Source organism: Sphingomonas sp. PAMC 26621, from assembly GCF_000251145.1.
In the GTDB taxonomy this organism is placed as follows: Bacteria; Pseudomonadota; Alphaproteobacteria; order Sphingomonadales; family Sphingomonadaceae; genus Sphingomonas.
In genome coordinates this window covers 1-47,139 of sequence record NZ_AIDW01000010.1, presented here as the reverse complement: position 1 = coordinate 47,139, position 47,139 = coordinate 1, and the positions used below count along the sequence as shown (strand labels likewise).

Below are 47,139 nucleotides of genomic sequence, written 5' to 3'. Positions count from 1 at the left end.
CGGCCGCACCGTCGGCCTGAGCGCGGTTCCTCCCGCCATTGAAGATCGGCGCCAGGATGCTGCCGCCAAGCGAAAAGACCGAAAGTGGATCACCCGGGAGCAGTGAGGACGCGACGAGGCCGCCGGATACCGACAGCTTGACGTCGGGCATGAAGGCGGCCCGTGCCGCGTCCAGCGAGCGGTCGGCCGCGACGATCTGCTGCTCGGCCGAGGCAATATCGGGGCGATACCGAAGCACGCTCGCCGGCAGCTGTGGCGGAACCACGGGGATTGTCAGCGCGGTGATCGCCGATCCCCGCGCGATGGGACCGGGCGTGCGACCGAGCAGGATGCTAAGGCCATCTTCGAGTTTGGTGATCGCGAGATCGACGGTCGGAATGGCTTGGGCGGCCGCGTCATACTCGGCTTCTGCCTGCGCCAGGTCGAGTTGCGAGCCATACCCCGCTTCGGCGCGGCGCCGGATGAGGGTCAGGGTTCCCGCGCGTGCATCGAGGGTGCGGCGCAGGATCGCACGGCGTTCGTCGAACGTCGCAAGCTGGACATAGCCGCTGACCACGGCCGCGCAGACGGCAAGCCGGACGGTTCCCCGGCTATCCTCGCTGGCGAGAAGCTGCGCCTTCGCGGCTGCGGCGCTGTTGCGCAGTCGACCGAACAGGTCGATGTCGAACGACGCCTGTACTTCCCCCTGCGATGCCCATTGCTCGACATCGATCCCGAACGCGTTGACGCTTCGGGTGCGTCCGCCCGTGCCGACTCCCTGAACCTGCGGCAGCGTGGCACCGCGCGCCGCGGCAAACTGCGCACGCGCCTCCTCCACGCGTGCGGCGGCGATCTCGATATCCTCATTGTGCGCAAGCGCTTCCTCGACGAGGCCGGTCAGCGTGGCATCCCCAAAACGCCGCCACCATTGCGTGTCGACGGCGACGTCCGACCCGGGTCGACCGTCGCGCCACTGAGCCGGCGGGGCGATCCCGGCGGCTAGCGGCACCGCCGGGCGGGGGCCGGCGCAGGCCGCCAGGAGGAAGGCAAGGCTGCCCGCTGCCAGAAGCGGCCTCATGGCCGGACGCTCGTGTCGACCCCGACCTCGACCGACATGCCCGGACGCAGGGTCTCAGCGTGTGCCGCGCCGGCATCGACCGCGATCCGCACGCCGATCCGTTGCGGGATCTTCACGAAATTGCCCGTCGCATTGTCCGGCTTGAGGACCGCGAACTCCGATCCGGCGGCGGGCGACACCCGTTCGACACGCCCCGTCAGCCGCGCGCCATTCAAGGCGTCGACGGTCAGGCTGGCGGGCTGACCCGGGCGTATCCGTCCCGTCTGGGCTTCCTTGAAATTGGCGATGATCCAGCGATCGGGGGGCACGATCGCGAGCAGTTGCGATCCGTTGGTGACATAGGCACCCACCCGGATGCCGACCTCGCCGAGGACTCCGCCCTCGGGCGCGCGGATCACGGTGTGCTCGAGATCGATCTCGGCGGCATGCAGTTGCGCACGCGCCGCCGCGACCTGCGCCTCGAGCGCGCCGCGGCCGACCTCGACGGTTCGGATATCCTGGCGGCCGATCTCGCTTCCGGCGACGGCCTGGCGCAGTTGCGCCTGTGCCGTGGCGAGCGCGGCCAGCGTCTGGTCGCGCTCCCGCAGCGAGATGGAGCCGTCTCGCGCAAGATCCCCGGCGCGCGCCATGTCAGCCCGCGCCCTGGCGAGCTGCGCCCGTGCGCCTTCGACGCCCGCGACCTGGCCCTCGAGACCCGCCGACCGGGAAGCGCGGGCCTGGGCGGAATTGACAAGCGCGGCTTCGGCCGCCGCGAGATTGGCGCGGGCCTGCTCGACGCGGGTGCGGTAGACGCGGTCATCGATCCGCACCAGGAGTTGGCCCTGCCGTACGACGTCATAATCGTGAACCGGCACTTGCAGGACATAGCCGCTCACCTGCGGGGCGATGATCGTAACCCGGCCGCGCACATAGGCATTGTCGGTCCGTTGATATCCACCCGCAACCGGCGGCAGACCCCAGGCTGCGAGAACGAGAAAAACTCCGGCAAGCGACAGCGCAACCGTGGCGACGATCCGTAACGGATGCCTGTGGGCGGGGTGCCACTGCCCCGCTTCGTTCGCCGGCGGCGGAACGGTGTCAGCTGCGGTCATTGCTCTTCTCTCGGTAGCGCGCGACGACAATGTTCGCGAAGATGAAGGCTGCCGTGGTCAGCGCGAGCATGGCCACGAACCTGAAGGTATCGTTGAAGGCGATCACCGCGGCTTCACGCGCCATTGCCTGCGCAAGCAGGCCCGAGCCCTGCGCGGCGCGCTGAACGGGATCCGCGACCACCGAGGCCAACGCCGCGCCGCCGCCGCTGATCCGGGCAGCGACCTGCGGATCGCTCGCCAGCATGTCGGCGGCAAGCGCGTTGCTGGCGTTGCGGGCCCAGACCGTCTGCAGCGAGCCAAGCAGCGCGGATCCCATCAGCCCGCCGACATTCTGCGTGATGCTGAAGGTGACGACAAAGCTGACGAGATGGTCGCCGCCCCGCTGGATCATGCGGAGAAAGCCGTAAAGCAGCGCCGGCCCCACGAACAATGTTGTGCCGAAGCCGATCAGCGCCTGGCTCAGGATCAATTGCGCAGGGCGGGTCAGCGTCGTCGCGCTGCTGTCCCACCACGCGCCGGCGGCGATGATCAGCGCAGCCGCGAGAATCTGCCACGGCAGACGGCGCTCGGACAGCGTCAGCGCGGCGGCGACGATGCCGAGCAGCATCGCGATCACGACCACGACGAACAGCGTCCTGAGCTGGTCGTTGTTGAGTCCGCCGAGCGTCAGGAGGCCGACCGCGCCGTAGCTTTGCTCGGCCAGCGCCAGGCGCATCACCAGCGCCACGGCGGCGAACCGCAGGATGCCCCAGGTGCCGATCCATTCGAAATGCACCAGCGGATCGCGCCGGCCCGTCTCATTCAGAAAGGCGGCCGCGAGCAACGCGATGGCGGTTGCCAGCGCACCGCCGAGCCAGGGCGTGTCGGACCACCAGAGCGTACGGCCCTGTCCGATGACCTGACAGAACAGCAACAGCCCCGTGGTCGCCAGAACGATCGTGACGTAATCGCGCGGCGCGAACGCGGGGCTCTTCTCGCTGGGTGGCAGCGGCAGGGCGAGGATCAGCGCAAGCGCGAACAGCGCCAGCGCGACCTCGAGCGCGTGCAGACCCCAGAGTCCGTTGTCCACCAGCACGTCGACGGGGACGAGCCGCGCCAGCGGAGTACCAAGCTGGGAAAGTCCCATGCCGATCACCGCGCCGAGCGGCTTTGCCTTGGGCGGCAGCGCCTGCATCAGATAATAGATGCCGAGGGTGATCAGCGCGGCGGCGGCCAACCCGCTGGCCGCGCGGACGAGCACGGCCGCCCAGACGCTGGCGAAGCCGAAAGGAATCAGCCCCGTAAGCGCATAGAGCCCGAGGAGAAAACCGGTCACCTCGGGAATGCCGAATTGGGCGCGCGCCTTTACGAGCGACAAATTGGCCGACGCGTTGATCGCGACATAGATCGCCGGCAGCGCGGTCGCCTCGGCAGCGTAAAGGCCGAGCGGGCCTGCCACGCTCCCGCTATTGACCGTCGTCAGGGCGTTGCCGAAGGTCGAGGTCACGGCGAGGACCATGCCGACGGCCAAATAGGCGAGGCGACGGCCAACCGGATGCGCGGGCGAGAACGGCGAGCCGGCGAACAGCGGTCGCTCCTCAGGCCTGAAGGCATAGTCCTCGCTCATGACGACGCCCTCGAAGCCGGGTCTCCGGCTACACCTTGGAATTCCGCCGGTGCGCGGGTCACGCGTACGTGCCGGCCGGTCGTGGGGAGGGATCGCTTCACGTATCGAACCTTCGCGGTGCGCGGCGCCTTTCGCCGCGCTGCACGCTGGTAGTTCTTTCCGCCGCAGTCCGGACGCGAGTGGCTGTTAGCGCGGCCGATCCGAGCGGAACGCGCCCGCGCCCTCGCAGACCGCCGACGCTGGGGGCTCAGGCGACTTTCGGGATGGCCGGTTCGCGCAACGCGTCACGCGGAAGCCGTTCGAGGATCGCCCCGGCCATGCGTTCCTGAACGTCGAGTTCGCCCTCGCCGACGATGTCGATTCGATCCGACCACAGAATCTGCCCCCAGCGACTGGAGAGTTCCACGCACGCGCGGTGCACCTCCTGCACGCGCCGGATCGTACCATGCAGCACCAGATCCGACCCGGCATGCGCGGCAACTTCGTCGAGCGAATAGCGGCTCTCGCGAAACTGGAACATGATCGCGCGCGGCGCGACACGCAGGTGCGTGTCCCGCTCCGCCGCGTAGATGATCTCGTCCGTCACCCCCGCCGCGAAGGCCCGCTCGTGGACGCAGAGGGCGGTAAACGGCAACACCGCCAGCATCGGCCGCCCCGGCTCCCGGCCTGCCGCGATGCGCGACGCATCCTGTCGCAAATGAAAGCGCGGCGCGTAACCTCCCGTCGGAATCGACACGATCACCACGTCTTCCCGACCCGGCCCGGCATAATGCGCGGCAAGCTTGCGGCGCAATCGGCGCGCCTCCACGCGCACTGCGGAATCGATGCGCGGATCATAATCGACGACGCCGCCGTAGAGTTCGACGCCGATCACCAGTTCCTTCAGCGTCGCTGCACGGCCGGCCAGCGCTTCCTCGACGACGAAATGCAGGAAGGCGTACAGCTTTTCCGAGCCAACGAGCGCATGGATGCGTAGCCGTTCCAGTTGCACGCGCACGTCCTCTGGCGTCGGCTGATGGATAGTCTTCCCGGTGCCGGAGTCGACCGGCACGGCAATCTCTGCGAGGCGCATCTTCAATCTCCCGGAACGGAACGATACCGGACGTCGAGCAAACCTCGGTCCCCCGTCCCTGCCTGACCCGCATAGCGGGGCCACCTCGAACCCCCGACTAAACAGGTGCCAAACGCCGCTAATATGCGCATACGGTTAGCGCTAACGTGTCTGCGGGGGGACGTAGGTGGGTCGGCTGCACGGCGGACGGTCATGAGCGACCGGCGTATCCGGTTCGGATCGTTCGAACTTCGACCGGAACGAGAGCAATTGCTGAATGGCGGCGTCCGAGTCGGCCTGGGGTCGCGCGCGCTCGCGATCCTCGCGCTGCTCGCCGAACGGACCGGCGAGGTCGTCTCGACGCAGGACATCGTCGATCGGGTCTGGCCGAATATCTTCGTTCAGGACAACAATCTCCGCGTGCACGTCACTGCCATCCGCCGCGCGCTGCGCGCAGGCGCGGACGACACTGTCGCGATCGTCAACGTGCCGGGCCGCGGCTATCGACTGAACGCCGACGTGACGATCGAGGCGGCAGACGAGCAGGCGGCGAACGTGCCCGTCGCCGCGGACATCCGCCCGCTCCCGCTTCCGTTGCAGGTCAACCGCCTGATCGGTCGCGAGGCTCTCGTGACGGAGGTGGTGGAAAGCGTCACGCGGCATCGGCTCGTCACGATCGTCGGCTCGGGCGGCATCGGCAAGACGAGCGTCGCGCTGGCGGCGCTGGCGCAACTTCGGGCCCGTACCACCGTCTGCTGTGTCGATCTGACGAACTGCACGTCCCTTGCGCACGTCGCCACCGCCACGGCCGCGGCGCTGCAAAGCCCGATGGGCCGGGATCCGATTCCGTCGATGCTGGTGGAACGCCTGCGTACCGCCGAACTCGTCCTGCTGATCGACAATTGCGAGCATCTGATCGACACCGCGGCAAGAGCCGCAGAAGCGCTGCTGCAATCCTGCCCGCGCGTGCGGCTGCTGGCGACCAGCCGCGAACCCTTGCGGGTGCCAGGGGAAGTGCAGGTGCATCTCCACCCCCTGCCCGTGCCCGGCGTGGCGGATTCGGTGGAGACGATCACGGCCAACCCGTCGGTCGCGCTGTTCGCCGAACGTGCGGCGGCGGCTGGCGGATTCGCCCTCGCCAGGGACAATGCCCGGGAGGTCGCGGCGGTGTGCCGCTCGCTCGACGGACTGCCGCTCGCGCTCGAACTGGCGGCGGCGGCCACGCCGATGGTGGGGCTGGAGGGGCTGTCCAGCGGACTGGCCGGGCGCCTGTCGCCCTTCACCTTTGGCCGCCGTACCCTCGCGCGCCACGAAACGCTCGAGGCGATGCTGGACTGGAGCTTCGAACTGCTCTCACCCGACGAACGCCGGGTATTCAGCTGCCTCAGCCTCTTCCGCGCAACGTTCGATTTCGCCGCCGCCGTGCAGGTCGCCGCAAACCGCGCGCCGGAGGAGGCGGGGACCGCGCAGTCCGTTCTCCAACTGGCGACGAAATCGTTGCTGGCCGTCGAGCCTTCGCCCCACGGCGTCGTCTATCGGCTGCTGGAGACGACCAAGGCCTATGCCCGCCGCAAGCTGGAGAGCTCCGGTCAGGCGAATGTCGCGGCGCGTCGGCATGCCGAATGGGTCGGGATGCTGCTGGACCGCGCCCGGGTCGATTGGCAGCAGATGGATCGCGCCATCTGGTGGGAGCGATACGGCACCGCAATGGACGACGTGCGCGCAGCGCTGGTGTGGTCGTTGGGCGAGGCCGGCGACAAGAAATTGGGCATCTCCCTCACCCTCGCCTCGGCACCGCTGTGGCTCGGCATGTCGCAGTTTGCCGAATATCATCGCTGGCTGGAACAGGCGTTCGCGACGCTCGACGCCTGGGCCAACGGGGCGGTGCCGAGGAGATCAGGCTGCAGATTGGCCTGTGCGTGCTGTTGTTCAACATCGACCGGCCCGGCGAACGGTTCGTGCGCGCGGCGACTCAGGTGCTGCGCATCGCCAAGAAGCTCGACGATCCGGTGGCCAGGGCGACGGCGCTGTGGATGCTTTCCGGGCAACGAGGGATCATGGGCGATCATCCCGGGTCGCTAGCCCTGGCGCAGCAGATGCTGGTGCCTGGAAGCATCGACGTCGATCGCGACCTGCAGAATTTCGTACGCCGGGTAAACGCGTTGATGACCTTCCGCGTGGGCAGGCTGGAAGAGTCCGCCGCGATCGCCGCCGACCTGATCGCCAGCAACAGCGACCGAACAACCTATGGCGCGGTGCTTCGGTATGATCATTGGACGATCGTGCGGGGCAACCACAGCGTCACGCTGGCGGTGCAGGGTCGGCTCGCGAGCGCCCGGGCCATGCTGATGGAAACGGTGATCGATGCACGGCGGCTGCGCAATCCGAGTTCGTTCTGCTATCTGTTGAGCAGCGCGGCGTGTCCGGTCGCTTTGTGGCTGGGCGACGACGAACTGGCTCGGCACTATGCCGAACTGCTTGGCCGCACGGCGGAAGACAATTGCTTCACCTACATGGCCGAACTCGCCACCTGGTTTTTGGGGATCGCCGACCTGCGCATGGGGAAGCCGCCACAGCCGCCTGGGCTGGATCGGCTGCGCCCGCCCCTGCCGCATGACAAGGATGTCTTCATCACCGTCTACGCGGCGCTGTGCGATGCGGAAGCAACCGCACGGGCCGAAGCCGGCGCCCCGCACTGGGCAACCGCGGAGATCCTGCGCGCGGACGGCGAAAACCGGTTGAGCGCCGACGATATCGTGGCCGCACGAGCGCAGTTCGAGCGAGCGCTTGCGCTCGCGACGGCGCAAGGCGCGGGTCTCTGGGCGCTGCGGGCAGCGACATCGCTGGCCCGCCTGACGACACCCGACGAGGCTGCGCGCATCCTGATGCCCGCCCTCGCGATCATCGAAGGCGACGAACACTATCCTGACGTGCGCGCAGCACGCGCCTTGCTGGCCGGGTTGTCCCGCTAACGCCCGGTCACGCCCCTTCGGGACAGGCGGCGGCTATGCCGTCTCGCACGCCTAACGGCAAGAGGCCCGCCCAGTTGCCCCCCCACACCGAAGCAATCGTAGAAATCATCTTTCGGTTCATGGGCACCAGCGGCGTGTTGGCCTGCGTGATCGCCGTTTATTCGGCGCAGCGCAACAATACACGCCAACTGGATGCGCAGATCTTCCTCGCCTATTCCGACCGCCTGCAAACCGTGCGGCACATGCTGCTTGCGGAATTGAAGCCGATCTGGACCGCTGAGCTGGCGGATGAAGAACGGTCGCGCCTTCTTCCCTGCCTGTTGCGGTTGATGCACCTCATCCACGAACTCTACGAGCTGCGCGCCCAAGGCTATGTGAAAGCGCGGATGTGGGCGATCTGGTCGCGCGACATCGATCGGTTCCTGACCACGCCGATCGTGCGGCGCCTGCATCCTGAAATTCGCCTCGATTTCCACGGGCACGACACGTTTCTCGACTGGATCGAACGGCGGCAAGCAGCGCTTACCTGACCACACGCCGCCGGTGGTTCACAGGCGAAGCGACAACGTCCCGCCACTCAACGCAAAAGAAGCGCCGCTTGCCGAAACGGCCGCGCCGTCCAACAGTGCGCGGGTCGAGCCGCGGCCAGGTCGGCGCATCGCGCGGGCGATGCCGCCGATGGCCTGGCGCATCACCCTGGCGGTGCGACGAGTCTTGCGGTCGTACGTACGTCATCAGTCGACGCGGCGGCGGTCACGCGCCGTCCGAGCCAGCGGGACAGCACCAGATGCGGCACCGCGACCGAGGCCAACAACTGAAACGCCTGCGCAACGGCGGTCGGGTCGAAGCGAGACGGTGCTACCGCGCGCACGCCCAACCAGCCGAGGATGGCGAGGCATGACAGCGAAGCCCCGGTCCCGAGCCACCGCGCAATCGTCATGTCGCGCAACACGCCGCGTGTCTGCGCCAGATGTCGCGGCGAATGCAGGAAGACGAAAAACAGCGCGAAGCCGGCAACCGGCGGCAGGACGACCAGCAGAAGGAAGCACACCGCCATGGCGGCTGCCCATGACCTGCTGCCGTCGCGCCACGCCGTGGCGATGCCGACCGCGGTGACCAACAAGGCGACGGGCGCAGCCGCGGTGATGATCTGCGCGATCACCATGGCGCGCGGATCGCTCATCGTGACGAACAGCGCCGACACCGCTGCGGGATGGCCGATCGTCGCGGCCCCGATCACCGCCGCCCCCGCCGCGAACCGCAGCAACGGCTCCTCGAGCATCTGCCAGTCCTCGCCGAAATGCACCGAGGCGACCGCGAGGAAAAGGACCAGCGCCACCAACGGCAGCGTCATCCACAGCACCACCATCAGCACGGCGATCGTGACATAACCGGCGACCGCAAGTCCGACGCCGGACGGGCCGAGCGCGCCCGAGCGGCGCAGCAGCGCGATGTCATAGGCCCCGTGCGGCAGCCCCCCGCCGAGGAAGACGATCGCCGCCACGGCCACCGCCGCCGGCCCACCCAGCGGCACATGAAGGAGAGTCGCCAGTGTAAGCGCGCTCGCCGCGACCCAATAGGCCGGAGAGACGATATCGCCGCGCCCTTTGGGGGCACGGCGACTCGATCGATCCATGGCGGACGGGAGCGTTTGCACGATGTCAGTGCGCGTGGGCCGTGTGTCCTTCGGCTTCGGCCTCCGACTTGCGGACCGCGATCAGGAAGATCAGGATTCCGAGGCCGGCCTTCGCGACGATATCCGCAATCGTATAGCCGATCTGGATCGTCGTGGTCGCGGTGCCGCCCGTCAGCCCGGCATATGGCGCCATGTAGACGATCGGGTAGAAGCCCCACGATGCGAAGGTCAGCAGGCGCGCCTTGCGCACCAGGTTCTGCGCACTGGCCGGCTGCTGCTTGATCGAAGCGCCGAGACCGCTGAACAATTCCCACACGATGTAGACGAACGGGATCGACGACAGCGTGCCCCAGATTGCGCGGGTCGCAATGTCACTGGCGATTTCACCGGGATAGCCGAGGATGATCATCAGGGCGGCAGCCGACCCGAGGCGGATCGCCTTGGACGATGTTTCCTCGCGCGACAGCCGCATCACGAGCACCAGTTCAATCAGCAGCAACGGCACTGTCAGCAACCAGTCGACGTAGCGGTACGCATCGTTGAACGCGAAACCCGTCGCCGAGACGACCCCGCTTTTGAAGACATAGGCCGCGTTCCAGCTCTCGAAGATCCGGAAGTAATGATAGGCGGCAATACCGGTGACGAGCCCGGAAATAGTCAGCGCGGTCCGATAGGCTGGCGCGACCTGGCTGCGGCTGAGCCACAGGAAAGCGGTCGCCGCCGCCATCGCCGCAAAGGTGAAGGAGAACGCGTTGTAGACGAGCGAAAACTGGAAGGGCGTGACGATATCCATATAGGCCTCCGACGCATGATCCGCGGCACGAATGCACCGGGCAGATACTGCGGGATGTCGCTCCGACCGTGACGAAACGACCTTATTCCCTGATATGTCGTCACAGCGGCACCAGATGGGCGAGGGTTAGCCTGACCGCACACCGAATGGCTGGAAGGCGTACGGCAACGCCGCTGTGGCGACCCCACTCTGGTAGAGGGAACCAGGTGTTCCACCGATACGGGATTTGTGCCGTATCCCAGGCATGCAGCTTTAAAGGCCCGCCTCCACGGCGAGCCGGATCAGATCAGCGGTGGTATGCACGTCCAGGCGGCTCATCAGGATGGCGCGGTGCATCTTCACGGTCTTTTCGGCGATATCGAGCTCAGCCGCGATCTGTTTGTTGAGCCGGCCGTTTGCGACAAGTTTGAGTACCTGGGCCTGCCGGGGGGACAATGCCTTGACCATCACCGCCGCGCGAATGCGGCGCATGCTCGTCGGCGTCGCCGACGCGGGATCTATCTCCAGTTGCGATCCCAGAAAATACAATAATTCGTCTTTTTCGTCGTAGATCGGCGCGACAAGAACGGCGTTGCGAAACGGCTCGCCGCTGCGCTTGTAGTTCAGGATCTCGACGAGCACCGGACGATGTTCGCGCACGCCGCGACGAATTTCCTCGGTCAGCCACGGTTCGGTCGCCGGACCGGACAGGAAGCGGCAGTTGCGCCCGACGACATCCTCGGCCGGATAGCCGGTCAGATCGCAAAATGCCGCATTACAGGCGACGATCGGATTGTCCGGCAACCGTGGATCGCTGATGACGGAGGGAATGGGACTTTCGGCGACGAGGCGCAAATGGCGATCCGGCGGGGGAAAGAAATCGACCTGATGTGGCATGTCAGCTGCTATTCCAGTCCATGGCGACCTGCATACCTGCGGTGGGACGGTGTGGCACTCGAATTGTTGAGGAATGTCGGGAGATCCCCTGAAACCGAAGCAACGCAGGCCCCGTTTCCGCTCTCCCGCGACGCGCTGATGGCCATCGACACCGGTGCTGCGGTCTTTGTGGCGCGAGGACACGCGAAGGCGGGGCTCCGTATCAGCCCAAACCGACCCGACTCCCGCCAGCACGGGCCAGCCGGCGGCAACGTCGCAATGGACTGTGCGACACGTTCGAACGCCGGTCGGGGTTACAAAACCACCCAACGGCACGCCGCTTCGCTACCGCGATCACCGTCCGGCGCGCGCACAGCGGCTACATCGCAAGCGGACGATCGTAGCCGGTCAGTTCCAGATAGCCACGACCACCGGGCGTCCGCACGGCGCCCTCCCAATAGACGGGAAGCCCGCTTCGGCGCGCATCGAGTTCCTGCGCCGCGAACATCGGCGTCAGTCGGCGCGTCGTGACCTTGCCGTCCACGCGAATGCTAAGCTCCTGCGAGACGGGATATGCGGCACCCGTAGCCCGGCTCCGCCACACGGCGATCGGCCGGAAGGCCACGTCCGAACGCCCGAGCGCCACCGTCCTGCCGTCGGGCCGACGCAGCGCGCCCCCCGCCCACACCGTGCCGCCGCCCTTGCGCCGGATCCTGAACGCCATCAGCGCCGATCCGTCGTCGAAGTTGAGCCCGGTCCAGTCCCAGCCCTGCGCGGCGGGCGCCAGGTAATTCGACGACCATTCGCGATCAAGCCACGCTTCCCCGGTGACCACCGCGCTCCGCCCGCCGCGATCGACCCGCCCGGAGACCTGCAGATGCGGAATCGAATAATAATAGCTCGCTTCCTCCGCCTGAGGACCCTTGCGGCTGTACCCGCCCTGCCCCTGCGGCAGCGGCGACTGCGTGGGCTTGAACGTCAGCGCAAGCTTGAACCCCTCGGCAACCACCGCGGTCTGCCAGCGCCCGTCCGCGACGCGCCGGAGCCGCCAGTCGCGGATGGCAACGTCCGCATCGCCCGTCCGGGCCGAGGCAAGACCAAAGCCCTGCCGTGCGGCGCGCTCGCCGTGCAACAACCGCCCGGTCGCCGGATCGGATAGCGCGGCGTGGGCGAAGAGCACCTGGCTCGCCGCGAACCGGCTCGGGTTGCCCGCAGCCACCGGCGGCCGCGTCCGGAAGAAGGTCACCTGAAACCCGAGATCCTTGCCATCGTCGGTCCTGAGCCAGCCGGTGACGTACCACCATTCGGTCCGGAACGCCGGGTGCGCGCCATGATCCAGGGGAAAGCGCAGGACGATCCCGGGGCGGACTTGCGGATACGGCGTGGCCGCCGGCGCGGCGACGGCGATGGCGGCGAGCCACCCGGTCAACAGTGTGGGTCGCCGCATCACCAATCCTCCCGAACCGACTGGATCGCACTTCGGGCGGTCGCGCGCCGCCCCGCCAGAACCGCGGTCACCGCCGCCGCGCCGGTCAGTGCCGCCGCAACGCTGACCAGCGTGCCGATCGGCACGCGCGTCGTCATCGTCCAGTTGAACGACTGGGGATTGATGACGTGGATCAACACCTGCGCCAGCACCAGTCCGAGCCAGATCCCGGCTAGCGCGCCCGTAAGACCGACGATCGCCCCCTCGGTCGCCAGCATCGATGTCAGCTGGCGGCGCGTCAGGCCGAGGTGGCGGAGCATCCCGAACTCGCGTTCGCGCGCGATCGTCTGCGCGGACATCGTCGCCGCCACGCCCGCGAGCCCGACCAGGATCGCCACCGCCTCCAGCAGATAGGTCACCGCAAAGCTGCGGTCGAACAGCTTGAGCGCAAACCGGCGGAGCGTCGCTGGCCGGGTGATCTCGACCTGGTCGCGCAGCGCGACGGGAAGCCGCGCGGTCAGGCCTGCGGCGATCCGGTCGACGTCCTGACCCGGTTTGGCGATCACCGAAATCTCGTCGCGACGATCGTCCCCGGTCAGACGCTGGTAGTCGGCTTCGTCGACCAGCACGGCACCCGCCTGCCGCCCGTAATCGCGCCAGACCCCGGCAACGAAGAAGCGCGTGCGACCCGCGATCGGCAAGGTGATCGTCGCCCCCGGCTCCCAGCCGTAGAGACGCTCAGCGGGTTCCGACACCCAGACCGGCAAGGCACCGGCGGGCACGGATGCGGCATGCTTGATCAGCACCAGCAGCGGATCGCGGCCGTCGCGTTCGGGCCGCGCGATCAGGCTGACCGGCGGTCGGTCGGCAGCGATGGTCAGCGGCAACTGGCGGCTGAACGCGACCGTCGCGATGCCGGGCGTCGCGGACAGGCGGGCCCGCGTGGCGGGGTCGAACGAGGCGCCCCCCGTGGTCCGGGCGTACAAGTCCGCCCCGAGGACGTCGCCGAGCCAGTCGTCGACTGCTCCCCGGAAGCTCGTCACCATCGTCGCCATGGCGATCATCAGCGCGGTCGAGGCGACGATCCCGCACAAGGCGGTCGCCGCCTCCCCGGGCGCGCCGTGCAGGTGGCGCACCGCGAGCAGGCGCGGAACACTGCCCCTGCCCCGTCGCGCCAAGGGGGTGAGCAATGTCCGCGCAAACCACGGCACGCCCGCCACGCCGCCCGTCAGCATCAGCGCCATGCCGACGAAGCCGAACAGCGGAAGCCCCGCGATCGCCGGCAACAGCGATACGCCAGCACCCGCCGCCAGCAGGACCGCGGCAGGCCACCACGCGACCGGACGCCGCGGATCGAGCACGTCGCCCGCGTTCTTCAGCGCTGCCGCCGGGGCAGCGCGCGCGGCAACGCGGGCGGGCAAAGCGCTTCCGAGGAGCGCCGCCAGCAGGCCGAGGAGAAAGAAGCCGGAGGCTGCCCATGGCTGGAACACGACGCGCGTGCTGCTCCCGCCGAAATACCCTGCACCAAGATCGCCACCGAACCAGTGCAACGCCGCCCATGCCAGGCCATAACCCGCCAGCAGTCCGACGGCCGCCCCGACGAGACCGATCACCAGGCCTTCGACGACCACCGCCGCGATGACGCCTCCGCGCGGCATCCCCAGCGTGCGGAGCAGCGCGAACGCGCGTTGCCGGCGGACCACCGACAGCGACTGCGCCGAATAGACGAGGAACCCGCCGGTCAGCAGCGCGACGAGCGCGAGCATGTCGAGGTTCACGCGATACGCCCGCGACAGCGCATCGCCTTGCGCGTTCTGCGCCGCCGCGGTGGACAGGACGGCATCCGCGAGCAGCAGCGTGCGCAACGCCGCCTCCGCCGCGGCACGATCGGACAGCGCGAGATCCAGTCGGTCGATCCGCCCGAGCCTGCCGAACCGCCACTGCGCGCCCGCGATGTCGATCACGCCGACCGCCGCGTCCTCGGTGGCTGGCAGCGTGCCCGCAATCCGCAGCGGCACCGTCCTGCCGTTCGCCACGACCTGCACCATCGCGCCGACGCGCGCGCCGGTCCGGGCCAGCGCCTGTCGCGAGAGGAAGAGCGCGGATTCGTCGAGCGCGGTGTCGTTGCCCGTGTCGGGACCAGCCGGACGCAGGCCGATCAGGGACGGCGTCACGCCCGCGGCGCGGATCACGTCCACGCCCAGCAAGGTCAGACGGACGCGACCGATCCGCGCATCGAGACTGACGACCGGGCTGGCATCGGCAACCCCTTGCGCCAGCGCGACCCGCGGATACACGCGCTCGTCGAAGCCGAGCGGACTGGTCGCGCGGATCGACAGCTCCGCCGCCCCGCTGACGCCGCGCATTGCCCCGTCGAACGACGCCAGCGCGGAGCCGTTGACGAGATGGACGGCGAACCCCAGCGCGACGCCGACCGCGATCGCGATCGCGGTCGTCAGGAAACGCGCCGGATGGAACCGCCACTCCCCGCCGATCAACCAGGCGAGCGCGCGCCTGCCCGAGAGAAGACCGGCGGTCTCAGCCACGCCGGTCGACCAGACCCTCGGCACCGAGCGTCAGCACCCGATCGGCGATCGCGGCGCTTGCCTCGGAATGCGTGACCATGATCCCGGCTGCGCCATTGCCGCGCACCGCGTCGGCGAACAGCGCCAGCACGCGCGCCGCCGTCTCGGGGTCGAGATTTCCGGTCGGCTCGTCCGCGAGGATCAGCGCAGGGCGGTGGACCAGCGCCCGCGCGATGGCGACGCGTTGCAGTTCGCCGCCCGACAGGTCGCGCGCATACCCTTCGCCCCGTCCTGCGAGACCGACCGCGTCGAGCATCGCCTCCGCTCGCACGTCCGCCGCCGCCGCATCGGGCGATACGAGCGCCAGCGGCAAGGCGATGTTCTGGCGCAGGGTCAGATAGGGCAGGATATGGAAGGCCTGGAACACGAAGCCGATCCGCTCCCGGCGCAGCCGCGTGCGCGCGGCTTCGTCGAGCGTACCGAGGTCCTTTCCGTCGATCGTCACGCTGCCCTCGTCCGCGTCATCGAGCCCGGCGAGGATGTTGAGCAGCGTGGACTTGCCCACGCCGGACTCCCCGATGATCGCGACGAGTTCGCCCGCCGAAACCGCGAGGTCGAGATGGCGGAACAGCCGCCGTGGGCCAGGCACCGATTTCCCCAGCGCGCGAACGTCGAGGAGCGGATGCGTCGCGGCGGCAGACGGCTGCCCCCGTTCCGGCTGGGGCGGATTTCCGCGGGATGACGTCACGCCCATACGAATCGGTCCATTCAAGAAGCTCGGAGCAGGATCGCCTGGGCATTATGGCCGTACATTTCGGTACGGCTATCGGTTCCCGCAAAGCGGCCTGACAAACGCGACGTCGGCCGCGGGACTCATGGGTGGATGCCTCTTCGTTGGCAAGTCCGTCAGGAGCTTCGCGTTGGGCGGATCATCGCGGCACCATCTGGATCCGGACGAAGCCGCGACGGGATAGCTGCCAGCGTCGCATCCCCCGACGGGCGACGACCGGCCCCGGCGAAGGACATCAGAACAGCCCGTCATCGTCCTCGTCGTCGCTTGCCGCGAGACCGATCGTAGGCTGAATCATGGCCTCGGCCGGGATCATCGCGAAGCGCTGATGGACATCGCGCTCTCGCGCCATCGAGTATGTCGCGGCAATCTGCGCGAGCACGACCGAAAGCTCGGGAGGCGCCTCGTCGAGTGCCGCAATCGACGACCCGGCGTCCGCAAGCGCCGCGCTCGTCGATTCCAGCACGCTGCCGAAAGCGGTATCGCACGCGATGTTCCGGGCGGTCTGATCTACGAAGTCGTTGAGCTCGGACGCTTCCACCTCGAGCCCGAAGAGCCCTTCGCGAACGACGCGACCGCCGTCGCGCACGCACTGGAGCGAGACGTCGAGCGCGTGGCTCACGTCCACGCGCGACGTTCCGGTCTGGACGGCGTGCATCGCTTGCGCCGCGCCGGTAATCTGTCCGCACATCGCGGCGATGTCTGCCGAGAAGCGCTCGAGCTCGAGCGAGAAGTTGCGGATTTCCAGGGCCACGGCTCCAAGCCCGCGGCCGGCATCCCCCATCGGGCGGCTGCGCAAATCGGTGTTCCACGCCATTTGCTGGACGTCGAGGGTGACGCGCTGAATGACCAGCAGCCGCTGCGCGAGCGCCTCTGCGGTCACCAGTGTCGCACTGCCGATCCGGTCCGAGATCGCATCCGCTTCCTGCAACCGGCCCGCCAGTGCGCGAACCTCGTCGATGCTCTGCTCGAGCAGCTCCAGCGGCGCATCGCCCGGGGCGGAACCCCCCGCCGACGGGGGGCGATCCCCGGTCAGCGCGATCAGCGCGGTCGCGTGCGGCCCAACGTCTCGCAGCGTCTGCGTCAGAAGCGCGGCCTGGCGTGTGAAATCCGCGGTCGTGTCGGTTGCCTGCGCGGCCAGCAACGCCAGCACATGGGCCTGCACCGTCTCGTCGGGCGCGGGCGCTGCCAGCGCCTGCAGGGCGACGAGCCCCGCGACGACATGCTCGAGCCGCTGCCGGGTGATATCGCCGATCTGCAACGCACCGATCGCGGTTGCGATCTTGCCGCGGACCTCCCGCGCCGCATCGACGATTCGGTTCGCGAGGATGCCCGCGCTGGCCTGCTCCTCCTGTAGCGCAAGCGCGTCGCGCGACAGCCTGCGCGGAACCTCCGGAATGACCCGGGCGCTTTCGCGCGCAAGGCTCTGCTCGGCTGCCTGCGCGGCGGCGACGCCGCGCGTGACGGTTTCGAGCTGCATGGCGAAGCTGCGCATTTCCGTTTCGGCGACATCGAGCCGATCGATCATCATGTCGGCAAAACCGCCGAAACCGTCCGCACCGGCCGCCGCGACCTTGATGTTCAGTCCGCAAATCCTGAGAAACCGGAGCGTCCGGTCAAACCGGGCGAGCGGATTGCGCAGCGCCGTCCCCGAGCCCCCGATCGTGACGAGCGCCGCCTGGCGCGTCACCTGCGTGGACGGCAACTGCGTCAGGCGGTCGGCTATGGCATGCATGTCCGCCACGGCCCGAGTCACGGCCTCGCCTTCGAGCGCTTGGGAAACCGCTTCCAGCGACGCGACGATCCGCTCGACGATGCCATACGCTCCGGCCAGCGCCTCGCCCGCCACGACGAAACGCGAATCGATGTCGCGCGCGACCGTGGCGAGTGCCTCCGCCCAGCGCGCCATGTCGCCATGCTTCCCGCCGATCGGGCTCGCACCGGCGCATTCTATCGTCGCGTGTATCATTCCGTGCCCACCCTTTTGTTCACCGCGCCGCTGCCGCGAGCATTTCGCGCGCGATTGCGCCGAGCGGAACCACGCGGTCCGCGCCGCCGCGCGCGATCGCCTCCTTGGGCATGCCGAACACGATCGAACTCGCCTCGTCCTGCGCGAACGTGGTTGCGCCCGCCTGCTTCATCTCGAGCAGGCCGCGCGCGCCGTCGTCCCCCATGCCGGTCATGATCACGCCGACCGCGTTCGAGCCCGCCGCCCGCGCCGCCGAGCGGAACAGCACGTCGACCGAGGGCCGGTGGCGCGAGACCAAAGGCCCGTCGCGCACCGACACGTAATAGCGCGCACCCTGGCGCTCGAGCATCATGTGGCGGCCGCCGGGCGCGATCAGGACATGCCCGCGCAGCACCGGGTCGCCGTCGACCGCTTCCTTCACGTCGACCTCGCACAACGTGTTCAGCCGCGCCGCGAACGCGCGGGTGAAATGCTCCGGCATGTGCTGGACGATCACGATGCCGGGCGAATCCGCCGGCAGCACTTCGAGCACCGCGCGCAGTGCCTCGGTGCCGCCGGTCGATGCGCCGAGGCACACCACCATCTCGGTCGTGCGGCTCATCGGGCGGCCCGACGGCGGCGGCAACACCGCGTCGGCGGTGAGCTTCTGTTCGGGGACGAGCGGCCGCGCCGCGCGCATCACGCCGCCACGGACGCGCGCGCGCGCCGCAGCCTTCACGACGTCGCGAATCTGGAGGTTATGCTCGGTAAGGTGATCGGCGACGCCCACGCGCGGCTTGAGGATCACGTCGACCGCACCCGCCTCCATCGCCTGGAGCAGCGTCTCCGATCCCTCCTCGGTCAGTGACGAGCACATCACCACCGGCACCGGGTGCTGCGCCATCAGCTTGCGCAGGAAGGTGATGCCATCCATCCGCGGCATCTCGACGTCGAGCGTGATGACATCGGGAATTTCCTTTTCCATCCGGCGCGCCGCGGTGAACGGATCGGCCGCGGTCGCCATGACTTCGATGTCGGGATCCTCTTCGAGGATCGCGGTCATCGTCTGGCGGACGATCGCCGAATCATCGACGATGAGGACGCGGATCTTTTTCCTGGGCGTCATCGGTCGTCTCGCTGGAACACGGTGTTGGCGACCTGCACCAGGGGCAAGTCGAGCCCGGAAATCGATTCGGAATGGCCCAGGAACAGATAGCCGCCCGGTGCGAGCCGGTCGGCGAGTTGCGACACCACCCGCCGCTGCGTGGGCTTGTCGAAATAGATCAGCACGTTGCGGCAGAAGATCACGTCCATCGGCGCGCCCACCGGATAGCGCTCGTCCATCAGGTTGAGGCGCGCGAAGCCGATCGCGCTGCGCAGCGCCGGGACGATCCGGACATCGCTGCGCGCCGGGTCGCGCGATGCCCGCACATATTTGTGCAGCATCGCCACCGGCACGGGCTCCATCAGCTCCGACGGGTAGATCCCCGCGCGGGCCGTCTCGAGCACGTCGGTGTCGAGATCGGTGGCGAGGATGCCATAGGACGGGCCGCCGTGCCTGCCGGCGAAATCGTCAAGCTCCATCGCCAGCGTGTAGGGCTCCGGCCCGGTCGAACAGGCGACGCTCCAGACGCGGATCGCCGCCACGCCGCGCGCCACGAAGTCTGGCAGCACCACGCTGCGGAGATAGTGGAAGTGAACCGGCTCGCGAAAGAAATCGGTCTTGTTCGTCGTGATCGAGTTGATCAGGTACAGACCCTCGTCCGCCAGATTGTCGCCGGCAAAGACATAGTCGCAATAGGCGTCGAGCGTCTCGGCGCCGACCATCCGCTGCCGCCGGCGAAGCCTGCCCTCGAGCATCGTCTGCTTGGCCGCCGGCATCTTGATGCCCGAATAGTCGAAGATGTACGCCGCCAGCCGATCGAAATGGCGTTGGCTCATCCGGTCGGGGCCGGGGGACGATAGCGGGGCGGAAAGGGCCAAGAGCGGGATCCGATATCGGGGCAGTACTGCCGACGGTGAAATTCTGGCGAAGCGCGCAGGCGCGGGGCGGTGCGCCCCAACGCCCGCGATCAGGCGGCGAGCGCGTGCGGGGCGATGCGGTCGACCTCCGCGTTCGAGAAGATCCGCGTCACATCGACCAGCACGACGAACCCGTCCGCGCGCTTGACCACGCCCGCGATATACTCGGACGGCCAGCGCACGCCGATGTCCGGCGCTGCGCCGATCCGGTCGACGTCGAAGGTGCTGACCTCGATCACGCGATCGACGACCAGGCCAAGCACCAGCACGCGATCGCCGACAGGGACGTCGACCACCAGAATCCGCGTATTCGGCGTCGCCGCCGCCGGCGGCAGGCCGAGCCGCAGGCGGAAATCGATCGTCGTCACGCCCTCACCGCGCATGTCGATGAGGCCGAGCAGATAGTCCGGGCCATTGGGGATGTGGAACGGCGTCCGATAGTCGAGGATCTCGCGGACCAGCGCGACCGGTACCGCAAAGGTCTCCGCCCCCAGCCCGAAGGTGACGGCCTGGATCTCGCGGGCGGCGGTCATGCCGCCTGGGCGTCGAATGCGGCGTCCTCTTCGTCCGGGCCGCCGATCGCGAGGTCGAGCGCGAAGCCGTTTACGCGGGCCTTCTGATGCGCGATCGAATTGACCTTGGGCCGCAGCGTCGGCTTTTTCGCCGCGACCTTGCGCACCGGGACACGCCGCGCCGCCGCTGCGGCGGGCGCGGCAGCGGTGGGGCGCTGCGCGGCCGTTTCGCTTACCCGGAAGAAGGCGATGCTCGCCTGGAGCTCGACCGCCTGCTCCGCCAGCTGCTCCGACGTATCCGATATCTGTTCGGAAGCGCCGGCATTCTGCTGGGTGACCTGATCGAGCTGCTGGATCGCCTCGTTGATCTGCGATGCGCCGATATCCTGTTCGCGGCAAGCCGAACTGATTTCCGCGACGAGCTCGGCGGTGCGGCGGATGTTGGGGACCAGTCGGGTCAGCATCTCGCCCGCCTCGGTCGCCGCCTTGACCGTGTCGCAGGAGACTTCACTGATCTCGGCAGCGGCGGCCTGGCTGCGCTCCGCGAGCTTGCGCACTTCCGACGCGACCACCGCAAAGCCGCGGCCATGTTCGCCGGCGCGCGCCGCCTCGACCGCGGCGTTGAGCGCGAGCAGATCGGTCTGGCGCGCGATTTCCTGGACGATCCCGATCTTCGCGGCGATCGTACGCATCGCGTCGACCGCCCTGTCGACCGCGACGCCACTGGCTTCGGCGTCCTTGGCGGACTGCCGCGCCATCTTCTCGGTCTGCGCGGCGTTGTCGGCGTTCTGCTTGATGTTGGAGGCCATCTCTTCCATCGACGCGGACGCTTCCTCGGCAGCGGCGGCCTGTTCGGTGGCGCCCTGCGACACCTGCTCCGAACTCGCCGACAATTCCTGGCTGCCCGCCGAGACGTTGTCGGCCGCAGCGTTGGCATTGCCGACGACACCGCGCAGCCGCTCGATCATCCGCACCAGCGCCTGGCCCAGCATGTCCTTCTCGGACAGCGGCTGATGCGTGACGGTGAGGTCGCCATTGGCGATCTTGTCGGCGAGATTGGCGCTCAGCCGGAGGTTGTCGACCAGCAGGTTGATCGCGTCCTTCATGCGTCGGTGGTCGCCGTCGCAGGCGATGTCGACGCGTTCCACCAGGTCCCCCGTGCTGACCAGGTCGAGCACGCGATTGCCTTCGGCGATCGGCAGCAGGATCGCGTCGAGCATCCCGTTGATGCCGGCGATCAGCGCGGCGAAATCCCCCACGAAGCGCTTGTCGTCACCGCGCTCGCTGAGATGGCCGGCGGTGGAGGCGACGATCAGGCGCTGGATTTCCTGCGTGATTTCGCGAAGGTTGCGGCGCAGCGTCTCGATCGTGTCGTTGATGAACGCCTTCTTGCCGGGAAATTGCTCGAGCGGCGCTGCGAAATTGCCCTCGCCGAATTCCTTGATGCACGCCATCGCCTTCTTCTTCACCGCGATGTGGCTCGCGACCATCGCGTTCACGCCCTGCGCCATGACGGCGAAGTCGCCGCGGAACTTGTCGACGGGGACGAAGACGTCGATGTCGCCCTTGTCATGCTCGCTCGACATGTGCTGCATCTCGAAGATCAGCCCCTGAAGATTGCCGCGGAGCGTCTCGATCGTGGCGTTGATGAATGCCTTCTTGCCGGGAAGCTGCGCGAGCGGTGCCTCGAAATTGCCCTCGCCGAATTCCTTGATGCACGCCATCGCCAGCCTCTTCACCGCGATGTGGCTGCCGACGAGGTCGTTCACGCGCTTCGCCATGATCGCGAGCTCGCCCTGGAAATGCCCCTCCGGCAGGACGACGTCGATGTCGCCCTGGTCGTGCTGCGCGCACATGACGCCGATGTTTCCAGCCAGCGCGGTGACCGGATGGAGCGCCTTGTCGAGCAACTGGTTGACCGCGCTCAGCACGCCCTGGGTTTGCCCCCGCGCGATGGACAGATCGGCGCGCTCGGCGATGTTGCCGCTCGCCATCGCGCCCTCGAGCCGGGCGAGTTCGGCCATGACGACACTGGAGGATACGCGATCGAAGAGAGTGAGGGCCATTGCAAAGCTTCCTTGTGCGTATCGCGAAATTTGAAGGGACGGCGGCGATCGATCGGAGACGAGTTAAGCGGCGGAATATGCAGAGACGTCCGTGCCGAGGATGTCGGCGAAAATCGCGGAGAGCCGCGGGATGACGATGACGCCGCTGGGCGTCCGCACGAGATCCCGCACGAATTCCCGGCGCCAGCGCATGCCGACCACCGGGGGCTGCTCGCTCGCGTCCTGCCGCAGCGTCGCGACCTCGTGGACCTTGTCGGTGCGGATGCCGAGCTGGATGCAACCGCTGCCGGCGTCGATCTCGATCACGACGATCCGGCTATCCACCGTCGCCTCCGCCGCGGGCATGCCGAATGCGAGCCGCAGGTCGGTGATCGGGATGATCCGCCCCCGGAAGTTGACGACGCTGCCGACGAGCGGGTCGGCGCCCGGAACGCGCGTCTCGGGCAGCAGGTCGAGGATCTCGCGCACGAGCATCGCCTCGAGCGCGAACGTCTCTTCCTGCAGGTTGAAGGTCAGCACTTCGAGCGTGCCGTCGGCGTCCCACTGGGTCTGGTTTCCGTCCATGGCTTATGCAGCGGCGCGAAGCCGCTCCTCCTGCTGCTGGCCGAGCGCGACGAGCTGCGCGACGTCGAGGATCAGCGCGACCCCGCCGTCGCCGAGGATGGTCGCGCCGGCGAAGGTCGTGACGTCGCGGTGGAGCTGCGACATCGGCTTGATCACGGTCTGGTGGCTGCCGATGATCTGGTCGACGACCAGCCCGACGCGCTCCGTGCCGGTGGCGATGACCACGATCTTCTGGTGCGGATCGGGCCGCGTGCCGGTGTCGAACATCTCGCGCAGGCGCAGGAACGGCACCAGCCGGTCGCGTAACGTCACGAAGCTGCGGCTGCGCGAGCGCAGATCCTCCTCGAGGCTCAGCTCGATACATTCCTCGACCGCGGCGAGCGGGATCACGTAGCGGCCGGTGCCGACGCGGATCAGCAACCCGTCGATGATCGCGAGCGTTAACGGGATGCGCAGCACCACGGTCGACCCCTGCCCCACCACGCTGGTCACATCGATGCCGCCGCGCAGGCTCTCGATCGTGCGCTTGACGACGTCCATCCCGACGCCGCGTCCCGACAGGTTGGTGATCTGCGCCGCGGTGGAGAAGCCGGGATGGAAGATGAGCTGGAGCGTCTCCTGCTCGGTCATCGCCTGGCCGGGCTGGACCAGCCCCTGCGCTTCGGCCTTGGCGCGAACGCGGTCGCAATCGATCCCGCGGCCGTCGTCGCGGATGGTGATGACGACCTCGCCGCCGGCCTGATAGGCCGAGAGCCGGACCTGCCCCGTTGCGGGCTTGCCCGCGGCGGTGCGCTGCGCGGGCGTTTCCAGGCCGTGATCGCAGGCATTGCGGATCAGATGGATCATCGGATCGGCAAGCCGCTCGATCACGGTCTTGTCGATCTCGGTTGCCTCGCCCTCGGTCGCGAGCTCGATCGTCTTGCCCGTTTCGCGCGCGAGATCGTGGACGAGCCGACGGAAGCGGCCGAACAGCGTGGCGACCGGCACCATCCGCAGCACCATCATCGTCTCGCGCAATTCGCTGGCCAGCCGCTCGATCTCTTCCGAAATCGACCGCAGGACCAGATCGTCGGCGCTGCCGCCACTCTTGGCGACTTGCGAAAGGCGGCTCTGGACGATGACGAGTTCCCCGACCCGGTCCATCAGCTCGTCGAGCCGCTCGGCGGGAACGCGGACGCTCTCGCCCGGTGCGACGGCGACCCGCGCCACCGTAGCCGGCGCGGGTTCGGACAGGGGCGCGGGGGCGCTGGTGACCGGTCCGGCGGGCGGCGTGGCATCGGCGACCGCGACCACGACCGACGCCAGCGGTTCGATCTTCAGCGCCATGTCGTCCATCACGAAGATGAACACGTCGTCGATATCGCCGCGCGACACGTCGCCACGCAGCTCGACGTCCCACCCGATATGGCATTCGGTGGGGATGAGATCGGCAAGCGGCGGAATCGCGTCGGTCCGCGCGACGATGCGGCAGGCCCCCAGCGCGCGCAGTTCGTCGAGCAGCATCAGCGGGTTGGTGCCGTTCGCCATCGCATCCGCAGGAAGCCGGAACGACAGGGACCATCCGGCATCGACGGGGGCCGGCGCGGCGATCGGACCGTCCGCGCCTTCGTCGATCGCCGCCTGGAGCTGCGCGAGGATCGCGGCACCTTCGGCTTCCAGCCCCGCGCCGTCGCCGTCGATCAGCGCGCGCATATGGTCCTTGGCCGACAGGATCGCCGCGACCAGTGCGTGCGTCGCGGGCGCCAGTCCCTTGCGGACGCGGTCGAACGCGGTCTCGCAATGATGCGTGAACCCGGCGAGCGCATCGAACCCGAACATCGCGCCCGAGCCCTTGAGCGTGTGGAGGCCGCGGAAAACTTCGTCGACCAGATCGCGATCGTCGAGCCGGTGGCCGAGATCGAGCAGCCCCTGCTCGATCTGTTCGAGCAGTTCGCCCGCCTCGACCCGGAACGCCGCGATCGGGTCCGCCTCGCACGGTTGTCCCCCGGGCATGCTGCCTGGGGTTCATGCTTATTATAGCGGGGGTTGGCCTTCGAAGCGGGAACGCGCGGATTTAGCGCGGGGCCGGCCTCGGCACGCCGCCCAAACCGAGGCGACGGTTACTCCGTCAGGCCGTCAGCGCGAGCAGGGCGAAGGTCGCGAGCCAATGCTCGCCCATGTAGTCGTCGGCGAGATGCGGGAGCGCAGCGTCCAGATGCGCCCGCGCGACGGCCTTGGTTGCCGCGGGATCGGGCAAGGCGTCGGCGAGGCTGTACCAGCACCACGCCCGCGCCAGATTGAGTCCGTCGATATGCGCCAGACGGCCATCGCGGCGATCGGTGACGAGGGCAGGCACGCGCAGGCAGGCGACTGCCGCCCCCGCCGGATCCGGCAGGAATGCGGCCAGCCACGCCCCCGCGTCGTTGCCGAGCACGTCGCGCATCAGGACAGCTTCGCACAGCGTGGCGGACAAAAAGTCCTCGCCGCTCGGCTCCCACGGCCGCGCGTCCCGGTCCGCGCCGAACCAGGATCGCGCCCGCGCCTCGATCACGCTGGCAAGTTCCCAGTCGTGCGTCCGCGCCCAGCGCAGCGCGTGGATCAGCGCGAACGCGGTGCTGTCATGCTTGCCGCTGCGCACGGCATAAGTGAGCTTGGGGAGATACGCCTTGAACCGCGCCGCAAACGCCCGCGCGAGCGGTTCCAGCGCATTGGCCCAGGGACGGTCGGGACGAAGCGCGAGTTCGGCGTGGAGTGCGAGCAGCCAGCCCCAGCCGTACGGCCGCTCGAACCCGTCCGTCATCGGCCGGCCGAGATAGGCGACTTCCCCCGCCACGCGATCCGGCACCAGCATCCGGTCGGCAAGCGCCTCTACTGTGGCGGTGGCGGCCATATCGGGGAACAGCCGCGCGAGCCGCATCACCTGCCACCAGCCGTGAACGCAACTGTGCCAGTCGAAGCTGCCGTGGAAGATCGGATGCAGGATCTTCGGCAGGGCAAGATCGTCCGGCCCGGTCAGGATCTGGTCGAGCTTGTACGGCCATTCGCGCGTCAGATGCCCGAGCGTGAGCGTGGCGAAGCGCTCGGCGGACACGGAATCGAACATCGTCATCGGAACCCCAGCCAATACAAGAGAGCGATGTTCACGCCGAGCAGCGGCAACGCGGTCGGCACCTGCGCGCGGATCACCGCGCCCTTGTCCTTCAGGTCGAGCAAGGCGGCGGGGACGAGATTGAAGTTCGCCGCCATCGGCGTCATCAGCGTGCCGCAGAAGCCCGCGAGCATCCCGATCGCCGCGATCACCGCGGGATCGCCGTGGAACCGCCCGATCAGCAGCGGCATTCCGACCGCGGCGAACATCACCGGGAAGGCCGCAAACGCATTCCCCATCACCATCGTGAACGCGGTCATCCCGAGCGCATAGACCAGCACCGCGCCGATCAGGCTGCCGTCCGGAATCGCCGCCCCCGCCAGCCCGCCGACCACCTGCCCGACCCCAGCGAGCGCGAACACCGCGCCGAGACTCGCGAGCATCTGCGGCAGCACCGCCGCCCAGCCGACGCTGTCCATCAGGCGCAGCCCTTCGACGAACGGCGTCGCGGGCCGCGCGCGGAACCACGCATAGCCCGCCGCGAGCGCGAGGATCACGCCGCAGGCGAGCGCCACCAGCGTGATCTGTTTCGGATCGACCAGCGCGGGCATTGCCTTGAAGGCAAGCGTACCCAGCAGCGCCGTCGCCGGAATCACGAGGGCGGGGAGGAACAACCGGTTGCCACGCCTTTCCGATTCCGCCTGGCGTTCGACCGGGCCGGTGGTGGCGCGTGCGCCCCGACCCATTGCGCCCGTCCCCGCAATCGCGACGAGGCCGAGGACCAGCACGCCATTGCCAATATCGCCGATCCGGTCGCCAAGGAGGAAACTCACCGCGAGCAAACCGTAAAAGCCGGCATTGCCGAAACGCTTGCGGTTTCCCCGGTCGGTCGCCGCCAGCACGGCGAACACCGCGAACACCAGTCCGGCCAGGCCATAAATGAAATTCGTGCCGATCATCCGCGCCGCGCCAGACGGCGATCGAGCCACAGCAGCCGCGCACCGTGGATCACCAGCGCGGCGACCGCAGTCGGAAGCGCCCAGAGCGACAGATGCAGCGGCTGGATGACGATGCCATAGCCTTCGAGGATCCCCTTCATCAGCAGGATCGACCCGATCGCGATGAAGATGTCCTCGCCGAAGAACAGCCCGATATTGTCGGTCGCCGCCGCCATCGCCGGAATCGCATCGCCACCGGGCGCAAGCCCCTGCCGCTCCGCCGCGGCTTCCGCCATCGGCGCGACCAGCGGGCGGACGCTTTGTGCGGGACCCGCAATCGAAATCAGGCCTAGCGCCGAGGTCAGTTGGCGGAACAGCAGATAGCCGATCAACAACCGCCCGACCGTCGCGCCTTTAAGCGCGGCGATCGCCCCGCGCGCGCGCTCCTGCAAGCCGTGCCGTTCGAGCAGGCCGATCACCGGCAGCACGATGTAGACCGCGCTGACGAAGCGATTGGCGTTGAACGCCTTGCCGAACGCCGCGAGGATCGCGAGCGGATCGAGCCCCGCCGCCAGCCCCGTCACCAGCGCCGAGACCGCGACGACCAGCAACGGATTGAAGCGCAGCAGGAAGCCCGCGACGATTACCCCGATTCCTGCGAGCACGAGCATTCAACCGCCTCCGAATCCGCCCCCGCCGGGGGTTTCGATGACGAACACGTCGCCATTGCGCATAGCGACCTTGGCGGTCGATCCGAGTGGCTCGATCGAGCCATCGGCACGCTCGACGCTGGCGGACCCCACTTCGCCCTCGGCCCCGCCTTCCAGTCCGAACGGCGGCACGCGGCGACGATTGGCGAGGATGCAGGCGGTCATGTCCGCGAGGAACCGGATGCGGCGCGTTCCGCCATCCCCGCCGCGGTGCGCGCCCGCCCCGCCCGACCCTGCCCGGATCGAGAACTCCTCGAGCAGGACCGGAAAGCGCGTCTCGAAGATCTCCGGGTCGGTCAGCCGACTGTTGGTCATGTGCGACTGGACCACGGGCGTGCCGTCATACGTGGCACCCGCGCCCGAACCACCTGCGATCGTCTCGTAATATTGGTAGGTTTCGTCGCCGAAGGTGAAATTGTTCATCGTCCCCTGGCTCGCCGCCATCGCGCCGAGCGCGCCGAACAGCGCATCGGTGACGACCTGGCTCGTCTCGACATTCCCCGCCACCACCGCGGCGGGGAACCACGGGTTGAGCATCGAGCCTTCGGGCACCAGGATCGTCACGCCGCGCAGGCAGCCGTCGTTAAGCGGGACGCTCTCGTCCATCAGCACGCGCAGCACATACAGCACCGCCGCGCGGACGATCGACACCGGCGCGTTGAAGTTGTTCGGCCGCTGCGCGCTCGTTCCCGCGAAATCGACCGTCATGGTTTGCGCCGCACGATCGACCCCGATCGCGACGCGGACCACCGCGCCATCGTCCATCTCATAGGCGAAGCTACCGTCTTGCAGCCCGGCGATCAGGCGGCGTGCGGCGGCGTCGGCATTGACCTGGACATGCTCCATATAGGCGCTGACGACATCCGCCCCATATTCGCCCGCGATCCGCGCCAGACCGGCAGCCCCGCGCGCGCAGGCCGCGAGTTGCGCCGCGAGATCGGCGATGTTCTGGTCGACATTGCGCGCGGGAAACGGACCGCTGGCGAAGAGGGTACGCAACTCGGCCTCGCGAAAGTGCCCCTCGTCGACCACCAGCACGTCGTCGAGCAGAACGCCTTCCTGCTCGACCGAGACGCTGTCGGGCGGCATCGATCCCGGCGTGATCCCGCCGACATCGGCATGATGCCCGCGCGCGGCGACGAACCCGTCGGGCGCGTCGCTCCCTTCCGCAAAGACCGGCAGGATCACCGTGATGTCGGGAAGATGCGTACCCCCGCGATACGGTGCGTTGAGCGCATAGGCATCGCCGCGCCGGATCCCCCGCCCGTCCGCATGCGAACCGCGCGCCGCGATGATCGTGCGGATGCTTTCGCCCATCGAGCCGAGATGCACCGGGATATGCGGCGCGTTGGCGACGAGATTGCCGCGCGCGTCGAACAGCGCGCAGGAGAAATCGAGCCGCTCGCGAATGTTGACCGAGGCGGCGGAGCGCTGCAGCGCCGCGCCCATTTCCTCGGCGATGCTCATGAACAGGCCCGCGAAGATCGCGAGCCGCGCGGGATCGCTTTCGGTCCCGATCCGTACCGTTTGCCGCGCCACCGCGCGGTCGAGGATCAGGTTGCCGATCGCGTCGACACGGACCCGCCAGCCAGGCTCTACGACCGTGGTCGAGACCGGATCGATGATCAGAGCCGGCCCTTCGAACGCGTAGCCCGCAGGCAAACCCGCGCGCGCCAGCACCGGCACCTGCTGGAGCACGCCTGCCATATAGACCGGCACGATTGCCATCGGCGCGGCGGCGTCGCGCGGGAGATCGATCAGCGTCGTCTCGACCGGCAGGCTCTTGGCAACGGCCTCGGCGACGAGGCGATCGACGACCAGGCCCTGCGCTGTCGTGAAACCGAACTGCGCGCGATAGGCGGTGTCGAAGTCCGCCACCATCGTCGCGGTATCCGCGAAATCGAGCTCGATCGTATGCTCGGTCTGCCCGCGCCGCAGGTGGACGCGGCGTTCCACGGTAATATCCCCTGCGGCGACGCCCTGATCCGCAAGCGCGCGGTGCGCCTCCTCCGCCAGCACTGCGAATGCCGCATCGATCGCGGCACGGTCGTCGACCGCGACGCCCAGCGTTCGTTCGCGCAGCTCGCGGCGGTCGGCCAGCCCCATGCCGTAAGCCGAGAGAACCCCCGCGAGCGGATGGATCATCACGCGGTCCATCCCGAGCGCATCGGCGACCAGGCACGCGTGTTGCCCGCCAGCGCCACCGAAACACGCGAGCGTATAACGCGTCACGTCATGCCCGCGTGCGACCGAGATCGTGCGGATCGCATTCGCCATGTTGGCCACCGCGACCGCGACGAAGCCTTCGGCCGCGGCCTGCGGATCGAGCGGCAGGTCCGCGAACCGCGCGGTCACCGCCGCGCGGTCGAGCGGCTGATCGCCCTGCGTGCCGAATAATGCGGGGAAGAAGTCGGGTTGCAACTTGCCGAGCAGGACGTTGCAATCGGTCACCGTCAGCGGGCCACCGCGCCGATAACACGCCGGCCCCGGCACCGCGCCCGCGCTCTCCGGCCCGACCAGCAACCGCTGCCCGTCGAACCGACAGATCGACCCGCCCCCCGCCGCCACCGTATGGATCCGCAGCATCGGCGCACGGATCCGCGTGCCCGCGATCAGCGTCTCGGTCTCGCGTTCGTAGGTGCCCGCATAATGCGACACGTCGGTCGATGTCCCGCCCATGTCGAAGCCGATGATCCGGTCGAACCCCGCCGCGCTTGCGGTCGCGGCCATGCCGACGATTCCCCCCGCCGGCCCCGACAGGATCGCATCCTTGCCGCGGAAATGCGCGCCGTCGACCAGCCCGCCCGAGGATTGCATGAACAAGGCACCCTGGCCGAGCGCCGCGCTCAGCCCCGCGACATAGCGGTCGAGCACGGGGGACAGATACGCATCGACCAGCGTCGTATCGCCACGCCCGATCAGCTTGATCACGGGGGCTACCCGATGGCTGGCCGAAATCTGGGTAAAGCCGATGTCTTGCGCGACGTCGACCAGCGTCGCCTCGTGCGCCGTGAACCGATAGCCGTGCATCAGGACGATCGCGACCGAGCGCAACCCCGCATCGTACGCGGCCTGCAGGCCGACGCGCGCCGCCTCCCGATCGAGCGGCCGGTCCACCCCGCCATCCGCCATCACCCGCTCGTCGATCTCGACGACGCGAGCGAACAGCGGCGCGGGCCGCGCGAGGTCGCGCGCGAAGATGTCGGCGCGTTCCTGATGCCCGATCACCAGCGCATCCCCGAACCCGCGCGTGATCGCCAGGACGGTCGGCTCGCCCTTCCCCTCGAGCAGCGCATTGGTCGCGACGGTCGTGCCGATTCGCAGCGCGAGCGGAACGTCCCCGCCCCCGGTCAGCCGCCGGATCGCCTCGACCGCGGCGTCGGCATAGCGCTCGGGATCCTCCGACAATAATTTTGCCGATACCAGCTGGCCGTCCGGCTTGCGCGCCACGACGTCGGTGAAGGTGCCGCCGCGATCGATCCAGAAGTGCCAGGGAGCCGTCATCGCGCTCTACGTTCCCGTTGTATCCTTTAGCGTCAATGCTTTGTTGCACCGCCACGGCAGAGCGAGAGCGCAGCGCCATCGATCGCGTCCGTGCCGCGACCACGCAGCGCGGACAACAAGGCGGCGCGAACCGCCGAGATCGGGGGATTCCGGCGAACACACCCGCTCTTGCTCCCACGGCCGCGACTTGTCAGTCTCCCGAAAACACCGCCGGGGGGTAATCATCATGCTTCGACTGGGTCTCGCCGTCTTGCTCGCCACCGTGTCCTCGGCCGCCGTCGCCGGTCCCGCGACCAAGGAGCAACTCATGGCCCCGCCCGCCGGGGCGCGCCACTACACGATCAGTTCGGTCGCGGGAAAACATGGCGATATCTGGTCGTGGCGAACCGCCGACGCGCGCGTCGCCTATCGCATGTCGATGACGCTGCGCGGCTGGGTCACCGAGACCGACGAGCTGATGACGACCGGCCCCGACAAGCGGCCAACCGCGATCGAGATCCGCGGCTTCACCGATTCGGGCGATGCGACCGAAAGCTTCAGCGTCGATTCGGGCGGCGTCGCGCACTGGAAGACCGCAGTGGACGGCGGTGCCGCGCCGTTCGCGGCCAAGCGCTACAACACCTATGGCGGCCCCTGGCTGGCGGGGGAAAGCGACATCGAGGCACTCGTCGCGGCGGGCGACAAGGGAATCGATCTGCTTCCGACAGGCCACGCCTCGATCGTCGTCGGCAAGCCGGTAGAGATCACGGGGCCGCAGGGACCGAAGACGGTGAAGCTCGCCTTCATCACGGGCTACAGTTTTTCGCCGATTCCGATGTGGCTCGACGCCGACAACCATTTCTTCGGCAATGCGGGCATCATCTCGCTGCTGCCCGAAGGCTATGAGGCGGCCGGCCCCCGGCTCAAGCAGATTCAGGACGATGCCACAGCCGACATGGTGCGCGACGTTGCGCATCGCTTCCTGCGCCCGGCCAATGCGACGCCGACGCTGGTCGACCACATCCTCCTGTTCGACTCCGTTGCCGGAAAGTATCTTCCCGATCGCGCGGTCCTGATCGCCAACGGCAAGATCGCGACCGTCGCGGCGGGCGGAACGATCACGGCACCGGCCGGGGCGACGGTGCTCGACGGACGCGGCAAGACGATCCTCCCGGGATTATGGGATGCGCACCGCCACGTCGGTGGCGACGACTGGAACCTGTTGCAGAACGTCGCGACGGGGATGACCAACTACCGCAGCCCGGGCTCGATGATCGATGAGACGCTCAGCATCTACAAGCGCCGCGCGGCGGGGGATCTGCTCGCGCCCGACGGCAAGGTCTCGGTGATCATCGATCGCAAGGACCCGCTCGCAGCACAAGGCGCGCTGACCGTCACGTCCGCCGCCGAGGCGATCGCGGCCGTCGACAAGATCAAGGCGGCCGGGCTTTGGGGTGTCAAATTCTACACGTCGATGAATCCGGCGTGGATCGCCCCGGCGGCGGCTGAGGCGCACAAGCTCGGCCTGCACGTCCACGGCCACGTCCCCGCGGGCATGCGCCCGCTCGATGCGGTACGCGCTGGCTATGACGAGGTCACGCACATCAACTTCATCATGATGCAGGCGATGCCGCAGGACGTGGTCGACAAGGCGAACACCGCCGCCAGGCTGGAAGGCCCGGCGAAATACGGGAAGGACGTCGACCTCGATTCCCCGGCGATGACGGCCTTCTACGCCGAACTCGGCAAGCGCGGCACGGTGATCGATCCGACCCTGACCGTCTGGGAGCAGTTGATGACGTCGGACGGCACCGCGATGTCCCCCGAATATGCGGCCTTCGCCGATGTTTCGCCGCCATCGGTGGTACGCGGCTGGAAAATCGCGGGCTATCCGTTGTTCGGCGACCTGACTCGGGACGATTTCCGCAAGAGCTTCACGAAGATGGTCGGGCTGGTCGGTCGCCTGCACCGCGCCGGCGTGCCGATCGTCGCGGGGACCGACGGCTATGGCCTCGAACTCGTGCGGGAGATCGAACTGTACCAGCAGTCCGGCCTCAGCAACGCCGAGGCCTTGCAGACCGCGACGATCGTTCCGGCGAAGCTGACGGGCATGGCGGACCGGACCGGCTCGATCGCGACTGGAAAGACGGCGGACGTGATCCTGGTCAACGGCGATGTCTCACAGGACCTGGGAAACCTGCGCCATGTCGACACGGTCTTTCTCGACGGCTACCGGCTCGACGCGGCAGCGCTGCGGCGCGCAAGCGGGATGAGCGGCATGCCGCAATGAGTGCGACGGGCCACGTCAGCCAACCGCTGCGAGACGCTCCCTGATCTCGTCCTCGGATACGATCTCGATCCGGTGACCCTCCCGCCGCAGCGCGTCCGCGCGGCGGTGATCGGCATGCGCGGTCACATAGTGCCCGAAGGGTTGATCGTTGCTGATGACGAGCTTCGTCGTGGTCAGGCCGACCGACGCGACGACCCTGCCCCCCGCCGCAGCGAGGCGCCGCGCCAGCGCACCGTCGCGCGGTGCCCCCAGGATCGCGACCCGTTCGCCCTTCAACGGACCCACCGCCGCCGCCTTCGGCGCGGGGCCACCGCGCCCCCGGGGCGGGGCCAGCCAGCCGGCGAGGTCGATTCCGGTGTGATCGATCGCGCGGACGATCACCATGCCGGCCGCCCGCGCGTCGCTCAGCGCATCGTGGTGCTTGTGGCGCACCCCCAGGAACTTGCTCAACACGTTGAGCCGGTGGCTCGGCAGTTCGGGCCACGCCCGCTTCGCGACGCGCACGCTGTCCAGCCACGTGGTCCTGATCTCCGCCCGGTCATGGACCCGACACGCCGCGCCGAGCGCCCCCTTGTCGAAGAAGGAGTGCGCGACGGTGATCCGTCCGGATAGATGCGAGTCGATCGCGGCGTGGACGTCGGCGAAGGTCGGCGCGCCGAAGACATGGTCGCAGGTGAGACCGTGGATTCGCGTGTTGAACGACGAGAACCGGTCGAGCGGATCGACCAGCGTTTCATAGTCGAACACCTCGACCCCGTTCCTGAAGCCGACGATCCCGACCTGGCAAATGCTGCTGACGCTCGAACACGCCGTCTCGACGTCGATGACGACGAAATCGACTATGGTGCGGGCGGCGACAGGCAAAGGGGCAACGGAGTCCATGCCACGGAACATACCGGGTCCTTCGGCAAAACGCACCCGTCATGACGACCCGCCCGCCACCGCGACGCCGCCGCCTTGGCAGCGCCGCGCGCGACCCCATATTGGTCCCAAGCAACGAATATCAGGTGACACTATGGCAAGCGGATGGGCGCCCGAGGGCGCGGTTCAGGATCAGATCGACGACACCATCAACGACGCGGTCCTGTTCGCCCGGTCGCGCATGCCGACGGGCGACGGCGCAGCGGAATGCAACGAATGCGGCGAACCCATTCCCCAGCGCCGCCGAGACGCGCTGCCCGGCGTCCGCACATGCGTCGCCTGCCAGAGCCAGCGTGATCAGAGTCCTGCCTTCTCCGCGATCAACCGCCGGGGCAGCAAGGACAGTCAGTTGCGGTAGCGCGCGACTGCAAACCGTACGATTCAAGCGTGCCCAATGGAGCGGCGGCCCCGGGCCGCCCTTCGCTCAATTGTCGAAATAGCGCCGTGACTGCGGCATGCGGCGGCGTTTGCGCGTGGCGAAGGCCCAGCAGGCAATCCCCACGCCCAATTGCAGAAGCACGGTCAGCGCGATCAACAGGGTGGGTTCGGTCGATCCGCCGCGCGTGAAGAGCAACGCGACTGCGACGGCGACGAGATACGCCACGCCCGCCACCAGGACCCGCAAGCGCCGCGCCGAATCCCACGCGTCGAACGGGGCGACGATCGCCAGACATGCCGCCGCGACGAGCAGCGCGATCGCCACGCCGATCGGCGCAGCGACGAGGATCGCGAGCAGCATCGTGGCGAGCGACAGGATCGACACGACCGAGGCGAAGATGCGAAGGCGTAGCATTAGGGCGTTCCCAAACCAGTCGGCACAATGAAGAATCCTAGCATGACGTTTCCGCCGACCGCGTCCGCGCCTGCAGGAACACGATCGTTTCCCCCTCGAGGCGAACCGCGGTGAGGACACCGGTCGAATAGGCGCCCGTATCGATACCGATTCGGTTCGCCGTCATCTCGGGTTCGTCCGCGCTCCAGCTATGTCCATGGACGACGATCTTGTCGAAACGGTAATCCGCCGACAGGAACTCTTCCCCGATCCACAGGCAATCCTCCTCGCTTTGCCGCGCGATGGACACGCGGGGTTTTAGCCCCGCGTGGACGAACAGGTAATCGCCACACATCGTCCGGATCGGCAAGCCCCGCAGGAATGCGAGATGCGACGCGGGCATCTTGTCCAGCAACCGGTCGCGCAGCGCCCGGCAGGCCGTTTCGAGCGACGCCAGATCGTCCCCCGGCACATCGACGCCATAGGACATCAGGGTTTGCGCGCCATCGCGTCGGAGCCAGGGGATATTCCGGTCGGGATGATCGAGAAAATCGAGCAGCATCACCTCATGATTTCCACGCAGGAAGACGATTTCGAGCGTGGACTGGCGCGACAGCCAGACAAGCGCGGTCAGGACCTGCGAGGATTGCGGCCCGCGATCGACATAATCGCCGCAGAACACCAGCAAGGGGGGGGCGACCGTCGACGATCGTCGCCATGTCCGCGACGATCGCTTCCAGCAGCGCGGACACAAGATCGTAGCGACCATGGATATCGCCAATCGCGTAGACGACCCTGCCCTCGGTCGATCGCGCCCGTTCGGCGCGTTCGCCGGGCGAACGCAGAACCACGGGGATCGCTGCACCCTCGGTCATTCGCCGCCGTCCTGGCGGGCGCGGTCGAGCATCCCCGTCAGCCGGTCATACCGCTGGATCGTCCCGTCGGGATCATCCTGCGCGGCCTCGCGCGCGCGGATCCACTGGCGGTTGATCGACTCGAGCTGGCCATAGGGGACCCCGCTCTGCCGCGCGCGGCGATAGGCGCGCCGCAGCCGGGCATCCGCGTTGAGGACGTCCTGATAGATGCAGCGGTCTTCGAGGCTCCCTGGGGGGCATTGCGACGACGCCCCACCGTCCGAACTCTCGCCGCGCGTGAGCACGGGCCGCTGTGAAGAATCGGCTCTCGCGAGCGTTGCGCGCGGCGCTGTGCCGGCCGGTTGCTCGCCCCGTACCGCGCGCCGATCGACGACCCGCGCCCGGTTGGAAGCCGTGGATGCTTCGGCAGGCGGCGCAAGGGTGCCATCCGTCGGCGGCGGCGGAAGAGGATCCTCGACGTCCGTGGCGACTGTCTGGTGCGCCGCCTGCTCGCCCGAAGGGGTCGGAACGGTCGCCGTTGGGGCGGCACGCTGCGACGGCGGGATCGGGGCAACGTGGCGAGTCGACTCCAACGGCTTCGGCAACTGGCCGAATTGGCCATAACCAACCGCGAGCGCAGTGCCCGCGACCAGCACCAGTGCGGGCGCGACGATCGTGAAGAACCGCCAGTCCCGCTTGCCACGGGCCCGCGCATCCTGCCGCGAGCGATCCTGCTGCGCCGAGTTCACGGGCGCACGGTCGCTCAGCGGCTTGAAAATCCGGTCCATGTCGGCGGACACGGATGTCGGGGGCAGATCGCTCGCCATCGCACTTCTCCTCCGCGCGACCGTTACGGCGGACGTCTGTACTATCGCTTAACCGCGCGCCGCACCAGAATGACGGAGGCGCGGAATGCACGCGGTTCGCGTTCTGCCCGGTCGCAGCCGAGGGGAGCTTCGCAAGGGCTTGATCTAGCGCGATTCAGCGGGAGAAGCATCGCTTCCCCCGCTGCATGTTTTTATCAGAACGTCACGCGCCCGCCGACCGAGAGCACGACCGCATGCGCATTGCGGAGCAGACCGTTGGTGACGATCGGCGTCTGCGCGGCGGTGCCGGCAAAGGCCGCGGTGGTGCGATCGATCGTCTCGTTGCTGAAGTCGACATAGCTCGCCGCCGCATCCAGCGCGATGTGCGAGGTCAGCTGGTAGCTGCCACCCGCGGCATAGGTCCAGCGGTTGGCGTCGGGCACGCGCGCGTCGCGCAGGCCGTCCTGCGTCGGGGTGATCGTCCGCTGAAGGCCAGCGCGGACGGTCGCCTTGGGGGTGAGCGCATAGTCGACGCCGCCCGCGAGGCTCCAGCTATCCCGGTAATTTTCCGGGATCGCGACGTTGAGCGGCGCGCCGAGCCGGATCGCATCGAACCTGCTCCAGTTATACGCGACGACCTGCGCGTTGAGCGTCAGCGCGTTGGTCGCCTTGAGCCGACCCGCGACGATCACCTGCCCCGGGGTGCGGAACTTCGCCTGGACGCCCGACAACGACGTGTTCGACGCGGCGAGCGGCCCGACCAGATTGTAGATGTTGAGATCGCCGGTGAGCGTATGCTCGATGCTCGACTTGTAGCTGATGCCGACGGTCGCGATCCGGTTATGAAGCTGGACGCCCGCGGTCCAGCCGAAGTCCCAGCCATCGCCGTTCAGCGCCTGGGTGCCGTCCGGCAGCGATGCGAGGACGTTGGGAAGCTGGTTGCTGAGGAAGGCGTTGGTATATTCTACGTTGAGCGCGCCGCCGACTCGCAGCCAGTCGGTCAGCACCACGCCGATCGACGGCTGGATGTCGATCGTTCGCAACCGCGTCTTGTCAGCGCTGTAGCGTGCCCAGCTGTTCGAATCATAATCGGTGGTGAAGCTGAACGGCGACGTGACCGCGACGCCGATCGCGATCCGGTCGTTGATCGGATAGGCGATCGCACCGCTCGGCAGGACGCCGTTGTTGATCGGGTCGCGCGAGACCGCATTGCCACGCACCGGCGCGAACGCCTGGCCCGGGCGACGGATCAGCGTGCCGTTGTCGATCACTTCGCCCTTGGGCAGGATCGCGGTCGTGCTGACCGCGGCTTCGCCACTGGTGATGCCCGCGATTGCGGCGGGGTTCCACCACAGCGACGCCGGACCGGTGTCGGCGGCTTCACCCGAGAAGGCGCGCCCTGCGCCACGCGCCGACTGCGCCTCGAGATAGAAAGCGTCGGCATGCGCGACGCTGGCGAAGCCAAGCGAGGAGACAAGCGCGGTCGCGCCCAGCAACGGGGCCTTGATACGATTTACCATGGGAATTCCTGTACTCATCACTGGGGGGAAAAGGATTTAGCGGACACGCGTCCAGGTTTGCGTCTTGCACAACGGGAAGAAGACGCAGCCGCGCAGTTTCAATTGGTTGGCGCCGAGCGGGGTGATCTTGCCGCTGTAGGTCTTGCCGTCATCGGCGTTATAGACCTGGCCGTTGCTCCACACGCCGTCCGCCTCGGGCTTGAACCCGCTCAGCATCTGCATGCCTTCGATCGGGCGATTGCGCAGCGCGGTGTTCGAATTGCGCGCGTCCTTCATGCCCGGATTGGCGCGAAGCGCGTCGGACGTGACGATCTTTCCGCAGATCGAGGGACCGCAGCGCGCGATCTCGACGATGGCATTGTGGGTTTCGGTCCTCCAGCGACCGACGACGGTATCGGGGGCGAGCGGGGCTCCAGCGAGCAGCGCTCCGAGGATCAGCAGGGACATCGTCTTTCCTCTCCATCAGGCCGCCCCTGGAACAGGACTGGCCACGGACGTTTCCTTGAGGACGCCGCATCCGTGCGATCGTCCGAACCGATCGGCTCGCGTCTTATGCGCGAGGCCGATGCCGTATACGGCATCTCGCCTATAAGGATGAGCGACGTGGTCAAGGATTCTTGCCGGCAAGGAAGAAGATCCTTCGGGTTTCATGGGTTTGCGTGACTTTTCTGCAACGCTTCCGGGGTCGCCCGCGACAATACCGGCACCGCGACAAATGGCGTTTCCCTTATCGCCGCAAATCCGCGACACGGGATTCAAGACGCAAGTGCGGGCTGCGATCCCCACCGGACCGGCCCGGAAACGATGATAACGCGTCACCGGAGGAGCTGGATTGGACGACGGGCAGCAGGAGCTCGCGGGGATCAACGCGGTTGCGCGGATGCTGGCCATCACGCCGCGGACGCTGCGCTTCTACGAGGATCGCGGACTGATCACCCCGAGCCGGGTCGGCACGATTCGCGTCTACACCAAGCGCGAAATCGCCCGGATGCAGCTGATCCTGCGGGGCAAGCGGCTTGGCTTCACGCTTGCCGACATCACCGAATTCCTCGACCTGTATGACGCCGACCCGCAGCATGTCGAACAGATGCGCGCGCTCGCCGAGCGCTGTCGCGAGCGGATCGACCGCCTCGACGCCCAACGCGACGCGATCGCCGAGACGCTGGGCGAACTGGAAAAGATCGAAGCGCAGGCGCTCGATCGGATCGCTGGCGTGACCCGCGAGCAGGCGCGCGCGACGGGGTGACCGACAGAAGACGGCGTTGCGGCAGATCGGAACGCGCGAGGCGCGAAGATATCTTGAGTAATCCACCAGTTTTCTCTGGTTTCCTCGCAATATCCGACTTTTCCGTCAACCACGCTTACAGATTTCAATCCGAACGTCTCATCGTCTTCAGTAAATAAACGATATTTCAAGTTGCACGAAGTTTGCATTTTCTCCTCGTCGCCAATGGCCAACAGGCACTCAGGGAATGGAATAAAGATGAAACGTATCGGTTATTTGTTTGCGATGTCGGCTATGGCGGCTTCCGCCCCCGCGACCGCAACATCGATTGTCTGGACGCTCAGCGGCGTCGAATTCTCCGACGGCGGCACCGCGTCGGGGACCTTTTCTATTGATTCTGACACCGGCGCAGCGCTGGGTTATGATATTACGACATCGGCGGGAACGGCTCTTTGTTCTTATCATTACACTGATCAGGATGGCTTCGTCTTCCGTGACTATTTCACCAAAAACTCAATCATGTTCTTTAATCCTGAAGTCACTCGGTACACGGTATTCACATTTCTGAAACCGCTAACCTCTGGTATCACGAACGACATCTCTACCGCGTACAGTTCATACGAGTGCAGAAACTGCGGCGACGCTCGTTTCGTGATTTCGGGGTTTGCAACAAGTTCCATCCCCGAGCCTGCAACCTGGACGTTGATGCTGGCCGGGTTCGGGCTGGTTGGCTTTGCCCTACGCAAGGGCGTCAAGCCGATGGTCCGCGTCACCTACACCTGATCGCTGTTCCAGCTTGCACCGTAGCCGCCGACCCTTCGGCATTGGCGGCTACGGCTTAACCCGGGTGCGTTCGGCACCCCTCATCTGCAACGCCCCCCAGCATCACTTCAAACTGTACGGCATCGTAATCGTATAGGACGACGCCGGGGCCATCGTGCCCTGCGGACGGAACCGGACCGTCGTCACCGCGGCTTGCGAAGCCGCCGCCCCTGCAACCGGCACGTACGTCCAGCTATTGCCGCCGTCGGACGAGAAATCGACCTGATCGGTGGTGCTCGATGGCCCGGCATAGCCGAAGGTGACGCCCGATGGCGGGCTTCCCTCGCTCGACTGCACCACGGTGCCGCTCCCGCTGCCGTCGCCATCGAGCGCGATCGCCATACCGCCGGGGGTCGGCAACACCGCCTGGAGCGCGTTGAGTTCGGTCGCGACGATGTCGGGGTTGGTGATCGACACGTTGATCCGGCGCTTGCTCCCCGGAATCGCGCGCGGGTTGCTGGTGCCGCTGACCGGGTCCCAGGTGACTTGTCCGAACGCGATCGTGATCGTCGGGGGTCTGGCCGCGACCACCAGCGTGACGGTGATGACCCCGGTCTTGCTCCCGCTGTCGACGGCACCGAGGCAGACGCCGAGCGCGGAGGCGAGACCGTTGCAGAAATTCCAGTCCCATTTGACCGAAAAACTGCCGGTATAGGTGCCCGGCGCGACATAGCCGATGCTCGCGAGCTTGAAATAGACCGGCACGTCGATCGTCCCGTCCCCCAGCAGATTGAGCAGGTTCACCGCCGGGCCGTTCATGTAGAAGGCAGCAGTCCCCGCCTTGAGCTCGACCGTGGCGTTGGCGTCCGCGAAGACGCGGTAGCTGACGGTGTTCGCGGGGCCGGCGGCCGAGGTCAGGTTGAGCACGGTCCCCGCCGGGATCGTCGCCTTCAGGAAATTGCCCGACAGGACCGTCAGCGCGGTAAACCCCGTGCAGCGAAACCCGCCGCTCGTCTTCACGTACGGCGCGCTCGCCTTGATCGCGGAGGGAGAAAAGGTGCCGACCGATGCCGCGGTCGGCGTCGTGACGTCGCACGCGAAGGCGGGCGTCGCGACCGTCGCGAGCGCCAGCACCAGACACGCCATCCAACGGAGGCAAGCGCGGCGAAAGGCCTGCAAAAGAGCGGTGCGCGACATGCACGCCACTCATCATGCAGGGCGTTTCCAAGAGGTAAACACCCGGCGCGCCCGCGATCGAACGAGACTAAGGTCTAAGATCAGCCTGCCGTCGCCAGCCGCGCACGCCCCGCCTGCAGCCGCAGCAGAAGCACCAGCGCAAGCCCGCTCCCCGCCATCACCGCACCCGCGATCGACACTGCGGGATAGCCCATCCCTGCCCCGATCACCGCGCCGCCGAGCGCCGCGCCGACCGCATTGCCGAGGTTGAACGCGCCGATGTTCATCGCCGACGCGAGGTTGGGCGCATCCCCCGCCGCCGCCATCACGCGCATCTGGAGCGGCGGGACCAGCGCGAAGCTCGCCACGCCCCACAGGAAGATCAGCACCGCCACGGGCACCGGCCACGCCATCGCACCCGCGAACACCACGAGCAGCGCGACCAGACCGCCCAGCGTGACGATCAGCGTCCCGTCGACCGAGCGATCGCCATAGCGGCCCCCCAGCCAGTTCCCGACCGTGAGCCCCAGCCCATACAGCACCAGCATCGCGGTGACGAAACCGGTCGAGGCGTGCGCCTGCGTCTGGAGGATCGGGACGATATAGGTGAACACCGTGAACATCGCGCTCGACCCGATCACCGTCAGCAACAGCGCGACCAGCACCGGCCCGTGCACCAGCACGCGCAATTCGGCGCGCATGTCGCTGTCGGCATCCGCCGGGATGACCGGGACGGCGAAGCGCAGCGCCGCCATCGCGAGCACGCCGAGCCCGGTGATCGCCCAGAACACCGTCCGCCAGCCGAACGCTTCCGCCGCCCACGCCGCGAGCGGGACGCCGCCGACATTGGCGATCGTCAGCCCCATGAACATCGTCGCGACCGCGCCTGCGCGGCGATCCGCCGGCACCAGCCGCGCCGCGACGACCGACCCGACGCCGAAGAACGCCCCGTGATTGAACGAGGTGACGACCCGCGCGATCAGCAAGGTGGTGTAGCTGCCCGACAAGGCCGCGAGCAGGTTGCCGATGGTGAAGATCGCCATCAGCGCGATCAGCAACGTCCGCCGGGGAACGCGCGCGGTGGTCAGCGTCATCAGCGGCGCGCCGATCAGCACGCCGACCGCATAGGCGCTGATCAGCAACCCTGCGGTCGGGATCGACACGCCGAGGTCGGTCGCGATGACGGGGAGCATCCCCATCGGCGCGAATTCGGTGACGCCGATGCCGAACGCACCGACGGCCAGCGCCAGAATGGCGGGGTTGAGTTTCATACGTATCTTCCGGTCTGTGATTTTCCTCAAATGGTGCAACGCAGCGTCCTCCGGTAGAGGGTAAGCAGGACCAGCAGCTTTGCGGGAGAATCACAGATGGTGCGCAGGGTGGATCGCGCGGGCGAGATGGAGGCGTTCGATGCAGTGGTCCGCGCGGGCAGCCTGTCGGCGGGCGCGCGCGCGCTGGCGCTGACGCCGTCCGCGCTCAGCCGGATCATCTCGCGGATCGAAAGCAGGCTCGGCGTGCGGTTGCTGGTGCGGACGACGCGGACGCTGACCGTGACGCCCGAGGGCGAGGCCTATCTGCTCGCGGCGCGGCGGATCCTCGCGGACCTGACCGAGTCCGAAGCGGCGATCGCCTATCAGGCGGCACCCCGCGGGCGGCTGCGGGTGAGCGCGTCGCTCGCTTATGGCCGGATCACGATCGTGCCGTTGCTCGCGGATTTCGTCGCGCGCTATCCCGAGATCCTGGTCGACCTCAGCCTCAGCGACGAGCTGACCGACGTGCTCGGCGGCCAGGCGGACGTGGCGATCCGCTTCGGTCCGCTCGCCGACAGCCCGCTGACCGCGCGGCGGATCGGGTCGAATGGCCGGACGATCGTCGCCGCCCCCGCCTATCTCGCGCGCGCCGGGATGCCGCAGGTGCCCGAGGACCTGCACGACCATAATTGCCTCAACTTCAATTTCCGCCGGGTCGACCCTGGCTGGCCATTCGTGCGCGACGGCGCCGCGTTCGCGCTGGACGTCGGCGGGAACATCGCGGCGAACAACGGCGAGACGCTGGTCCAGCTCGCGCAGGCGGGCGTCGGGATCACGCGGGTCGGGAGCTTTCACGTGGCGGATGATGCCGCGGCGGGGCGACTGGTCGCGCTGCTCGACGCGTTCAACCCGGGCGACACCGAGGACATTCACGCGATCTTCGTCGGCGGCGCAAACACCCCGCGCCGCGTGCGCGTGTTCGTGGATTTCCTGGCGGAGCGGCTGGCGGGGCGCGGATAGGTTCGGGGCGCGGTTGCCGGGCCTCGCTCCCACCCGTTCGTCGCTCGAAACGAACGGATTGGGTTGAATACGTCCAACGCCGCTGCGCGCGGTTCTGGCGTATTCACGGCACCCCACAACAGCCGTCACCCCGGCCCTGTGCCGGGGTCCACCGTGCCGCTATCTCAACGCTTTACGGACGCGGACCACGGTGGACCCCGGGCCAAGCCCGGGGTGACGGCAGCGATCAGGCCCCCTTCAGCCCCGCCTTCACCGCCGCGGGCGTGATCGGGATATGCCGCAGCCGAACCCCGACCGCCGCGAAGATCGCGTTGCCGATCGCCGGCCCGACCACCGTGGTCGCGGGCTCGCCCAGCCCGACCGGGACTTCCGCGCTCTCGACAAAGCTGATGTCCATCTCGGGCACGTCGGCGATGCGCAGCGGCAGATAGGTGTTGAGATTGGTGTCCTTCACCTGCCCCGCCTCGAAGCCGGTGCCCTCGTGCAGCGCCATGCTGAGCCCCCACAGCGCCGCGCCCTGCACCTGCGCCAGCGCGCCATCGGGGTCGACGATCGTCCCGGCGTCCACCACCAGCGTCAGTTTCTGAACCCGCACGAAGCCGGTCGCGCGATCGACATGGACCTGCGCAACGCACGCCGACCAGGTCGGCATGTCGCGCTCCTGCCCGAAGCTCGTCGCGATGCCGAGCGCGGTGTCGGCAGGGAGCGTCGTCCCCCAGCCCGCCTTCGCCGCCGCGCGCCGCACGACCTCCGCCTGCCGCAAAGCGCCGCCGACCGCATTGGGCGCGGACCCGGCGTTGCGACCCTTGCCGGTCAGCAGCTTCAATCGGAACGCGACGGGATCGGTCTTCGTATGATGCGCCGCCTCGTCCATGAAGGATTCGAGCGCCCAGTTGGTCCAGCCCGGCCCGACCGAGCGGAGCCAGCCCGGCCGGAAGGTGGTGTTGGCGAGATCGTTCGCCACCGCGCGCACGGTCTGATGCCCGACGTCATACCAGTGATCCGCACCCGAGATCGCGAACGGGTCGTACTGGCCGCCCTTCTTTGTCTTCGCCAGCAGCGTGGGGCCAGCGAGCACTTGGGTCGGCCAGCCAGCGCAGGCGTGATGCTCCATCGCCTGGATCTGCCCGTCGTCGCCGAACGCCATCCGCACCCGCTGGACCGAGGGCGAGCGGACCGAGTCGAACCGCGCATCGTCCTCGCGCGTCAGGATCATCTTGACCGGACGCTTGAGCGCCTTGGCCGCGAGCGCCGCCGGGACGGTATAATCCCCGTTCAACCGGCGACCGAATCCCCCACCGAGCAGATAGCTGCGCATCACCACCTTGGTCTCGGGCACGCCGAGCGCCTTTGCGAGCGTCGGCAGGATCAGGCTCTGCCACTGGTTGCCCGCGTGGATCTCGAACACGCCGTCCTTCTCGAACGCGAGCGCGTTGAGCGGCTCGAGCTGGAAGTGCAGCACGGTCGCGGTGGTGTAGCTCTGTTCGAGCGTCTTGCCCGCGGCGTTGCCGAACGACGGGGTCGTATCGTCATCCGCGACGTCGAGCTTGATCCCGCCGTCCGCCTTGGCGACCAGCGCCGCGCCGTGGTCGAGCAGCATCTTTTCGCTGACGTCCGCGCCGGCGCCCGGCGTCCACGTCACCTTGAGCAGGTCGGTCGCCTTGATCGCCGCATAGTAACTTGACGCGATCACCATCACCCAGCCGGGGACGGTATCCGACGGATCGTCGAGCACGAGATAGCGCAGATAGCCCTTCACGCCCTTCGCCGCGCTGTCGTCGACCGAGACGACCTTCGACCCATTGCGTGTCGGCGGCATCTTGGGGCGGGCGTAGACCATGCCGGGCACCTTGGCGTCGATGCCGTAGATGCCGCTGCCGTTGATCTTGGCATCCATGTCGAGCGCATGGACCGGCTTGCCGATCAGGCGACGGTCCTTGACCGGCTTGATCGGCAGCGTCTTCATTTCATCGGCAGTGAACTGCCGCGCGACCGCGCCGCTCTTTGCGATGTCGCCATAGGACATCGAGCGCCCGCCGGCATGGACAGCGCCCGCGCGTGCGGTGCAACTTGCGGCGCTGACGCCCATCAGCTTGGCGCCCGCCTCGATCAGCGCGATCCGCCCCGCCGCGCCGGCCTGGCTGAACACCGGATAGGTCTGCCACACCGACCAGCTCCCGCCGGTGACCATCAGCCCCCATTTGGGATCGGTATCGACATGGACGATGCGGACCTTGTCCCAATCCGCCTCGAGCTCGTCCGCCAGGATCCGCGCGAGCGCGGTCCCGACGTGCTGGCCCATCTCGGCGCGGATGATGTTGACCGTGATGATCCCGGCCGAATCGATCCCGAACCACAGCGTCGGATCGAACGACGGGCCGGTCGTCGCCGCAGGCACGCTGCCCGGCACGGCGGGATCGATCGCGGCGATCACGCGCGAGAAGCCGAAGGCGACGCCCCCGGCCGCACTCGCGACGAGGAAGCCACGGCGGCTGAACGCCTGGTCGGCGGCGGTGCGCAGGCGGCTCATGCCTTTGGCTCCGGGGGAACGGCGGCGGTCTGGCCGACCGCCTGCTTTATCGCGGCGCGGATGCGAACATAGGTCATGCAGCGGCACAGGTTGCCCGTCATCACCGCGTCGATCTCGGCGTCGCTCGGCGCCGGGAAATCCTTGAGCATCGCGGCAGCCTGCATGATCTGGCCCGACTGGCAGTAGCCGCATTGCGGCACCTGCAGCTCGCGCCACGCCTGCTGGAGTGGGTGGTTGGACGCGGGGTCGAGCCCCTCGATCGTGGTCACGTCCGCGCCCTCGATCGAGGCGACCGGGGTGATGCACGACCGTGTCGCGCGCCCGCCGACATGGACGGTACACGCGCCGCACATCCCGATCCCGCAGCCGAACTTGGTGCCGGTCAGCCCGATGTCATCGCGGATCACCCACAGCAGCGGGGTATCGTCGTCGACCGTGGTGGTGACGGCGCGTCCATTGATGGTGAACTGAGTCATTCGCCCTTCCCCTGCGCGCGGCCCGGCTCGCGGATCGCGGCGACCTTGTTCTGGAGATCGGCCCAGGCCGGCTTGTCGGTACGGGTCTTGCGCAGCCACGCGGCGAGCCGCGCGATGTCGGCGTCGCTGAAGCCGGTGAACCCCGGCATCACAACCCCCGGCGCGCCGTCCGCGGCGCTGACGCCGTGGAGGATCACCTGGATCAGGTTGGTCGGATCGTCCATGCTCACCGCGCTGTTGAGCGCGAGGTCCGGGCGCAGCGGGTTGAGCGCCTTGCCGTTGTAATGGCACGAGGCGCACGCCCCCGCGTACAGCCGCGCGGCGGGATCATATTGCAGCCCCAGCCCGATGCCCTCGCTCGCCGCCGCCTTGCGAAGCGCGGCGGTGGCCTTGGCTTCCTGTCCGGCCGAGCCGTTACGGCTCCC

General features: G+C 67.9%; 39 protein-coding genes. 7 read left to right on the top strand and 32 right to left on the bottom strand.

The genetic code is table 11. The features are described from left to right. The 4 genes from RI03_RS04825 to RI03_RS04810 all read right to left on the bottom strand — a co-directional run. The coding region (locus tag RI03_RS04825) for an efflux transporter outer membrane subunit (RefSeq protein WP_010215613.1) at positions 1 to 1,057 on the bottom strand (1,057 nt) is incomplete at its 3' end. After that, the gene (locus RI03_RS04820) at positions 1,054 to 2,148 is read right to left on the bottom strand and encodes an HlyD family secretion protein (RefSeq protein ID WP_010215611.1); all 1,095 of its coding nucleotides are present in this window, start codon (positions 2,146 to 2,148) and stop codon (positions 1,054 to 1,056) included. The genes RI03_RS04825 and RI03_RS04820, both read right to left, overlap by 4 nt. Next, a complete protein-coding gene (locus tag RI03_RS04815) occupies positions 2,135 to 3,754 on the bottom strand; it encodes a hypothetical protein (protein ID WP_010215608.1) in 1,620 nt (539 codons plus the stop codon). Before RI03_RS04815 ends, RI03_RS04820 begins: the two co-directional genes overlap by 14 nt. Positions 3,755 to 4,001: 247 nt before the next feature. Then, positions 4,002 to 4,826 carry a hypothetical protein gene (locus tag RI03_RS04810; protein ID WP_037514813.1) on the bottom strand — a complete coding sequence of 275 codons (825 nt, stop codon included), beginning with the start codon at positions 4,824 to 4,826 and terminating at the stop codon, positions 4,002 to 4,004. Positions 4,827 to 5,018: 192 nt separating this feature from the next. On the opposite strand from RI03_RS04810, the gene RI03_RS04805 reads away from it, so the two are divergent. Together RI03_RS04805 and RI03_RS04795 are read left to right on the top strand one after the other, a co-directional pair. Further along, complete coding sequence (locus RI03_RS04805) at positions 5,019 to 6,887, top strand: ATP-binding protein (protein WP_170318343.1); 1,869 nt, start codon at positions 5,019 to 5,021, stop codon at positions 6,885 to 6,887. Between the two features lie 925 nt (positions 6,888 to 7,812). Then, positions 7,813 to 8,307, top strand: a complete 495-nt coding sequence (locus RI03_RS04795) for a hypothetical protein (protein ID WP_238542278.1) — start codon at positions 7,813 to 7,815, stop codon at positions 8,305 to 8,307. A 161-nt stretch (positions 8,308 to 8,468) separates the two neighbouring features. Here the strand turns inward: RI03_RS04795 and RI03_RS04790 are convergent, their stop codons facing one another. The 17 genes from RI03_RS04790 to RI03_RS04710 form a co-directional block, all read right to left on the bottom strand. Beyond that, the gene (locus tag RI03_RS04790) at positions 8,469 to 9,413 is read right to left on the bottom strand and encodes a Brp/Blh family beta-carotene 15,15'-dioxygenase (protein WP_010215599.1); all 945 of its coding nucleotides are present in this window, start codon (positions 9,411 to 9,413) and stop codon (positions 8,469 to 8,471) included. A gap of 25 nt (positions 9,414 to 9,438) precedes the next feature. Next, positions 9,439 to 10,206 carry a bacteriorhodopsin-like gene (locus RI03_RS04785; RefSeq protein ID WP_010162638.1) on the bottom strand — a complete coding sequence of 256 codons (768 nt, stop codon included), beginning with the start codon at positions 10,204 to 10,206 and terminating at the stop codon, positions 9,439 to 9,441. Positions 10,207 to 10,458: 252 nt separating this feature from the next. Further along, complete coding sequence (locus tag RI03_RS04780; protein WP_010215598.1) at positions 10,459 to 11,082, bottom strand: LuxR C-terminal-related transcriptional regulator; 624 nt, start codon at positions 11,080 to 11,082, stop codon at positions 10,459 to 10,461. Positions 11,083 to 11,440: 358 nt separating this feature from the next. Further along, entirely contained in the window at positions 11,441 to 12,508 is a 1,068-nt protein-coding gene (locus tag RI03_RS04775) for a lipocalin-like domain-containing protein (RefSeq protein ID WP_010215597.1), read from the bottom strand. Then, positions 12,508 to 15,033: an FtsX-like permease family protein gene (locus RI03_RS04770; RefSeq protein WP_238542277.1), complete on the bottom strand. Its 2,526-nt coding sequence runs from the start codon at positions 15,031 to 15,033 to the stop codon at positions 12,508 to 12,510. The genes RI03_RS04775 and RI03_RS04770 overlap by 1 nt, the downstream gene beginning before the upstream one ends. Continuing rightward, positions 15,026 to 15,661 carry an ABC transporter ATP-binding protein gene (locus RI03_RS04765; protein WP_238542276.1) on the bottom strand — a complete coding sequence of 212 codons (636 nt, stop codon included), beginning with the start codon at positions 15,659 to 15,661 and terminating at the stop codon, positions 15,026 to 15,028. The genes RI03_RS04770 and RI03_RS04765 overlap by 8 nt, the downstream gene beginning before the upstream one ends. Positions 15,662 to 16,037: 376 nt before the next feature. Then, positions 16,038 to 17,771, bottom strand: a complete 1,734-nt coding sequence (locus RI03_RS04760; protein ID WP_010215593.1) for a hypothetical protein — start codon at positions 17,769 to 17,771, stop codon at positions 16,038 to 16,040. 19 nt (positions 17,772 to 17,790) lie between these two features. Continuing rightward, complete coding sequence (locus tag RI03_RS04755) at positions 17,791 to 18,876, bottom strand: protein-glutamate methylesterase/protein-glutamine glutaminase (RefSeq protein WP_010215591.1); 1,086 nt, start codon at positions 18,874 to 18,876, stop codon at positions 17,791 to 17,793. Further along, the gene (locus tag RI03_RS04750; protein WP_010215588.1) at positions 18,873 to 19,691 is read right to left on the bottom strand and encodes a CheR family methyltransferase; all 819 of its coding nucleotides are present in this window, start codon (positions 19,689 to 19,691) and stop codon (positions 18,873 to 18,875) included. Before RI03_RS04750 ends, RI03_RS04755 begins: the two co-directional genes overlap by 4 nt. Positions 19,692 to 19,822: 131 nt before the next feature. Further along, positions 19,823 to 20,305 carry a chemotaxis protein CheW gene (locus RI03_RS04745; RefSeq protein ID WP_010215586.1) on the bottom strand — a complete coding sequence of 161 codons (483 nt, stop codon included), beginning with the start codon at positions 20,303 to 20,305 and terminating at the stop codon, positions 19,823 to 19,825. Further along, complete coding sequence (locus RI03_RS04740; RefSeq protein ID WP_010215583.1) at positions 20,302 to 22,308, bottom strand: methyl-accepting chemotaxis protein; 2,007 nt, start codon at positions 22,306 to 22,308, stop codon at positions 20,302 to 20,304. The genes RI03_RS04745 and RI03_RS04740 overlap by 4 nt, the downstream gene beginning before the upstream one ends. 105 nt (positions 22,309 to 22,413) lie before the next feature. Further along, complete coding sequence (locus RI03_RS04735) at positions 22,414 to 22,914, bottom strand: chemotaxis protein CheW (RefSeq protein ID WP_010215580.1); 501 nt, start codon at positions 22,912 to 22,914, stop codon at positions 22,414 to 22,416. 3 nt (positions 22,915 to 22,917) lie between these two features. Beyond that, positions 22,918 to 24,906, bottom strand: a complete 1,989-nt coding sequence (locus tag RI03_RS04730) for a chemotaxis protein CheA (protein WP_010215578.1) — start codon at positions 24,904 to 24,906, stop codon at positions 22,918 to 22,920. Between the two features lie 115 nt (positions 24,907 to 25,021). Further along, positions 25,022 to 26,002, bottom strand: a complete 981-nt coding sequence (locus tag RI03_RS04725; RefSeq protein ID WP_010215575.1) for a DUF2891 domain-containing protein — start codon at positions 26,000 to 26,002, stop codon at positions 25,022 to 25,024. Then, a complete protein-coding gene (locus RI03_RS04720; protein ID WP_010215572.1) occupies positions 25,999 to 26,940 on the bottom strand; it encodes a DUF979 domain-containing protein in 942 nt (313 codons plus the stop codon). Before RI03_RS04720 ends, RI03_RS04725 begins: the two co-directional genes overlap by 4 nt. Next, complete coding sequence (locus tag RI03_RS04715) at positions 26,937 to 27,590, bottom strand: DUF969 domain-containing protein (RefSeq protein ID WP_010215566.1); 654 nt, start codon at positions 27,588 to 27,590, stop codon at positions 26,937 to 26,939. The genes RI03_RS04720 and RI03_RS04715 overlap by 4 nt, the downstream gene beginning before the upstream one ends. After that, positions 27,591 to 31,133 carry a hydantoinase B/oxoprolinase family protein gene (locus RI03_RS04710; RefSeq protein ID WP_010215565.1) on the bottom strand — a complete coding sequence of 1,181 codons (3,543 nt, stop codon included), beginning with the start codon at positions 31,131 to 31,133 and terminating at the stop codon, positions 27,591 to 27,593. Between the two features lie 226 nt (positions 31,134 to 31,359). Here RI03_RS04710 and RI03_RS04705 point away from each other — a divergent pair, with 226 nt between their 5' ends. Further along, complete coding sequence (locus RI03_RS04705) at positions 31,360 to 33,402, top strand: amidohydrolase family protein (RefSeq protein WP_010215564.1); 2,043 nt, start codon at positions 31,360 to 31,362, stop codon at positions 33,400 to 33,402. 15 nt (positions 33,403 to 33,417) lie between these two features. Here the strand turns inward: RI03_RS04705 and RI03_RS04700 are convergent, their stop codons facing one another. Beyond that, complete coding sequence (locus RI03_RS04700) at positions 33,418 to 34,266, bottom strand: 3'-5' exonuclease (RefSeq protein ID WP_010215563.1); 849 nt, start codon at positions 34,264 to 34,266, stop codon at positions 33,418 to 33,420. A 151-nt stretch (positions 34,267 to 34,417) separates the two neighbouring features. Here RI03_RS04700 and RI03_RS04695 point away from each other — a divergent pair, with 151 nt between their 5' ends. After that, positions 34,418 to 34,681, top strand: a complete 264-nt coding sequence (locus RI03_RS04695) for a DksA/TraR family C4-type zinc finger protein (RefSeq protein WP_010162615.1) — start codon at positions 34,418 to 34,420, stop codon at positions 34,679 to 34,681. A 66-nt stretch (positions 34,682 to 34,747) separates the two neighbouring features. On the opposite strand, the gene RI03_RS04690 is transcribed toward RI03_RS04695, so the two are convergent. The 5 genes from RI03_RS04690 to RI03_RS04670 form a co-directional block, all read right to left on the bottom strand. After that, complete coding sequence (locus RI03_RS04690; protein ID WP_010215562.1) at positions 34,748 to 35,116, bottom strand: hypothetical protein; 369 nt, start codon at positions 35,114 to 35,116, stop codon at positions 34,748 to 34,750. A 37-nt stretch (positions 35,117 to 35,153) separates the two neighbouring features. Further along, complete coding sequence (locus tag RI03_RS04685; RefSeq protein ID WP_238542275.1) at positions 35,154 to 35,864, bottom strand: metallophosphoesterase; 711 nt, start codon at positions 35,862 to 35,864, stop codon at positions 35,154 to 35,156. 102 nt (positions 35,865 to 35,966) lie between these two features. Continuing rightward, on the bottom strand, positions 35,967 to 36,776 hold the full coding sequence (locus RI03_RS04680; protein ID WP_010215557.1) for a hypothetical protein: 810 nt from the start codon (positions 36,774 to 36,776) through the stop codon (positions 35,967 to 35,969). A 194-nt stretch (positions 36,777 to 36,970) separates the two neighbouring features. Further along, positions 36,971 to 38,275 carry an OmpP1/FadL family transporter gene (locus tag RI03_RS04675; protein WP_026046454.1) on the bottom strand — a complete coding sequence of 435 codons (1,305 nt, stop codon included), beginning with the start codon at positions 38,273 to 38,275 and terminating at the stop codon, positions 36,971 to 36,973. Between the two features lie 36 nt (positions 38,276 to 38,311). Beyond that, positions 38,312 to 38,722: a DUF2147 domain-containing protein gene (locus RI03_RS04670; RefSeq protein WP_010162610.1), complete on the bottom strand. Its 411-nt coding sequence runs from the start codon at positions 38,720 to 38,722 to the stop codon at positions 38,312 to 38,314. A gap of 385 nt (positions 38,723 to 39,107) precedes the next feature. Between RI03_RS04670 and RI03_RS04665 the strand changes: the two genes are divergently transcribed. Together RI03_RS04665 and RI03_RS04660 are read left to right on the top strand one after the other, a co-directional pair. Further along, positions 39,108 to 39,521 (top strand): MerR family transcriptional regulator, encoded by a 414-nt coding sequence (locus tag RI03_RS04665; protein ID WP_010215554.1) that lies wholly within the window; start codon positions 39,108 to 39,110, stop codon positions 39,519 to 39,521. Between the two features lie 237 nt (positions 39,522 to 39,758). Further along, positions 39,759 to 40,283: a PEPxxWA-CTERM sorting domain-containing protein gene (locus RI03_RS04660; RefSeq protein ID WP_010215553.1), complete on the top strand. Its 525-nt coding sequence runs from the start codon at positions 39,759 to 39,761 to the stop codon at positions 40,281 to 40,283. Positions 40,284 to 40,385: 102 nt separating this feature from the next. Here RI03_RS04660 and RI03_RS04655 read toward each other — a convergent pair whose 3' ends face one another. After that, the gene (locus RI03_RS04655; protein WP_238542274.1) at positions 40,386 to 41,396 is read right to left on the bottom strand and encodes a spore coat protein U domain-containing protein; all 1,011 of its coding nucleotides are present in this window, start codon (positions 41,394 to 41,396) and stop codon (positions 40,386 to 40,388) included. Between the two features lie 143 nt (positions 41,397 to 41,539). After that, the gene (locus RI03_RS04650; RefSeq protein ID WP_010215550.1) at positions 41,540 to 42,709 is read right to left on the bottom strand and encodes an MFS transporter; all 1,170 of its coding nucleotides are present in this window, start codon (positions 42,707 to 42,709) and stop codon (positions 41,540 to 41,542) included. Between the two features lie 96 nt (positions 42,710 to 42,805). Here RI03_RS04650 and RI03_RS04645 point away from each other — a divergent pair, with 96 nt between their 5' ends. Continuing rightward, a complete protein-coding gene (locus RI03_RS04645; RefSeq protein ID WP_026046452.1) occupies positions 42,806 to 43,708 on the top strand; it encodes a LysR family transcriptional regulator in 903 nt (300 codons plus the stop codon). Between the two features lie 226 nt (positions 43,709 to 43,934). Here RI03_RS04645 and RI03_RS04640 read toward each other — a convergent pair whose 3' ends face one another. The 3 genes from RI03_RS04640 to RI03_RS04630 all read right to left on the bottom strand — a co-directional run. After that, positions 43,935 to 46,238: a xanthine dehydrogenase family protein molybdopterin-binding subunit gene (locus RI03_RS04640; protein WP_010215546.1), complete on the bottom strand. Its 2,304-nt coding sequence runs from the start codon at positions 46,236 to 46,238 to the stop codon at positions 43,935 to 43,937. Beyond that, on the bottom strand, positions 46,235 to 46,714 hold the full coding sequence (locus RI03_RS04635) for a (2Fe-2S)-binding protein (protein ID WP_010162604.1): 480 nt from the start codon (positions 46,712 to 46,714) through the stop codon (positions 46,235 to 46,237). The genes RI03_RS04640 and RI03_RS04635 overlap by 4 nt, the downstream gene beginning before the upstream one ends. Beyond that, on the bottom strand, positions 46,711 to 47,139 hold a 429-nt coding region (locus RI03_RS04630), incomplete at its 5' end, for a c-type cytochrome (protein WP_010215543.1). The genes RI03_RS04630 and RI03_RS04635, both read right to left, overlap by 4 nt.

What these genes read in the sequence shown, in the direction of transcription:
- RI03_RS04720 (WP_010215572.1), bottom strand. Translation starts at nt 26,940, where the DNA reads ATGATCGGCACGAATTTCATTTATGGCCTGGCCGGACTGGTGTTCGCG.
- RI03_RS04695 (WP_010162615.1), top strand. Translation starts at nt 34,418, where the DNA reads ATGGCAAGCGGATGGGCGCCCGAGGGCGCGGTTCAGGATCAGATCGAC.
- RI03_RS04705 (WP_010215564.1), top strand. Translation starts at nt 31,360, where the DNA reads ATGCTTCGACTGGGTCTCGCCGTCTTGCTCGCCACCGTGTCCTCGGCC.
- RI03_RS04635 (WP_010162604.1), bottom strand. Translation starts at nt 46,714, where the DNA reads ATGACTCAGTTCACCATCAATGGACGCGCCGTCACCACCACGGTCGAC.
- RI03_RS04790 (WP_010215599.1), bottom strand. Translation starts at nt 9,413, where the DNA reads ATGGATCGATCGAGTCGCCGTGCCCCCAAAGGGCGCGGCGATATCGTC.
- RI03_RS04785 (WP_010162638.1), bottom strand. Translation starts at nt 10,206, where the DNA reads ATGGATATCGTCACGCCCTTCCAGTTTTCGCTCGTCTACAACGCGTTC.
- RI03_RS04735 (WP_010215580.1), bottom strand. Translation starts at nt 22,914, where the DNA reads ATGGACGGAAACCAGACCCAGTGGGACGCCGACGGCACGCTCGAAGTG.
- RI03_RS04795 (WP_238542278.1), top strand. Translation starts at nt 7,813, where the DNA reads ATGCCGTCTCGCACGCCTAACGGCAAGAGGCCCGCCCAGTTGCCCCCC.
- RI03_RS04710 (WP_010215565.1), bottom strand. Translation starts at nt 31,133, where the DNA reads ATGACGGCTCCCTGGCACTTCTGGATCGATCGCGGCGGCACCTTCACC.
- RI03_RS04740 (WP_010215583.1), bottom strand. Translation starts at nt 22,308, where the DNA reads ATGGCCGAACTCGCCCGGCTCGAGGGCGCGATGGCGAGCGGCAACATC.
- RI03_RS04760 (WP_010215593.1), bottom strand. Translation starts at nt 17,771, where the DNA reads ATGATACACGCGACGATAGAATGCGCCGGTGCGAGCCCGATCGGCGGG.
- RI03_RS04645 (WP_026046452.1), top strand. Translation starts at nt 42,806, where the DNA reads ATGGTGCGCAGGGTGGATCGCGCGGGCGAGATGGAGGCGTTCGATGCA.
- RI03_RS04755 (WP_010215591.1), bottom strand. Translation starts at nt 18,876, where the DNA reads ATGACGCCCAGGAAAAAGATCCGCGTCCTCATCGTCGATGATTCGGCG.
- RI03_RS04680 (WP_010215557.1), bottom strand. Translation starts at nt 36,776, where the DNA reads ATGGCGAGCGATCTGCCCCCGACATCCGTGTCCGCCGACATGGACCGG.
- RI03_RS04750 (WP_010215588.1), bottom strand. Translation starts at nt 19,691, where the DNA reads ATGAGCCAACGCCATTTCGATCGGCTGGCGGCGTACATCTTCGACTAT.
- RI03_RS04730 (WP_010215578.1), bottom strand. Translation starts at nt 24,906, where the DNA reads ATGCCCGGGGGACAACCGTGCGAGGCGGACCCGATCGCGGCGTTCCGG.
- RI03_RS04815 (WP_010215608.1), bottom strand. Translation starts at nt 3,754, where the DNA reads ATGAGCGAGGACTATGCCTTCAGGCCTGAGGAGCGACCGCTGTTCGCC.
- RI03_RS04820 (WP_010215611.1), bottom strand. Translation starts at nt 2,148, where the DNA reads ATGACCGCAGCTGACACCGTTCCGCCGCCGGCGAACGAAGCGGGGCAG.
- RI03_RS04690 (WP_010215562.1), bottom strand. Translation starts at nt 35,116, where the DNA reads ATGCTACGCCTTCGCATCTTCGCCTCGGTCGTGTCGATCCTGTCGCTC.
- RI03_RS04660 (WP_010215553.1), top strand. Translation starts at nt 39,759, where the DNA reads ATGAAACGTATCGGTTATTTGTTTGCGATGTCGGCTATGGCGGCTTCC.
- RI03_RS04685 (WP_238542275.1), bottom strand. Translation starts at nt 35,864, where the DNA reads ATGGTCGCTACGATCTTGTGTCCGCGCTGCTGGAAGCGATCGTCGCGG.
- RI03_RS04745 (WP_010215586.1), bottom strand. Translation starts at nt 20,305, where the DNA reads ATGACCGCCGCCCGCGAGATCCAGGCCGTCACCTTCGGGCTGGGGGCG.
- RI03_RS04675 (WP_026046454.1), bottom strand. Translation starts at nt 38,275, where the DNA reads ATGGTAAATCGTATCAAGGCCCCGTTGCTGGGCGCGACCGCGCTTGTC.
- RI03_RS04715 (WP_010215566.1), bottom strand. Translation starts at nt 27,590, where the DNA reads ATGCTCGTGCTCGCAGGAATCGGGGTAATCGTCGCGGGCTTCCTGCTG.
- RI03_RS04775 (WP_010215597.1), bottom strand. Translation starts at nt 12,508, where the DNA reads ATGCGGCGACCCACACTGTTGACCGGGTGGCTCGCCGCCATCGCCGTC.
- RI03_RS04780 (WP_010215598.1), bottom strand. Translation starts at nt 11,082, where the DNA reads ATGCCACATCAGGTCGATTTCTTTCCCCCGCCGGATCGCCATTTGCGC.
- RI03_RS04805 (WP_170318343.1), top strand. Translation starts at nt 5,019, where the DNA reads ATGAGCGACCGGCGTATCCGGTTCGGATCGTTCGAACTTCGACCGGAA.
- RI03_RS04650 (WP_010215550.1), bottom strand. Translation starts at nt 42,709, where the DNA reads ATGAAACTCAACCCCGCCATTCTGGCGCTGGCCGTCGGTGCGTTCGGC.
- RI03_RS04640 (WP_010215546.1), bottom strand. Translation starts at nt 46,238, where the DNA reads ATGAGCCGCCTGCGCACCGCCGCCGACCAGGCGTTCAGCCGCCGTGGC.
- RI03_RS04725 (WP_010215575.1), bottom strand. Translation starts at nt 26,002, where the DNA reads ATGACGATGTTCGATTCCGTGTCCGCCGAGCGCTTCGCCACGCTCACG.
- RI03_RS04810 (WP_037514813.1), bottom strand. Translation starts at nt 4,826, where the DNA reads ATGCGCCTCGCAGAGATTGCCGTGCCGGTCGACTCCGGCACCGGGAAG.
- RI03_RS04670 (WP_010162610.1), bottom strand. Translation starts at nt 38,722, where the DNA reads ATGTCCCTGCTGATCCTCGGAGCGCTGCTCGCTGGAGCCCCGCTCGCC.